The 56,783-nt window shown below is 69.2% G+C and carries 44 protein-coding genes, 3 tRNA genes, 3 rRNA genes and 1 pseudogene (2 of these 51 running past the window's edge); 24 read left to right on the top strand and 27 right to left on the bottom strand.

Going from position 1 to position 56,783, the window contains the following annotated elements:
• Together AC2D8W_RS18660 and AC2D8W_RS18665 are read left to right on the top strand one after the other, a co-directional pair.
• On the top strand, positions 1–162 hold the 3' end of the coding sequence (locus tag AC2D8W_RS18660; RefSeq protein ID WP_293484977.1) for a MerR family transcriptional regulator. 252 nt of this gene lie to the left of the window's left edge; 162 of the gene's 414 nt are visible here — the last part of the coding sequence; its start codon lies off the left edge, out of view; its stop codon occupies positions 160–162.
• Between the two features lie 115 nt (positions 163–277).
• Positions 278–886, top strand: a pseudogene (locus AC2D8W_RS18665) (oxygenase MpaB family protein); the annotation flags it as partial.
• A 153-nt stretch (positions 887–1,039) separates the two neighbouring features.
• Here AC2D8W_RS18665 and AC2D8W_RS18670 read toward each other — a convergent pair.
• The 6 genes from AC2D8W_RS18670 to AC2D8W_RS18695 form a co-directional block, all read right to left on the bottom strand.
• Positions 1,040–1,708, bottom strand: coding sequence for a sensor histidine kinase (locus tag AC2D8W_RS18670; protein ID WP_293484961.1), 669 nt, complete (start codon positions 1,706–1,708; stop codon positions 1,040–1,042).
• Positions 1,709–1,985: 277 nt separating this feature from the next.
• Entirely contained in the window at positions 1,986–3,647 is a 1,662-nt protein-coding gene (locus AC2D8W_RS18675; protein ID WP_484672792.1) for an N-acyl-D-amino-acid deacylase family protein, read from the bottom strand.
• Positions 3,648–3,659: 12 nt separating this feature from the next.
• Positions 3,660–3,869 carry a hypothetical protein gene (locus AC2D8W_RS18680; RefSeq protein WP_484672793.1) on the bottom strand — a complete coding sequence of 70 codons (210 nt, stop codon included), beginning with the start codon at positions 3,867–3,869 and terminating at the stop codon, positions 3,660–3,662.
• Entirely contained in the window at positions 3,862–4,074 is a 213-nt protein-coding gene (locus tag AC2D8W_RS18685) for a hypothetical protein (RefSeq protein ID WP_293484955.1), read from the bottom strand. The genes AC2D8W_RS18680 and AC2D8W_RS18685 overlap by 8 nt, the downstream gene beginning before the upstream one ends.
• Before the next feature lie 2 nt (positions 4,075–4,076).
• Positions 4,077–5,327 carry an acetyl-CoA C-acetyltransferase gene (locus AC2D8W_RS18690; protein WP_484672794.1) on the bottom strand — a complete coding sequence of 417 codons (1,251 nt, stop codon included), beginning with the start codon at positions 5,325–5,327 and terminating at the stop codon, positions 4,077–4,079.
• A gap of 127 nt (positions 5,328–5,454) precedes the next feature.
• The gene (locus AC2D8W_RS18695) at positions 5,455–6,858 is read right to left on the bottom strand and encodes an amidase family protein (RefSeq protein WP_484672795.1); all 1,404 of its coding nucleotides are present in this window, start codon (positions 6,856–6,858) and stop codon (positions 5,455–5,457) included.
• A 127-nt stretch (positions 6,859–6,985) separates the two neighbouring features.
• Between AC2D8W_RS18695 and AC2D8W_RS18700 the strand changes: the two genes are divergently transcribed.
• Entirely contained in the window at positions 6,986–8,029 is a 1,044-nt protein-coding gene (locus tag AC2D8W_RS18700) for a hypothetical protein (RefSeq protein WP_484672796.1), read from the top strand.
• An 8-nt stretch (positions 8,030–8,037) separates the two neighbouring features.
• On the opposite strand, the gene AC2D8W_RS18705 is transcribed toward AC2D8W_RS18700, so the two are convergent.
• From AC2D8W_RS18705 to AC2D8W_RS18715, 3 genes are all read right to left on the bottom strand, one after another.
• Positions 8,038–8,850 carry a hypothetical protein gene (locus AC2D8W_RS18705; protein ID WP_484672797.1) on the bottom strand — a complete coding sequence of 271 codons (813 nt, stop codon included), beginning with the start codon at positions 8,848–8,850 and terminating at the stop codon, positions 8,038–8,040.
• A gap of 79 nt (positions 8,851–8,929) precedes the next feature.
• Positions 8,930–11,950: an adenylate/guanylate cyclase domain-containing protein gene (locus tag AC2D8W_RS18710; protein WP_484672798.1), complete on the bottom strand. Its 3,021-nt coding sequence runs from the start codon at positions 11,948–11,950 to the stop codon at positions 8,930–8,932.
• 100 nt (positions 11,951–12,050) lie between these two features.
• Positions 12,051–13,373 (bottom strand): peptidase C69 family protein, encoded by a 1,323-nt coding sequence (locus AC2D8W_RS18715; protein WP_484672799.1) that lies wholly within the window; start codon positions 13,371–13,373, stop codon positions 12,051–12,053.
• 168 nt (positions 13,374–13,541) lie between these two features.
• Between AC2D8W_RS18715 and AC2D8W_RS18720 the strand changes: the two genes are divergently transcribed.
• The 5 genes from AC2D8W_RS18720 to AC2D8W_RS18740 all read left to right on the top strand — a co-directional run bounded on the left by AC2D8W_RS18720 (position 13,542) and on the right by AC2D8W_RS18740 (position 19,352).
• Complete coding sequence (locus AC2D8W_RS18720; RefSeq protein ID WP_484672800.1) at positions 13,542–14,192, top strand: cytochrome b/b6 domain-containing protein; 651 nt, start codon at positions 13,542–13,544, stop codon at positions 14,190–14,192.
• 53 nt (positions 14,193–14,245) lie between these two features.
• Positions 14,246–14,710: a helix-turn-helix transcriptional regulator gene (locus AC2D8W_RS18725; RefSeq protein WP_484672801.1), complete on the top strand. Its 465-nt coding sequence runs from the start codon at positions 14,246–14,248 to the stop codon at positions 14,708–14,710.
• 120 nt (positions 14,711–14,830) lie between these two features.
• The gene (locus AC2D8W_RS18730; RefSeq protein WP_484672802.1) at positions 14,831–15,676 is read left to right on the top strand and encodes an NF038132 family protein; all 846 of its coding nucleotides are present in this window, start codon (positions 14,831–14,833) and stop codon (positions 15,674–15,676) included.
• A 304-nt stretch (positions 15,677–15,980) separates the two neighbouring features.
• Positions 15,981–17,216: an alginate export family protein gene (locus tag AC2D8W_RS18735; protein WP_484672803.1), complete on the top strand. Its 1,236-nt coding sequence runs from the start codon at positions 15,981–15,983 to the stop codon at positions 17,214–17,216.
• Positions 17,217–17,354: 138 nt separating this feature from the next.
• A complete protein-coding gene (locus AC2D8W_RS18740; RefSeq protein WP_484672804.1) occupies positions 17,355–19,352 on the top strand; it encodes a redoxin domain-containing protein in 1,998 nt (665 codons plus the stop codon).
• A 57-nt stretch (positions 19,353–19,409) separates the two neighbouring features.
• Here the strand turns inward: AC2D8W_RS18740 and AC2D8W_RS18745 are convergent, their stop codons facing one another.
• The 3 genes from AC2D8W_RS18745 to AC2D8W_RS18755 form a co-directional block, all read right to left on the bottom strand.
• On the bottom strand, positions 19,410–19,760 hold the full coding sequence (locus AC2D8W_RS18745) for a VOC family protein (RefSeq protein ID WP_484672805.1): 351 nt from the start codon (positions 19,758–19,760) through the stop codon (positions 19,410–19,412).
• Between the two features lie 44 nt (positions 19,761–19,804).
• Positions 19,805–21,964: a methylmalonyl-CoA mutase gene (gene scpA / locus AC2D8W_RS18750; RefSeq protein ID WP_484672806.1), complete on the bottom strand. Its 2,160-nt coding sequence runs from the start codon at positions 21,962–21,964 to the stop codon at positions 19,805–19,807.
• Between the two features lie 157 nt (positions 21,965–22,121).
• Positions 22,122–23,510: a methylmalonyl-CoA mutase family protein gene (locus AC2D8W_RS18755; RefSeq protein ID WP_484672807.1), complete on the bottom strand. Its 1,389-nt coding sequence runs from the start codon at positions 23,508–23,510 to the stop codon at positions 22,122–22,124.
• Positions 23,511–23,749: 239 nt separating this feature from the next.
• Between AC2D8W_RS18755 and AC2D8W_RS18760 the strand changes: the two genes are divergently transcribed.
• From AC2D8W_RS18760 to AC2D8W_RS18775, 4 genes are all read left to right on the top strand, one after another.
• Positions 23,750–24,754, top strand: a complete 1,005-nt coding sequence (locus tag AC2D8W_RS18760; RefSeq protein ID WP_484672808.1) for an NAD(P)H-dependent flavin oxidoreductase — start codon at positions 23,750–23,752, stop codon at positions 24,752–24,754.
• Between the two features lie 99 nt (positions 24,755–24,853).
• Positions 24,854–27,334, top strand: a complete 2,481-nt coding sequence (locus AC2D8W_RS18765) for a TonB-dependent receptor (protein ID WP_484672809.1) — start codon at positions 24,854–24,856, stop codon at positions 27,332–27,334.
• Between the two features lie 91 nt (positions 27,335–27,425).
• Complete coding sequence (locus AC2D8W_RS18770; RefSeq protein ID WP_484672810.1) at positions 27,426–28,556, top strand: sulfate/molybdate ABC transporter ATP-binding protein; 1,131 nt, start codon at positions 27,426–27,428, stop codon at positions 28,554–28,556.
• Between the two features lie 6 nt (positions 28,557–28,562).
• Positions 28,563–28,802 carry a DUF5961 family protein gene (locus tag AC2D8W_RS18775; RefSeq protein WP_293480942.1) on the top strand — a complete coding sequence of 80 codons (240 nt, stop codon included), beginning with the start codon at positions 28,563–28,565 and terminating at the stop codon, positions 28,800–28,802.
• A gap of 3 nt (positions 28,803–28,805) precedes the next feature.
• On the opposite strand, the gene AC2D8W_RS18780 is transcribed toward AC2D8W_RS18775, so the two are convergent.
• The 4 genes from AC2D8W_RS18780 to AC2D8W_RS18795 form a co-directional block, all read right to left on the bottom strand.
• Positions 28,806–31,403: a M1 family metallopeptidase gene (locus AC2D8W_RS18780; protein ID WP_484672811.1), complete on the bottom strand. Its 2,598-nt coding sequence runs from the start codon at positions 31,401–31,403 to the stop codon at positions 28,806–28,808.
• Between the two features lie 60 nt (positions 31,404–31,463).
• Positions 31,464–32,930 carry an MFS transporter gene (locus AC2D8W_RS18785; protein WP_484672812.1) on the bottom strand — a complete coding sequence of 489 codons (1,467 nt, stop codon included), beginning with the start codon at positions 32,928–32,930 and terminating at the stop codon, positions 31,464–31,466.
• Positions 32,927–33,364 (bottom strand): MarR family winged helix-turn-helix transcriptional regulator, encoded by a 438-nt coding sequence (locus AC2D8W_RS18790; protein WP_293480937.1) that lies wholly within the window; start codon positions 33,362–33,364, stop codon positions 32,927–32,929. The genes AC2D8W_RS18785 and AC2D8W_RS18790 overlap by 4 nt, the downstream gene beginning before the upstream one ends.
• A gap of 94 nt (positions 33,365–33,458) precedes the next feature.
• Positions 33,459–34,223 (bottom strand): PhoH family protein, encoded by a 765-nt coding sequence (locus AC2D8W_RS18795; protein WP_293480936.1) that lies wholly within the window; start codon positions 34,221–34,223, stop codon positions 33,459–33,461.
• Between the two features lie 311 nt (positions 34,224–34,534).
• Between AC2D8W_RS18795 and AC2D8W_RS18800 the strand changes: the two genes are divergently transcribed.
• Positions 34,535–35,071: a gamma carbonic anhydrase family protein gene (locus AC2D8W_RS18800; RefSeq protein WP_293480935.1), complete on the top strand. Its 537-nt coding sequence runs from the start codon at positions 34,535–34,537 to the stop codon at positions 35,069–35,071.
• Here AC2D8W_RS18800 and AC2D8W_RS18805 read toward each other — a convergent pair.
• Complete coding sequence (locus AC2D8W_RS18805; protein WP_484672813.1) at positions 35,035–35,655, bottom strand: HAD family hydrolase; 621 nt, start codon at positions 35,653–35,655, stop codon at positions 35,035–35,037. The genes AC2D8W_RS18800 and AC2D8W_RS18805 overlap by 37 nt on opposite strands.
• A gap of 66 nt (positions 35,656–35,721) precedes the next feature.
• Between AC2D8W_RS18805 and AC2D8W_RS18810 the strand changes: the two genes are divergently transcribed.
• The 3 genes from AC2D8W_RS18810 to AC2D8W_RS18820 all read left to right on the top strand — a co-directional run bounded on the left by AC2D8W_RS18810 (position 35,722) and on the right by AC2D8W_RS18820 (position 39,509).
• Complete coding sequence (locus AC2D8W_RS18810; protein WP_484672814.1) at positions 35,722–36,504, top strand: enoyl-CoA hydratase-related protein; 783 nt, start codon at positions 35,722–35,724, stop codon at positions 36,502–36,504.
• A 160-nt stretch (positions 36,505–36,664) separates the two neighbouring features.
• Positions 36,665–37,753, top strand: a complete 1,089-nt coding sequence (locus AC2D8W_RS18815) for a DUF3667 domain-containing protein (protein WP_484672815.1) — start codon at positions 36,665–36,667, stop codon at positions 37,751–37,753.
• Between the two features lie 100 nt (positions 37,754–37,853).
• Complete coding sequence (locus AC2D8W_RS18820; protein ID WP_484672816.1) at positions 37,854–39,509, top strand: choline dehydrogenase; 1,656 nt, start codon at positions 37,854–37,856, stop codon at positions 39,507–39,509.
• 54 nt (positions 39,510–39,563) lie between these two features.
• On the opposite strand, the gene AC2D8W_RS18825 is transcribed toward AC2D8W_RS18820, so the two are convergent.
• Both AC2D8W_RS18825 and AC2D8W_RS18830 read right to left on the bottom strand, forming a co-directional pair.
• Positions 39,564–40,082, bottom strand: coding sequence for a lysozyme (locus AC2D8W_RS18825; protein ID WP_484672817.1), 519 nt, complete (start codon positions 40,080–40,082; stop codon positions 39,564–39,566).
• Between the two features lie 87 nt (positions 40,083–40,169).
• Positions 40,170–43,052, bottom strand: coding sequence for a M16 family metallopeptidase (locus AC2D8W_RS18830; RefSeq protein WP_484672818.1), 2,883 nt, complete (start codon positions 43,050–43,052; stop codon positions 40,170–40,172).
• A 208-nt stretch (positions 43,053–43,260) separates the two neighbouring features.
• Between AC2D8W_RS18830 and AC2D8W_RS18835 the strand changes: the two genes are divergently transcribed.
• Together AC2D8W_RS18835 and AC2D8W_RS18840 are read left to right on the top strand one after the other, a co-directional pair.
• Complete coding sequence (locus AC2D8W_RS18835) at positions 43,261–43,866, top strand: rhomboid family intramembrane serine protease (protein ID WP_484672819.1); 606 nt, start codon at positions 43,261–43,263, stop codon at positions 43,864–43,866.
• 78 nt (positions 43,867–43,944) lie between these two features.
• The gene (locus AC2D8W_RS18840) at positions 43,945–44,373 is read left to right on the top strand and encodes a CBS domain-containing protein (protein WP_484672820.1); all 429 of its coding nucleotides are present in this window, start codon (positions 43,945–43,947) and stop codon (positions 44,371–44,373) included.
• Positions 44,374–44,467: 94 nt separating this feature from the next.
• Here AC2D8W_RS18840 and AC2D8W_RS18845 read toward each other — a convergent pair whose 3' ends face one another.
• Positions 44,468–44,902, bottom strand: coding sequence for an RrF2 family transcriptional regulator (locus AC2D8W_RS18845; protein ID WP_484672821.1), 435 nt, complete (start codon positions 44,900–44,902; stop codon positions 44,468–44,470).
• 880 nt (positions 44,903–45,782) lie between these two features.
• Between AC2D8W_RS18845 and AC2D8W_RS18850 the strand changes: the two genes are divergently transcribed.
• From AC2D8W_RS18850 to AC2D8W_RS18875, 6 genes are all read left to right on the top strand, one after another.
• Positions 45,783–47,264, top strand: a 16S ribosomal RNA gene (locus AC2D8W_RS18850).
• A 193-nt stretch (positions 47,265–47,457) separates the two neighbouring features.
• Positions 47,458–47,534 (top strand) — tRNA-Ile (locus AC2D8W_RS18855).
• A gap of 67 nt (positions 47,535–47,601) precedes the next feature.
• A tRNA-Ala gene (locus AC2D8W_RS18860) sits at positions 47,602–47,677 on the top strand.
• 223 nt (positions 47,678–47,900) lie between these two features.
• Positions 47,901–50,687: ribosomal RNA gene (locus AC2D8W_RS18865) — 23S ribosomal RNA — on the top strand.
• A 68-nt stretch (positions 50,688–50,755) separates the two neighbouring features.
• Positions 50,756–50,870, top strand: a 5S ribosomal RNA gene (gene rrf, locus AC2D8W_RS18870).
• Together the 16S, 23S and 5S rRNA genes with 3 tRNA genes alongside form the textbook arrangement of a ribosomal RNA operon.
• Positions 50,871–50,928: 58 nt before the next feature.
• Positions 50,929–51,005, top strand: a tRNA-Met gene (locus AC2D8W_RS18875).
• Positions 51,006–51,057: 52 nt separating this feature from the next.
• Here AC2D8W_RS18875 and AC2D8W_RS18880 read toward each other — a convergent pair.
• The 7 genes from AC2D8W_RS18880 to pyk all read right to left on the bottom strand — a co-directional run.
• Positions 51,058–52,992 (bottom strand): SIR2 family protein, encoded by a 1,935-nt coding sequence (locus AC2D8W_RS18880; protein ID WP_484672822.1) that lies wholly within the window; start codon positions 52,990–52,992, stop codon positions 51,058–51,060.
• Positions 52,993–53,086: 94 nt separating this feature from the next.
• Positions 53,087–53,503 carry a YbaN family protein gene (locus tag AC2D8W_RS18885; RefSeq protein ID WP_484672823.1) on the bottom strand — a complete coding sequence of 139 codons (417 nt, stop codon included), beginning with the start codon at positions 53,501–53,503 and terminating at the stop codon, positions 53,087–53,089.
• Positions 53,504–53,564: 61 nt separating this feature from the next.
• Positions 53,565–53,891: a hypothetical protein gene (locus AC2D8W_RS18890; RefSeq protein WP_484672824.1), complete on the bottom strand. Its 327-nt coding sequence runs from the start codon at positions 53,889–53,891 to the stop codon at positions 53,565–53,567.
• Between the two features lie 48 nt (positions 53,892–53,939).
• Positions 53,940–54,554 carry a glutathione S-transferase family protein gene (locus AC2D8W_RS18895; RefSeq protein WP_484672825.1) on the bottom strand — a complete coding sequence of 205 codons (615 nt, stop codon included), beginning with the start codon at positions 54,552–54,554 and terminating at the stop codon, positions 53,940–53,942.
• Positions 54,555–54,595: 41 nt separating this feature from the next.
• Positions 54,596–55,519, bottom strand: coding sequence for a phytanoyl-CoA dioxygenase family protein (locus AC2D8W_RS18900; RefSeq protein ID WP_484672826.1), 924 nt, complete (start codon positions 55,517–55,519; stop codon positions 54,596–54,598).
• Positions 55,516–55,791: a hypothetical protein gene (locus AC2D8W_RS18905; RefSeq protein ID WP_293483694.1), complete on the bottom strand. Its 276-nt coding sequence runs from the start codon at positions 55,789–55,791 to the stop codon at positions 55,516–55,518. Before AC2D8W_RS18905 ends, AC2D8W_RS18900 begins: the two co-directional genes overlap by 4 nt.
• Positions 55,792–55,853: 62 nt before the next feature.
• Positions 55,854–56,783: the 3' portion of a pyruvate kinase gene (pyk, locus tag AC2D8W_RS18910; RefSeq protein WP_484672827.1), read on the bottom strand. The gene runs 498 nt beyond the window's last position; the window shows 930 of its 1,428 coding nt (coding positions 499–1,428); its start codon lies off the right edge, out of view — the gene reads right to left on this strand; the stop codon is at positions 55,854–55,856.

Below are 56,783 nucleotides of genomic sequence, written 5' to 3' on the forward strand. Positions count from 1 at the left end.
TTGGCCGCGCAGGACGCCGAAGCGCTGAAGATCCACAAGCGCCGGGTGGCCCAGCTCGAGCAGCAGCGTCACGAGGTCGACGAGGCGATCCAGCTGCTGGAAGCGGCGTCGCAGCGCCTCGCCGCCAAGTACCCGGAAGCGGCCGTGGACCTGGATTCCTGACGTCGTGAACGCCTTCGCCGGCCTCCTGGAGCGGCCTGCGGCGAAGCTGCTGGGGGCGGGCCGGACGGACTACCGGTCGCCCGCCGGCGATCCGGGGCTCTTCGGACCCGGCAGCATGGCCTGGCGCGTGCACGCCAATCCGATCGCCCTGGCGGTCGGCGGCGTGGCCGCGGTGATCCTGGAACTGGCCGAACCCCGCGTGCGGACCGGCGTCTGGGAACACTCGATCTTCAGGACCGACCCGCTCGCGCGCATGCAGCGGACCGGCGAGGCGACCCTCGTGACCACCTACGGTCCGACGCGAGCGGCCGAGGCGCGGGTCGCGATGGTGACGCGCATGCACGAGCGCGTCTCCGGCGTCACGCCCGAGGGGCAGGCCTATACGGCGCTGGATCCGGAGCTGATGACCTGGGTCCACGTCACCGCAGGCTGGGGGTTCCTGAACGCCTTCGACCGCTACGTCGCGCCGCTCGGCGCGGCCGCCCGCGATCGCTACTATGCCGAGGGCGCACGGCTGGGCCGGATGTTCGGCGCGCCTCGGCCGCCGACGAGCGAGGCCGACGTCGAGGCTCTCTTCGACCGGATGCGGCCGCGGCTGGTCCCGCATCCCATCGTGCACGAGTTCCTCCGGATCGTCGCCACCACCTCGCCCCTGGGGCTGGTCGGCCGGGCGCTGCAGCCCCTCGTGGTCGAAGCGGCCATCGACCTCACGCCGGCGGACATCCGTGCGAAACTGGGCCTTGCGACGTCGCCGACGAGCTGGCGCTGGCCCGGGGCGTGCTGGGCGCGATGGCCCGGGCGGCTCCGGCGCCGAGCGTGGTGCGCGACGCCCACGCGCGGGTGGGCCGCACGCTCTGAGCAGCGACAGCCCCGGACGTCAGTCCTCGGACCAGGCCTGGAACGAGCGGTCGACCCGCGGAGCCGCCGTTGCGATGGGCGCCCGGATCGTGAAGATCGCGCCGTCCCGGCTCTGCGCGCTCAAGGTTCCCTTCAGGTCCCGGACGATGGCGGCGACGATCGACATGCCAAGCCCGCCCTGGCCGGCGCGGCCCACGGGGAGGCCCTCGCCCTCATCCGCCACGGTCAGCACCACCTCATGGCCCTCGCGCCGGGCCGTGATGGTCAGCTTGCCGCCGGGCCGGCCGTGATAGGCGTGCTTCGCGGCGTTGATGGCGAATTCGTTCGCGGCGATGCCCAGCTGCTGAGCCATGTCGCCCGTCACCGCCGCGTTGTCGCCCCGGGTCGTGCAGGAGAGGCCCGTGGAACGGGCGATCGCCTCGCCGAGCCCGGCCAGGAACGGCGCGAGGTCGACCGAGGCCTTGCCGCCATGTTCGTGCAGGTAGCGATGCAGCTCGCCGACGGCCACGAGGCGGGCCCGGCTGGCCTCCAGTGCGGCCTGGGCATGCGGGTCCCGGGAGCGAAGCTGTTCGAACACCAGCATGTCGGCCGCCAGTTGCAGGCTGTTGGCGACGCGGTGGTTCAGTTCCTGGATCTCGCGTTCCTGGACGGCGAGCCGGGCCTGCGCCTTCGAGAGTTCGCGGGCCATTCGCGGATCTGGCGTTTGGGCGATGGAGAACATGACGCACTCGTTCTCTGCAGTGAAGCTTGTTGCAGCCAGCAAGGCAGCGGCCTTCTGCACCGCCCAGGACGACGAAACAGACAGTCACGTCAGACCGTTCCCGACTATATCAGAAAATCGGGCAAAAGAACGGCGTTAGGCTCGTATGAATACAGAAAATTTGGATTTACGTTAACGCCTCATTAATCAATGAGCGGCCCGGATCCCGGAAAGGACAGTAAAGGCGGCCCATCAGCGATCCGGCCTACTTCACGCAGACGACGCCTGAGCGGGAGTCCGTGTAGGCGCCGCTCCGATACGCCACCTCGCCATTCACCAGGACGGTGTCGATCCCCCGGGCGGCCCGGACGTAACGCATGCCGTCGCCCGGCATGTCGAAGGCGGGTTCTTCCTCGCAGCGGTCGATGGTGTCGGCGTCGAAGACGACCACGTCGGCGGCGAGGCCCGGCCGCAGCCGGCCACGATCCTTCAGGCCCCAGATGTCGGCCGTCTCGCCGGTGATCTTGGCGACCGCCTGCTCCAGGCTCATGGCGCCCGCCTTCCGGACGAACTCCGAGAACAGGTAGCCAGTGTCGCCGTAGGTGGAGAACGAGGCCAGGTGCGCCCCGCCGTCGCTGGCGCCGATATGCACCAGGGGGTTGGCGAGCATCGGTCCGATCCGGTCGGTCGACTGGTGGCCCTGGCTGGCCGACAGGAACGCCACGTCGAGGCCGTTCTCGAGGCTCAGATCGATCAGGGCGCGGGCCGGGACCTGGCCGCGGGCCTTGGCGATCTCGGAGAGGGACTTGCCGGCGAGCTCGGCCGGGCAGGCATCACCACCGCGAGCGACGAGCCGGCCCATCATGGCCTCCCCGCCGTCGGGGCCGCAGTCGGCGATCATCTTCTCCACGGTCTCGGGATCGCGCAGGGCGGCCAGGCGCTGCTCGAGCGGCTGGCGCAGGATCCGCACCCAGCGGGGGAGGCGGGCGAAGAACAGGCTGGGGCGCAGCAGGCTGAACGAGATGTCGATCGGCCGGGTCTGCATCTGCGGCCAGACGCGCGCGCCGCGGGCGAACTGCTCCTCGACGCGGGCGATGGCGCGCTCGGCGTTGTCGGGCACCGCCAGGGTGTCGAACAGCGGCGAGAAGGTGGTCGGGATGTTGTGCTTCAGGCTCAGCTCGGCGAGCTGGTCGATGCGCGCGATGGTGATGTCGGTGGCGTAGAACTCGGGCACCACCTGCAGCATCCGGCCGTACTCGCCCAGCACCGCGGAGAGCGCGTCCAGCTCCTCGAACTGGGCGAAGCGGCTGGGCACCGGGCGGCCGTGTTCGTCGAGGTCGACGAAGCTGGTGGACAGGCCCACGGCGCCCGCGTCCAGGCACTGGCGCAGCAGGTCCTGCATGGCCGCGATCTCTTCGGGCGTCGCGGCGCGCTCCTGGGAGGCCGGGCCCATGACCCAGAGCCGGATCACGCTGTGGCCCACGAGCGGCGCCACGTTGATCGACAGGTTCTTCTCGATGGCGGCGCGATAGCCCGCGAAGTCTTCCCAGGTCCACTCGAAGGCGGTGGTGAAGGCCTCGGGGGGCATCTCCTCGATCTGCTGGAACATGCCCACCACCGCGCGGCGGTCGGAGGCCTTCAGCGGCGCGAGCGAGAGCGAGCAGTTGCCGGGGACCACGCACGTGATCCCGTGTTCCAGCGCCGGCTTCGCGGCGCCGTCCCAGAGGAGCTGGACGTCGAAGTGGGTGTGCGGGTCGATGAAGCCAGGCGCCACGACGCGGCCGGCGGCGTCCACCACCGTGCGGGCCTCGCCATCGACCTTGCCAACGGCGGCGATGCGGCCGTCCTTGATCGCCACGTCGCCCCGGAAGCCGGGCGCGCCCGAGCCGTCGACGACCAGGCCGTCCTTCACGATCACGTCGAACATCGCGTTCCTCCGCTAGCCCTGCGGCACGATCAGCCGCCAGGACTGTCCGTAGAGATCCTCGAGGCTGGACGCCCCGCAGGCCTCCATCAGTTTCAGGCCGGTGTCCTCGTCGAGGAGCACCGGATGCTCCGAGCCGTCCGGATGCAGGAGGCGGACGACAAGCTCGGCCGAGCCGTCGTGGCCGGCGACGATGTCGGCCCCGACGATGACGGCCTCATCCATGGCCGATCGGCGGCTCCACGAAGATGACGTCCGATCCCAGCATCAGCCCGGGCGGGCGGCGCATCGCGAAGACGTGCAGGTTCCAGCTCTTGATCCGGTCGACCGCGGACTCCAGCGGCTCGTCCGGGAGCGCGCGCGCCGCCAGCTGCTCGACCGTCTCGTCGGGACCCGGCGTGACGAACCGGCGCTGGCGGCTCAGCGTCATGCTCAGACCCGCTCGACGATGATCGCCGGCGCCATGCCGCCCGCGGCGCACATGGTGACCAGGCCGCGCTTGAGGTCGCGACGCTCGAGTTCGTCGACGATGGTGCCGATCAGCATCGAACCCGTGGCGCCGATCGGGTGGCCCAGCGCCATCGCGCCGCCGTTCACGTTCACCTTCTCGCGGTCCAGCTTCAGGTCGCGGATGAACTTCTCGGCGACGACGGCGAAGGCCTCGTTGATCTCCCACAGGTCGATGTCGTCGACCGTGAGCCCGGCCTTCTGCAGCACCTTGCGGGCCGCCGGCACCGGGGCGTTCAGCATCAGGGTCGGGCAGTCGCCGACGTTGGCCATCGCCACCACGCGGGCGCGGGGCTTAAGGCCGTTCTTGCGGGCGTAGGCCTCCGAGGCGATCAGCACCGCGCCCGAGCCGTCCACGACGCCCGAGGAGTTCCCGGCGTGGTGGAAGTGCCTGATCTTCAGGTCGGGGTACTTCTGGTTGATGAGGCCGGCGAAGGTGGTGCCCTTGTCGTCGAGGGGCACGTTGGCCATCGCCTCGAACGAGGGCTTCAGGCTGGCGAGGCCCTCGAGGGTCGTCTGCGGCCGCGGGAACTCCTCGTGGTCCAGGGCCAGCGAGCCGTCTTCGCGGTACACCGGCACCAGGGCGCGGTTGAACGCGCCTTCGGCGATCGCCTTGGCGGCGCGCTGCTGGCTGACCAGCGCGAGCTCATCCAGCGCCTCGCGGGTGATGCCTTCCATGGTGGCGATGGCGTCGCCGCAGACGCCCTGGTGGCTCTGCGGGTGCTTGGCGCGCAGACGCAGGTTGCCGGAGTCCATCAGCGGCGGGCCGTCCTCGGGGTTGCGCGGCGGGGCGGACGAGGCCGTGTAGCTCATCATCTCGCAGCCGCCGGCGATGACCAGGTCTTCCATGCCGGACATGACCTGCGCCGCCGCCAGGTTCACCGCGGTGATGCCCGAGCCGCAGTAGCGGTCCAGCGTCACGCCCGAGGCGCGGATGTTGTAGCCGGCGTCGAGCGCGGCCATCCGGCCCATGTCGCCGCCCTGCTTGCCGCGCTGCGACGAGCAGCCCCAGATGATGTCGTCGACTTCCTCGGTCTTCAGGTCGTTGCGCTCGGCCAGGGCCTTCAGGACCGCGGCGCCCAGGTGCTGCGGGTGGAAGTCGGCGAGCGCGCCCTTGCCGACCTTGCCGATGCCGCGCGGCGTGCGGACGGAGTCGATGATGTAGGCTTCACCCATGGTCTGTTCCTCGCGATGCGGTCGGCCGATAGCCGTTCAGGGGGAAGAATCCGCCCCGGACGTTGGGTCAGTCTAGCCCTTCCTTTCCCGGCGCACCTGTCCCCCGGCGCGCCGCGGGAAAGCAAGGTCACCGCGCCCAGAGCGACCTGGCCAGCACGCCCACCTTCGCCTCGACGGCGGCAGCCGCATCGAGGCAGACGTCTTCCCGGTAGCGCGAGCCGATCAGCTGGACGCCCACGGGATGGCCGTCGAGCAGGCCTGCGGGCGTGACCGCCACCGGGAGGCCCAGGACGCTGATCGCGCCCACGAAGCGCAGGTCGTTCCAGAAGATCTCGCGCACCGCCGCGTCGCCCTTGAGGTCGGCGTCGAACGCCGGGGTCGGGCGCACCGTCACGGGGGCCAGGATCACCGGGTACTCTTCCAGGAAGGCGAGCCAGTCGCGCAGCACCTTCGCCCGGTGCGCCACCGCGCGCATGTAGCTGGGCCCGTCCAGGATCGTGGCCATGTGGGTGATGCCCTCGAGCGCCCCGATGAACGGCGCGCTGCCCAGCTCGCGCATCTGGGGGGCCTGAAGGGTCTCGATCTCGGTGGAGATCAGGTCGCACCACAGCTTCCACGTGCCCGAGATGTCCGGGACCTCGACCTCGACCACCTCGTAGCCGGCGTCCGCAAGGTGGTCGGCGGCGCGGTCCACGAGCGCGAGCATGCGGGCGTCGCAGTCGAGGTCGTCCGGCATTCTCGCCTTGGCGACCCGCCGGGCGACCGGCGGACCCTCGAGCGGGGCGGGGACCCACCAGGGATCGCGCGGGTCGCGCCGGCTCATGGCCGCCAGCGCCAGGCGCACGTCGGCCACTTCGCGGCAGATCGGGCCCTGCACGCTCATCAGCTGGGCCATCGGCGGCCGCTCGGCCGTGGCGCTCGGGTTGAAAGCCGGCACGCGCCCCAGCGTCGGCTTGATCGTGCAGACGCCGTTCACCGCCGCCGGCCAGCGCAGCGAGCCGCCGATGTCGTTGCCGTGGGCGACCGCGCCGATTCCCGCCGCGATCGACGCCCCGGCGCCGCCCGAGGAGCCGCCGCAGGTGATCGCCGGGTCCCACGGGTTCAGCGTCTGGCCATGCAGCGGGTTGTCGGTGAAGGCCCGCAGCGAGAACTCGGGCGTGTTCGTCTGGCCGATCACGATCGCGCCGGCCTTGCGGAGGTTCGCGGTCACCGGAGAGTCGCCCGGCGCGATAGCGCCGGCCAGCCCGGGCACGCCGTTGGAGTTGGCCTGGCCCTCGACGTCGATGTTGATCTTGATCGTGACCGGCACCCCGTGCAGCGGCCCTGGCGGATCGCCCGCCGCCTGCGCCGCGTCGGCCGCCTTGGCCGCGGCGAGGGCCTGATCCGAGAGGTCGACGACCACCGCGTTGATCGCCGGGTTGGCGGCGCGCATGCGGGCGATCGCCGCCTCCGTGACCTCGACGGCCGAGACGCGTCGATCGCGGACCGCCGCGGCCGTCTCCGCCGCCGACCACTGCCAGATATCCGTCATGCCTCGCCCCCGCTTTGCCCAGACGCTACGCCCGCCGGCGCCGGTCCGTCGAGGTCAGCCGCGGCGACGCGCTCGCCCGCCGCCACGGGCCGTGGTAGGTATCGAAAAAAGGGTATGGAGGACGCTGATGGTTCGGAAGCTCCCGGCGCTGGCCGGACTGGTGTTCACGACGGCGCTGACGGCGGGGCCGGCTCTGGCCCGCGACGTGGGCGGGGTGGCGTGCACCACGCCCCAGCCCACGCGCTGCGACGGCGAGGCCTGCGTCCCGGCGCTGGCCGACCTGGGGAACGCCACGGACGCCAAGACGGGGCGCAAGTTCTGGCTGGACTATCCCTGCGACCTGAAGCCGAACGAAAAGGTCACCTTTATCCTCAACCTCCACGGGGCGGGATCCGTCGGGAACTGGCAGCGCCACTACTTCCCGGCGTCGGACTACGTGCAGAAGCACCGCCTGGTGGTGGCGACCCCGACGGCGGCCACCATGGGCTCGATGGGCTCGGGGCCCGGCGTGCGCCGGTGGGATGCGGCCGCGGACGACGCCCACCTGCAGAACATCACCGACTTCGTCTTCGGCGCCTTCGGCCGCCAGAACATCCGGGCCATGTGGCTGGCGGGACATAGCCAGGGCGGCTTCACGTCCAGCCGCATCGTCTGCACCGACTACTTCAAGGGCAAGGTGGACGGCTGGCTGTCGCTGTCCGGCGGCCGCGTAGGCCAGGCGCCGTTCGTCGCAGCCTTCGGGCCGCCCCGGGCCGACGGGTCGCCCCCGGCCCCGCGACCGCGCGGCGCGATGCCCGCCAGCGCGCCGCCGGCCTGCGACTTCAGCCACATCTTCGCCGTGGGACAGTACGAGATCGAGACCCTGCCGCCGACGTCGCCGCTGGCCGAGAGGTTCGGTTGCGCGCCGCGGGTGCGCCAGAAGGACATCGTGGACGAGCGGCCCGGCTATGTCTGGGACTACGCCCGCGCCGGCTACAAGGTCTGGGGCATGAAGGCGCGGCCGGGGACCAGCGAGGTCTACGCCTATCCGAAGTGCCGCGAGGGACGCGTGGTGGCCGACGTGGTCCGCATGGACAAGGGCCACACCGAGGGTCTGGAGCCCAAGGTCACCGAGGCTCTGGTCAGGATGATCGTCGCGGCGCCCGGCGGGAAGGCGCAGAGCGGGGGCTGAAGGCGAACCTAGGGGCCGGGCGCGCCCTGGCGCGCCGCCGGCGGCCGTTGGGGGGAGAGCGCGAGGTTCAACCGGGCCGCGCTCGTCGCGGGCTCGCCGCCCTGTGAGCGGGACCGCTCGCGGTCTTCGCAGGCGATGCGCTGGCCCCCGTGCAGGCCACGGCAGTCCGGCGGAATCGCCGCCATGCCGCCCGACGCGACGATCACCCCTCCCCGTCCAGGGCCGTCATCGACCGACGATGGGCCGGCCGGAGGCTGGGCTGGCGCCGGGGCGGCGGGGGGCAGGTAAGGCGCCCGGCTGTCGCGGGCCGCCGCGTCGGCCGGGGCCGCCGCCCGGGCCAGCGACGTCACCTCGGGGGCTGCGGGCGCGGTCCGCGGCGCCCGCGCCACTACCGCCGGGCGCTCGTCTCGTCCGGCCGGAGCATCCTCCACAGCGGCGGGCGGCGCAGTCCGCAGGATGGCGATGCGCGGCGGCGTCGCGGCGTCGCGGCGGGGTTCGGCGCCCGGGGGGCTGAGCGACAGATACGCCCCGCCCGCCGCCAGCCCAAGGGCGGCCAGCACGGCGGCGCTCCAGGCGTAGACCCGCGCCCTGCCTTGGCGAAGCGGCGCTGCGGCCTCGGCGCCGCCCACACGGTCGGCGCCCCCGGCAAGACGTGCGTGCAGCGCGCGCGAGACGTGGTCGGCCAGTTGCCGGCGGCCCGTCGCCTCGCTGCTGGCCAGCAGGGCCCGCAGCTGCGCGACCGACAGGGTGGCGAGGTCCACGCGCAGGCTGGCCGCTGCATCCGGCCCCTGACCGCTCGCCCTGCCTTGCCGAAGCGCCATGCGCTGCCCCTGCCTCGTCCACATAGCCAAGCGTTGGCGACGGCGGGAGTTCCCGGAGCGGCTGCGAACGGACGCCGGCTCAGGCGCCCGAGGCGTCCCAGACCCCGTCCCAGCCCGCCGGCGGCGGCGAGCGCCGCAGCGTCTGCGCACGCTCCAGCATGAGGCGCGAGGGGCCGTCCTGGGGCGCCGCCGCAAGCGCCGCCTCGAAGGCCGCCACGGCCTCGTCGTACTGCCCGGCGGCCAGAGCGCTCCGGCCGCGGGCGTACGCGTCCAGGGTCGCCTGCGGCACGGGCGCGTCCTGGGTCAGCACCTGGAATATGCGGGCCGGACGCCGCCGGCCGCGGACCTTCAGGGCGTCAAGCTCGCGCAGGACGTGGCCCTCCACGGCCGCCGCCGTGTCCTCGCAGACGATGACGCCGACGCCGTAGGCCTTGGTCACCCCCTCCAGCCGGGAGGCCAGGTTCACGCTGTCCCCGATGACGGTGTAGTCCATGCGCTTGGGCGAGCCGATGGTGCCGGCGACCACCTGGCCGGTGGCGATGCCGACCCCGAGGCGGACCGGCGGCAGGCCGCGGCCGCGCCGGCGTTCGTTGATCTCGCTGATCATGCCGGTCATCGCGACGGCGCTGTCGACGGCGTTCTGGGGATCGCGGTCCGAGCTCAGCGGCGCGCCATAGACCGCCATGATCGCGTCGCCGATGTACTTGTCGAGCACGCCGCCGTTGGCCGCCACCGCCTCGAAGAGCTCGGTGAAGATCTCGTTGAGCATGTCGACCGTGTCGCGCGGGCCCAGGTGCTCGGCGAGGCTGGTGAACCCGCGGATGTCGGCGAACAGCACGCTGGCCTGGCAGGCGGCGCCGAACAGCAGGGCGTCGTCACGGCCCATGATCTGGTCCACCACCTCCTGCGTCATGAAGCGGCGCATGGCCCCCTGCAGCCGCTTTCCCTCGGTGATGTCCTCCACCAGGATCAGCAGGCCTACCCGCTCGCCCCCGGCGACCAGGGGCACGATCGAGATGTTGGCCGAGATCGCATCGCCCCGCAGCGTCTTCAGGTCGGCGTCCAGCAGCGTCTTCGGCTGGCTGCTCGACGCGACCGCGGCCAGCTCGGCCAGGAGCCAGGGATTGTGCTCGGCCACCTTCAGGTTCAGGCCCTCGGGCAGCTCGGCGTCCGGATCGACCCCCAGGATGCGGCAGGCGGCGGCGTTCAGCTTCACGATCTGCGCGTCGCGGTTCAACGTCACCACGCCGGTCGACATCGAACGCAGGATGCTGTCGTTGTAGTTCCGCTCCGACGCCACCTCGCCGAACAGGGTGGCGTTCTCGATCGCCACCGCCGCCTGGGCCGCGAAGGCCCCGATGCGCGCGGCGTCGGCCTCGTCGAACACCGCGCCGTCCAGCCGGTTCACGGCCTGCATGACGCCCAGCTTGCGCCCGTCCCGCGTGATGATGGGCGCCGAGATGACCGTCCTGGTGCGGTAGCCGGTGGCCTGGTCCACCGCGGCGTTGAAGCGGGGATCGGCGTAGGGGTCGGTGACCGTCTCGATGACGCCCCTGGTGAAGCAGTCGCCGGCGAGTCCCGCGCTGGCGGCGAAGCGGATCTCGCGGCTCTCCAGACCCTCGGCCACCATGGACCAGAGCTCGTGCGAGCGCTCGTCGTAGAGGAACAGGGAGGCCCGGTCGGCCTGCAGGATCTGCGAGGTGGCCTGAACGACCCGGCGAAGGAGCGGCTCGAGCTCGATCTCGCTCGCGATGGCGATGTTCACGTCCAGGAGCTGGCGCAGCTCGCGGCTGTTCAGCTCGGCGGATTCGATCGCCCCGTCCCACCGCTGGGCCATGATCACCAGGTGGCTGAGCAGCATGACGAACATGCCGAGCGGCATGAGGTCGAGCCCGGCGCCAGCCTGGGGGACGAAGCCGTTCGCCATGAGGTCGGTGAAGATCAGGGTCGCGAAGAACACGACCATGCCCAGCAGGTAGACGGCCGCGCCCTCACGCCCGCGCACGGTCGCGGTGATCACCAGGGCCAGGACGTAGGCCATCACGGCGATCCGCACCCACAGCGAGTAGTAGGCGACGAACGACAGGCCCAGCAGACCGCCATAGGCGGCGCCGATCACCAGGGCCGCGAAGTCGGCGACCAGGACCGCGATCATCGCCCGGAGCGCCAGCCGAGGGCTCTCCTGCGGGAACAGGTGGCTCGTGTAGATCACCATCGCCGTCAGCGAGACCACGACGGTCAGGTATTCCAGCGCGCGCATCGCCAGCAGCGGCATCGACGGCGCCAGCAGGAGCAGCAGGTTGTCGTGGCTGAACATCGCCAGGACCGGCATCACGGTCACGCAGGCGACGCCGAACCATAGCCAGCCCAGTTCCTTGCGGCGGAACACGAAGATGACCAGCCCGTAGCAGGCCAGCAGCAGGCACGAGCTGAGCAGCAGCATGCTGCGCAGCCAGTCCATGGCGATCCAGCGCGTCATCTGCTGGGCCGCGCCGAACACCGGAGCCGCCTCCAGGCCGGTGTCGCGCTCGTGGAAGCCGGAAATGTCGATCCGGATGTCCAGCGGTCCGCCGTCGGCGTCGATGGCGACGTCGTGGGCGCGGATGACCGGGTCGGTGGTCGCCCGCGTGAGACCGGGCACGCCTTCCTGCGAGAGGACGCGGCCGTTCACGCTCACCCGCGAGGCGGTGTAGATCGTGGGTACGTAGAGGATGTAGCGCCCGGGCTTCACGCCGGTGAGCTGCAGGCTGTAGCTCACGGCGCCGTGCATCGGCAGGCCGCTGTCGCCGGCGGTCCAGAGGCTCGGGACCTCGATCGGCCGCACCGTCCCGGCCGGCGGACCCGGTGGGCCGCTGAGCCACGTGAGGCGCCACTCGCCCCCCAGTTCGACCGGCGCGCTGAGGGGGCCATGCCGAGAGAAGTCGACGGCGCCGTCCACCGGGCGCGGCGCCGAGCCGTCCAGGGACGCCACGAAGATCGGCGCGCACAGCAGGCACAGGCTCGAGATGATGGCGAGCGCCAGGACGACCAGCCCGTTGCGCGGCGCGGCGAGGGCGCGGAAAGGCGCGATCGCTCCTGCCGCGCGGTCCGCTGCCGCCAACGCCACCCCCTCCATGCGCCCCGCCGGGGTCACCTTGGCCCGGTCCGCAACCTATGACTGCCCCAGAGCGCCGCGCCGGTCCATGCCCGAAACGCTCGCGTCAGGCGTCGATGCCTGCGAGGCGGTCAAAGCGGGCCCAGGTCTGCGCGAAGTCCGACGGCGTCGCATCGGGCGTCGCGCCCGCCAGCCCGGCCTGCCAGGCCGCTTCCGCCGACTCGGCCGCCTGCCAGCAGTCGGCGACGGTCCGCGTCCGGGTGGCGGCGTCCGCGTGGCGCACCGCGGCGATCCTGCGGCGGAGGTCTTCCTCGAGCGCGTCCCGCTCGGGCGCGATGTGCAGCAGGGCGGCCTGGTAGTCGCCACGGATGACCGCGCGGTGAAGCCGCTCGTGCCGCCACCACAGCGTCGAGGGGTCCTCGCGGTCGCCCGCCGCCGGACCGTGCCGGGGCAGGGGCAGGTCGACGAAGGCGGGCTTGAACACCGAAAGGCATGGCGCGGCCGTGCCCGTCACCCAGGCGAGGGGCGGGGCCTCTGCGCGCAGTTCGGCCGCCATGGAGCCGGTGGTCTGTCCGCCGCGATCGTCGCCCGCGGCGTGCATGCAGACAGACCGTGTCGGCGCCGTGGCCGGACTCCAGTCCGCGGCGCCGTCGTCTCCGTGCGTGCGTAGGGCGGCCATCACCGCGCCGAGGCCGATCGCCGGCGCATCGGCCGCGAGCCGGCCCGCCGACTGCGCCTGGCGCAGGCGCGCCTGTCCCAGGTGCTCGCGCTCGGGGTCCGCCAGCGCCTCGGCGTAGCCCCGCGCGGCCGGATCCGGCCAGCCCGCGTCCGCGATCACGCCGTCGAGCCCGTCGCTCCGGCGGTCCGGTCGCGCGATCGAGTAGATGTTCGAGATCGTCCGGGCGCCCGTCGCCCGCTCGACCAGCCACTCGCGACCCACCGTCTCGAGCACGAAGGCCTCCTGCGGATCGGCGACGATGTAGCTGTTGTGATAGTAGGCCGGCGTCAGGTGGCCGCAGTCGCCGCCCTGGCCGTGCTCCGCCAGCAGGGCGCAGATCACCTCGACCGCCTCGGCCGCGCTCTGCGCCCGCTGCAGCGCGAGGCCCGCGAGGTCCATGCCGATCAGCGCCGGCGCCTCCGGGGTCGGCCCGCGCGTGTAGACGGCTTCGTTCCCGATCGCCACGCCGTGGACGTTGAGGCCCATCTCCGGACCCCAGGTCCAGAACGGCCGGCAGAACAGCGCCCGGTGCGTGCGCCGCGCCTGCGGGACCGACACATAGGTGCAGGCGACGGTCTCGCCCGGATCATGCTCGCCGGCCTCGACGATCTGGAGGACGTGCGCCTCGTTGCGCTGGCGGTCGCTGTTCTTGCCGAACAGCATGACGCCCCCCGCCGTCACCTGGGGCGTCGCCACGACGGTGTCACACATGGTTCCTCCCGGGGTCGGCGGCGAAGCTAGCAGCGCGCCGGTGCGCCGCAAGCGCCGGGCTGCGGCCGGCGTCAGCAGGCGCTTATGGGGCGGGCCGTAAGCGGGGCTGCACTGTCGCCGCACGGCCGCACGGTCCAGTCGAGGTTCAGCCGCAACCGGAGACGACCGATGCAGACGCTGGAAGTCTGCCGATGGGACCCGCTGGTCCGCCTGACCCACTGGGGCGTGGCGGCCGGGGTCGTCGCGAACGGCGTGTTCACGGAGGAAGGCTCGGGGCCTCATCAATGGGTTGGCTACGGCGTGGCCGCTCTGCTGGCGCTGCGGTGGGCGTGGGGCTTGATCGGGCCGCCCGAGGCCCGGTTCACCGCCTTTCGGCCCAGCCTGAGCCGCGCCGCCCGGCATGTGCGGGAGATCGTCCGCGGGGCGCCGGCGTCCGCGCACCGTTCGCACAATCCGCTCGGCGCGCTGATGGTGTACGCGCTCTGGGGGACGCTGGCGGTCGTCATTGGGACCGGCGTCGCCATGAACGGGCCGCCCGGTGTCTCGACTCCCCGGATCGAGGCGGACTCTATTGCGCAGCCGGTCGTGACGGCCGATGCAGATGACGACGACGATCGGCGTGGCGCGGACCGCGAGGACCGTCGCCGGGGCGAGGGGGGCGGCGAGGCGGTGGAGGAAGTGCACGAAGTGGGGGCAAACCTGCTCTTCGGACTGGCGGGCCTGCATCTTCTCGGCGTGGCCTTCGAAACGCGGCGCAGCGGGCGCGGGATCCTGCAGTCGATGCTGCCGGGCCGGCGGACGGCCCGGTCCGCCAGATGAGCTCGAGGTCCTCCCCAAGGCTCGAGCCGCGGGCCGGCGCCATCGCCGCCGTCGTGGCCCTCCAGGCGCTGGCGGTGACCTTCTTCGTCATCGACGTGGCCGCCGATCTCGCGGCCCGGGTGGGCCCCGCGCACGTCACGTTCGAGGCGATGGCGGTGCTGGCGCTTCTTGCCGGCGTCGTGATGGGCTTGCTTCAGCTTCGCGCGCTGCTCGCCTCGGGGCGGCGCAAGAGCGAAGCGCTGGCCGTCGCAGCGGGGGCCCTCAGTGAGGTGATCGAAAGCCGCGCCCGCGAATGGGGCTTCACGCCGGCGGAGAGGGACGTGGCGGTGTTCGCCCTAAAGGGCTGCGACATCGACGACATCGCGCGTCTACGAAACGCGGCGCCCGGGACCGTCAGGGCGCAACTCACCCGCGTCTACCAGAAGGCCGGCGTCGGGTCGCGCGCGGCGCTGGCGAGCCTGTTTCTCGACGAGTTGATCGGCGCCCCGCTCGCCCGAACGTCCGACCCCAAGGGCTGACGGCGAGACCGCCGCCCTCCGGGCCACCTCTCACCAACGGGTCTGATCCGCCCCCGGCCTTCGCCGCCGGACCGACCTGCCACGCCTCGACTTCAACTCAGCAGCCACCAAGGAACCCCCATGTCACGTCACCTCAGCTCAACACTCGCGGCCGTCGTCGTCGCGCTCCTGGCCGGGAGCACCGCCCAGGCGGCCGTCTGCATCGGCGCCTGCGGGACGCTCGGCGCGGACGGCGACGTCACGGCCCCGCCGGGCGGATCAAGCTACGGCTGGGTTTCCACGGCCGGCGGCGTCACCGGCAAGGGCCAGATCGACTCGGTCGGCGGCACGAACGGCTCGGCCTTCATCACATCCTCGTTCGCCGCGAACGCCGGCGACAACCTGCACTACGACTTCAACTTCGTGTCCTCGGACGGACAGAGCGGCGAAGGCAGCTTCATCTACGAGGACTACGCCTTCGTGCAGCTGGTCGACGCGCTCAGCGGCGACCTGATCGCCATGCTCTTCAACGCCCGGACCGAGCCCGCCGGCCTGATCTCGCCCGGCCTCGGGCTGCCGCCGGTCGATCCGGGCGTCACCCTCACGCCGCCGATATCGCCCCTGACGCTCGGCTCCGGCGCCAACGGCGGCCCCGTCTGGTCGCCGCTCGGGTCCTACTCGGGGGCGTGCTGGGGGCCGGGATGCGGTCTGACCGGCTGGATCAGCGCGGACTACACCGTCGCCGAAGACGGCGACTACCGGCTGGTGTTCGGGGTCTCGAACTGGGGCGACGAAATCTACGACACCGGCCTCGCCTTCACGGGGATCAAGGTGGGCGGCTCCGACATCGGAGACCACGAGGACCCGGGCGATGACGACGACGGCCCCGGCGCCGTGCCCGAGCCCGACGTCTGGGCGCTCATGGTGCTCGGCTTCGGCGGCCTGGGCGCGATGCTGCGCAGCGGGCGGCGGCGGCGCCTGGCCTGACCGGGCGGGCCATCCGCGTCGCACCATTCCTACCGGGTCTGTAGAATTTCGGTTGCGGCCTGTGGTCGCGCCCTGTAGCCAGGTGGCGCGGGATGAAGCGGTGTCCCGTTCAGGCCAGGGCCCAACCACCGTCTGACTCCGCTCGGGGTGACGCATGGGCCACAGGGTCGAACCTGCAAGATCAGACATCAGAGGATGGCTCCAGCGCGCACGGCGCGGCGCGGCCGCGGTGGCCGGGACGGTCCTGGCGGGAGCCGGGGGCGTCGCGGTCGCGGCGGAGCCGTCCTGGACCGTATCGGGCTCGATGCGGCTCCGATATGAAGTCGTGTCGAACCAGGTTCGGCCGGGATTCAACCGCGCCGACGACCTTGTGAACCTTCGAACCACGCTGTTCGCGGAGCACCGCCGCGGACCGCTGCGGCTGGGCGCAGAACTGTACGACAGCCGCGCCTGGGGCGGAGACCGGGGCACGCCTGTGGGAACCGGCGAGGTCAACGCGTTCGAGTTCGTCCATGCTTACGCGGCGCTCGACCTCGGGAGCGGAACGCCGGCGCCGGCCACGCTGCAGGCCGGCCGGTTCCTGCTGAACCTCGGCTCGCGCCGCCTCGTGGCCGCCGACGACTACCGAAACACGACCAACAGCTATACAGGCCTGCGCGTCGACCTTGCCCCGGCGGGCCTCAAGGCCACCCTGATCTACGTGCAGCCTCAGCTGCGGCTGCCGAACTCCCCGGACTCGATCCTCGACAACCGCCAGCGCATCGACCACGAGGGCCGCGACCTCGAGCTCTGGGGCGGCGTCGTGGCGAGGCCCAAGGCCATCGGGGACGTCACGCTAGAGGCGTCCTACTTCCACCTTTCGGAGGAGGATCGGCCGAGCCGACCCACCCGCAACCGTCGGCTCGATACGTTCGGAATGCGGGCGGTGGTCGATCCGAAGCCCGGGCTCTGGGACTACGAACTGGAGGTCATCGGCCAGACCGGCGCCATCCGGGCCGGCGTCCGGCCCGCCGATCCGGAGCTCTCCGTTCGGGCCGGCTTCGTCCATGGCGAGGTCGGCTACACATTTGTCCATCCGTGGCGCCCTCATGTCTCAGCCGAGTTCGACGCGGCCACCGGCGATCGGCCGGGTGGGCGCTACGGGCGCTTCGACACCCTTTTCGGCATGCGCCGGGCCGATCTGGCGCCCGCGGGCCTCTACAACGCGATAGGCCGCGCGAACCTCATCACGCCCGGCCTGCGTCTGGAACTCGCGCCATCCCCGGCCCTGGACGCCTTCGTCGCTGTCCGAAGCCTCTGGTTGGAGGCGCGCCGGGACGCTTTCTCCACCACCGGCGTGCGCGACCCTGCCGGCCGATCCGGCCGCTACGCCGGAGCGCAGCTGGAAGGGCGCGCCCGCTACTGGCTGGTTCCTGGGCGGGTGCGCGCGGAGGTCAACGGCGTCTGGCTCGCGAAGGGGCGCTTCCTGCGCGACGCGCCCAACGCGCCCCGGTCGGGAGACGAGACCTACGCGTCGCTCAACACGACCGTCACGTTCTAGTTCGGGGGCGGCCCCGCGCCGGAAATATTCGTGTAACGTGGATTGCGGACAATCTGCGGCTGCTCACGTACGCGTGGGCGGTTTGCATGCCGTGCGGCCGCGCACATCATAACGTGCATAGGGAATGGGGACCCATCGATGACCAAAAGCTTCGGCCTCGCCGCCCTCCTGGCCTCGACGGCCGTCATCTCCTCCTGCGCCACGGACCAACCCACGACCGCCGCGCTCACCGGCTCGGCCGTCAGTGCGTCGGCCACGACGCCGGCGACCGTCGACAACTTCATGCTGGTGGACGCCAACCTCGAGGCGCACGAGCTCTATCGGCTGGCCGACGCCCCGGCCGTCGTGATCGTCACCCAGGCGAACGGCGATGCGACCCTGCGCGGCGAGGCCTCGGCGCTCAACGCGATGGCGAAGGCCTACGGCGCCAAGGGCGTCGAGTTCCGCATGCTGAATTCGTCCCTCAAGGACAGCCGCGAGTCGGTCCGGGCCGAGGCCGAGAAGGTCGGCTACGCCCTGCCGATCCTCATGGACAACAACCAACTGATCGGGGAGAGCCTCGGCGTCACCCGCTCGGCCGAAGCCTATGTGATCAACCCGAAGACCTGGACGGTGGTCTACCGCGGTCCCGTCCAGGGCGCGCAGGCGGCGCTGGACGCGTTCCTCGCGGGCAGGCCGGTCCCGGCCGCGACCATGGCCTCGAACGGCGCCCTGATCGCCTTCCCCGAGCGCGGCGCCGACCACGCGAGGCTCACCTATGTGAAGGACGTCGCGCCGATCATCGAGAAGAACTGCATGGCCTGCCACCAGGAAGGCGGCATCGGGCCCATGCAGCTCACCAGCTACGAGATGGTGAAGGGCTTCTCGCCGATGATCCGCGAGGTGATCCGCACCGACCGGATGCCGCCCTACAACGCCGATCCGCACGTCGGGAAGTTCTCGGACTCGAAGAACCTGACCCCCGCCGAGATCAAGACGCTGGTGCACTGGGTGGAAGCCGGCGCGCCGCGCGGGGAGGGCGCCGATCCGCTCGCCGGAAAGAAGCACGTGGCCGCCGAGTGGCCGCTGGGCAAGCCGGACCTCATCCTCAACATCCCGGAGTACAAGATCCCGGCCTCGGGGGTGGTCGACTACCAGCGGCCCTTCACGCTGAACCCGATGACCGAGGGCAAGTGGATCCGCGCCACGACGGTGAAGCCCGGTGACCGCCAGGCCGTGCACCACGTCCTGACCGGCTGGATGAAGGAAGCGCCGGCCAACGGCGTGGCGTCCGAGACCCGCTGGCGCGGCTCGGTGGGCGGCTATGCGGTGGGCGCCGAGTCCAACGTGTTCGGCGGCGACGTGGGCACTTTCCTGCCGGCCGGCGGCGCCGTCGGCTTCCAGATGCACTACACGCCGTACGGCAAGGAGACGGTCGACCGCACGCAGATCGGGGTCTACTTCCGCGACACCGCGCCCAAGTACATGATGCGCAGCGTGGTGGTGATCGACGGCACGATCGAAATCCAGCCGAACGCGCCGCGGCACAAGGAAACGGCCTACGTCGAGTTCCCGAACGACGCGCTGCTCTACTCGGCGTTCCCGCACGCGCACTACCGGGCCTACTCGTCCGATCTGTGGCTGCAGACGCCCGACGGCAAGAAGACCCTGCTGCTGAGCCTGCCGCGTTACGACTTCAACTGGCAGCGCAGCTACACCTTCGCCGAGCCGATCAAGATCCCGGCGGGCTCGAAGCTGATCGCCAACTACGTCTACGACAACTCCAAGCGGAACCCGGCGAACCCCGATCCCTCGATCAAGGTGACCTGGGGCGAGCAAAGCCACGAGGAGATGCTGTTCACCTCGGTCAGCTTCCGCTGGCTGGACGAGACGGCGGCCAAGCAGGTCGACTCCGACGCCCGCTTCGCCCAGACCCGCATGATCGGGATGATGGACGACAACCTGGACGGCAAGATCCAAAAGGCCGAGGCGCGCGGGACCATGGGCCGGATGATCGCCCGCTACTTCCCGATGATCGACAAGGACGGCGACGGCGCCATCGACAGGGCCGAGCTGGCCGCCGCCCAGTCCATGCTGCCCCAGCGTCGCCGGGGACAGCAGGCCGACGGCCCGAACGAGAACACCCCGCTCAGCTGATCCGGATCCTGCCGGACGGCGCGAAGGCCGCACCCGCCGGGTGCGGCCTTCGTCGTCTCAGGGCTCCCAGTAGACCTCGATGAGATGGCCGTCGGGGTCGGCGCAGCGGAACCAGACGAAGTCCGGTTCGTGTGTCAGCGGCTCGCGGATCGTGACGCCGGCGTTGTCCAGTTCCGAGAACAGGTCGTCCACGGCCTGCGCGTCGCGCAGCCGGAAGCCGAAGTGGGCCCAGGGTGGGAAGTCGTCGGCCGGGCCGGCGGCCAGCGCTAGGTCCAGGCCTGCCTCGTCGCGGAGGAACAACGTGCCGTCGTCCTGGACGACGTGGCGCCGGAACCCGAAGTGGCGGGTGTAGAACGCCGCCGCGTCTTCGACCGACGCCACGTGCAGATGCAGGTGGTTCAGCTGCATGGCCGGAAGCTTACGGCCCGGCGCCCTTGCGCGGGAAGCCCCGTCTATTGCGCGGCCTGCTCCTGCGCGTAGCCGAGCTGTTCGTTGAGGCGGTCCAGCACCGTGATCGCAGCCTCGGGGATGACGGAGCCGGGCGGGAAGATCGCCGCGACGCCCATCTCCTCCAGCGCCTTGAAGTCCTCGGGCGGGATGACGCCGCCGACGAACACCAGGATGTCCGGCCGGCCCAGCCTGGCCAGCTCGGCCTTCAGCTCGGGCACCAGCGTCAGGTGGCCTGCCGCCAGCGAGCTTGCGCCCACCGCATGCGCGCCGGCCTGCACGGCCTCGGCGGCGGCTTCCGCGGGGGTCTGGAAAAGGTCGCCGATCTCGACGTCGAAGCCCAGGTCGGCGAAGCCCGAGGCGATCACCTTCTGGCCGCGATCGTGGCCGTCCTGGCCCATCTTGGCGACCATGATCCGCGGCTTCTTCCCGTCGGCCTGGCGGAACGCCTCGGTCATCGCGCGGGCCCGGTCGGCGGCGGGCGTCGAGCCCGCCTCGCGCAGGTAGACGCCCTTCACCGCGTCGGCCTTGGCCTTGTGGCGGCCGAACACCTTCTCGAGGGCGAAGCTGATCTCGCCGACGGTGGCGTGGGCGCGCGCCGCGGCGACCGACAGTTCGAGCAGGTTGCCCTTGCCCGCCGCGCCTGCGGTGAGCGCATCGAGCGCGGCGGCCACCGCCTCGGGGTCGCGCTCACGCTTCAGGCGGTTCAGCTTCTCGAGCTGGGCGTTGCGGACGGCGGTGTTGTCGACCTTGAGCACCGGGATGTCGTCCTCGACGTCCGGCCGGTAGCGGTTCACGCCCACGACGGTCTGCTGGCCGGAGTCGATCCGCGCCTGGGTGCGGGCCGAGGCCTCCTCGATGCGGCGCTTGGGCAGGCCGTCCTCGATCGCCTTCGCCATGCCGCCCAGGGCCTCCACCTCGGTGATGTGGGCCAGGGCGCGCTGGGCCAGGTCGGCGGTCAGCGCCTCGACGTAGAAGCTGCCGCCCCAGGGATCGATGACCCGGGTCTGGCCGCTCTCGATCTGGAGGAAGAGCTGGGTGTTGCGGCTGATCCGCGCCGAGAAGTCGGTGGGCAGCGCCAGCGCCTCGTCCAGCGAGTTGGTGTGCAGGCTCTGCGTCTGTCCCCCCACGGCCGCCATCGCCTCGATCACGGTGCGCGGCACGTTGTTGAACACGTCCTGCGCCGCCAGCGACCAGCCCGACGTCTGGGTGTGGGCCCGCAGGCTCAGCGAGCGGCTGTCCTTCGGGTCGAAGTGCTGCTTCATCAGCTTCGCCCAGAGCAGGCGGCTGGCCCGCTGCTTGGCGATCTCCATGAAGACGTTCATGCCGGCGTTCCAGAAGAACGACAGGCGCGGCGCGAACTGGTCCACCGTCATGCCGGCGGCGACGCCCGCGCGCACGTACTCGACGCCGTCGGCCAGGGTGTAGGCGAGCTCGAGGTCCAGCGTCGCCCCGGCTTCCTGCATGTGGTAGCCGCTGATCGAGATCGAGTTGAACCGCGGCATCTCCTTCGACGTGTAAGCGAAGATGTCCGCGATGATCCGCATCGAGGGACCGGGCGGGTAGATGTAGGTGTTCCGGGTCAGGAACTCCTTCAGGATGTCGTTCTGGATCGTGCCGGCCAGCTTCTCATGGGGCACGCCCTGTTCTTCCGCCGCGACGATGTACAGCGCCAGGATCGGCAGGACCGCGCCGTTCATGGTCATCGACACCGTCATCTTGTCGAGCGGGATGCCGTCGAACAGCGTCCGCATGTCGAGGATGGAGTCGATGGCGACGCCCGCCATGCCCACGTCGCCGGTGACGCGCGGGTGGTCGCTGTCATAGCCGCGGTGGGTGGCGAGGTCGAACGCGATGGACAGGCCCATCTGCCCGGCGGCCAGGTTGCGGCGGTAGAAGGCGTTGGAGTCCTCGGCCGTGGAGAAACCCGCGTACTGGCGGATGGTCCACGGGTTCGTGGCGTACATCGTGGGGTAGGGGCCCCGCACGAACGGCGCCAGGCCCGGGAAACCGCCCAGCTCGGCGACGCCCGCGATGTCGGCGGCCGTGTAGGACGGGCGCACGACGATGCCTTCCGGCGTCTCCCAAGCCGGGCCCGCCGGCGCCGGGAAGGCGGCCGCTGGGCCGTCGAAGGGCAGCGTGGAGAAGTCGGGGAAGCTCGTCATGACCGGGTCTCCCGGCGGCCCTCGCGCAGCGCCGGGACCGGCGCCGGCGCAAGCGTGGCCTTGCGATGGGGGTGCGGCGCGGACCCGTCGGTCCCAGCCCGGGCCCGGTTGGGCTCCGGCGCCTCGCGCGGCGCGAAGGAGGCGAGGAAGTCGCAGATCATGCGGCGACCTCGTGCTTCTCGGAGAGGCGGACCGGCGTCAGGGGCGGGCAGGCGCCGTCGGGGCCGGGCAACCGGACCTCCGGGGCCTGGGCGCGGGCGCCGGGCTCCACCTCCACGGTCGAGGCCTCGGTCGGGGGGAACGCGGTGACGCCCAGGATGCGCGGCTCCCCGCGCGCCGCCACAGCCTTGGCGACCTCGGCGGCCACAAGGCTCTTCTCAAGCGCCGCCGCCAGGCCGCCTGCGGCCTCGAAGGCCTGCAGGTGCGCCCAGGCCGCGCGGGCGATCTGGTCGGTGAGGCTCTCGAGGTAGCCCGCGCCGGCGCCGGGATCGGCCACGCGCCCGACGCCGGCCTCCTCCATGAGCACCAGCTGGGTGTTGCGGCTCTGCCGCCGGGCGAAGGCCGTCGGCAGGCCGAGGGCGTCGGTGAAGGCCCCAAGCACCACCGCGTCGGCGCCGCCCACGGCCGCGGCGAAGCCGGCCGCCGTCAAGCGGATCATGTTGGTCCAGGGGTCCTGGGCGGTCAGCATGCGGCGCGACGAGCGCACCTCCAGCCGGGCCTGGGCCGTGCCGCCCGACGCCGTGGCGATCCGGGCGAACACCGCCCGCGCGGCGCGCAGCTTGGCGATCACCAGGAAGTAGTCGGCGTCCGCCGACAGCCCCAGTGTGATGCGCGAGAACGCCTCGTCCACCGCAAGCCCTGCGCGGACCAGCGCCCTGGCGTAGGCGACGGCGGCGGCGGCGGCCACCGCCACCTCCAGCGCTTCGCCGCCGCCGGCCTCGTGCGCGGCCCGGCCGGAAGCCAGGAAGAGCTGCGCGTGCGGGTAGGTCTGGGCGTGCCGCGCCGCGACCGTGGCGGCGCTCACCACGTGGCTCTCCACGGGCCCCGCGCTGCGGCCCGCCTCGGCGAACGCGCCCAGCGGGTCGAGGTTGAAGGCAAGCCGGGCGCCGGGGGAGGACTTCGCGACCGCATGCAGGGCGTCGGCCGCCATCGGTCCGGCGAATCCGGCGTCTAGGCCCACGGGCGCGAGTTCCACGATCACGTCCTGCAGCGCCCGGGCCATGGCGTCCGGGGCGGCGTGACCGGCCACGATCACCGAGGCCGCGCCGCCCTCGAGGTCGGCCAGCAGTTCGGCGTTCACCCGCGCGGGATCGGCATGGGCCGAGAGCGTCCGCAGGTCCCAGGGCCGGTCGGCCGCGACGGGGCGGGCCGGGAAGGCCGCGGGCGCCGCGCTCGCCGCATAGAGCGGGGCGATGGGCAGCCCCTCGGCCGTGGACTTCTGGAGGCTTTCGAATGGCTTGTCGCCCAGCGTCTTGGCGACCAGCGCGCGCCAGGCGTCCTCGCCGGCGGGAGGGAATCCGGGATCGAGCACATGCGGATCGGCCATGGGGCGACTTGCCTCCCGGCCGCGCCGGCCGTCAAGGTCACGTTGCGGGAGCCTCGCCCAGGTGGAATCCATCGCCGAGCGGAGCCTTACGGGCCTGCGGCGTCCGCGCCGGCCTCGACGACCCGATTCATCCGGGGAGGGCTCTTCCGCGACGCAGGGTCAACGAATGCAACCTGTCTTGCCGCACGTCGATCTATAGTATACGTCGTAAATTATAAGCTGCTCATCGAGGATCCGCCATGGCCCTGCCGCCCGTTCTCCGCGACCGTCTCCGTCTGCCGCTGATCGGCAGCCCGCTGTTCATCATCTCCGTGCCCGAACTGGTCATCGCCCAGTGCAAGGCCGGCATCGTGGGCTCGTTCCCGGCGCTGAACGCGCGGCCGGCCTCGCTGCTGCACGAGTGGCTGCACCAGATCACCGAGGAGCTTGCGATCTGGGATCGGGACCATCCCGACACGCCCTCGGCGCCGTTCGCGGTGAACCACATCGTCCACAAGACCAACGACCGGCTGGAGCACGACGTGGAGGCCTCCACCAAGTGGAAGGCGCCGATCGTCATTACATCCCTGGGCGCCCGCGAGGACGTCAACGCCGCGGTGCACAGCTACGGCGGCGTGGTGCTGCACGACGTGATCACCGACCGGTTCGCCCGCAAGGCGGTGGAGAAGGGGGCCGACGGCCTGATCCCCGTGGCGGCGGGCGCAGGCGGACACGCCGGCACGCTCTCGCCCTTCGCCCTCATCCACTCGATCCGCGAGTGGTTCGACGGCCCCGTCGCGCTGTCCGGCTCCATCGCCACGGGCCATGCGATCCTGGGGGCTCAGGCGATGGGCGCCGACCTGGGCTACGCCGGCTCGGTCTTCATCGCCACCAAGGAGGCGGCGGCGGCCCAGGGCTACAAGGACATGATCGTCGCGAGCACCGGCGAGGACATCGTCTACACCAACCTCTTCACCGGGGTTCATGGCAACTACCTCGCGCCTTCGGTGCTGGCCGCCGGGCTCGATCCGGAGAACCTGCCCAAGTCGGATCCTTCCGCCATGAACTTCGGCTCGGGCGGCAACCAGAAGTCCAAGGCCTGGCGCGACATCTGGGGCTGCGGCCAGGGCATCGGCGCGGTCAAGGACATCCCGAGCGTCGCCGACCTCGTGGCGCGCCTGTCCGACGAGTACGAGACGGCCAAGGCCGAACTCGCGCTCAAGACCTCCCTCACCGCCGGAAAGGCCCTGCTGGCGGCGGAGTAGGCCGCAGAAAAACTGCTAGGGCCCCCAGGGTTAATCCTATTTAGTCGATAGGAATAGAAGGTCTAGGTTCGCCTCTCTTCAACGAGGGGGACTGAACCCATGACTGCGACCACGCTTCGGCGCCTGACGCCCGCCGCCCTGGCGACGGCGCTTCTCTGCAGCGCTGCGCCGGCGGCCCTGGCTCAGGCGGCCGGGCCGTCGCCGGCGGCGGCGGCGGCAGAGCACGCCACGCCCGCCGCCGCGGCAGAAGACTCCGAATCGGTCACCACGGTCGGTGAGCTGACGGTCACGGCCAGGCGGCGCGAGGAGACGGTCCAGTCGGTGCCGCTGGCGGTGTCGGTGGTGGGCGGCGCGCAGATCGACGCGGTGGGCGCCTTCAACGTCGGCCGACTTCAGCAGCTGACGCCGACGCTGCAGTTCTACTCGTCGAACCCGCGCAACACGACGGTGAACATCCGCGGCCTCGGGGTCCCGTTCGGGCTGACCAGCGACGGCTTCGAGCAGGGCGTCGGCATCTATGTGGACGACGTCTACAACGCCCGCGTGGCCGCCGCGACATTCGACTTCCTCGACGTGTCGCGGATCGAGGTGCTGCGCGGTCCGCAAGGCACGCTCTACGGCAAGAACACCACCGCCGGGGCCGTGAACATCACGACCAACCAGCCCAGCTTCGACTTCGTGGCGACCGCCGAGATCACGGCCGGCAACTATGATTTCAAGCAGGCAAAGGCGGCCGTGTCGGGCCCCCTCACCGACACCCTCGCCGCGAGGCTGGCCGTCTCGTCCACGACGCGGCGCGGGACGATCTACAACGTGACCAGCCAGCAGCACGTCAACGCCCAGGACAACATCGGCCTGCGGGGGCAGCTCCTGTGGAAGCCGGTCGACGGCCTCGCGGTGACGCTGGCGGCCGACTACAGCAAGCAGGATGCGGAGTGCTGCGCGCAGATCTATGTGCGGACCGGCGCCACCCAGCGGCCCCTGAACCGCCAGTACGCCGCGCTGGCGGCGGCCCAGAACTATCGCGTCGTCAGCACCAACCCGTTCGACCGGCTGACCGACGTGGACGCCAGCCTCAATGCCGGAAACGAGATCGGCGGCGCCTCGGCCCGGGTAGTGTGGAATGTGGGGCCGGGGACCCTCACCTCGATCACGGCCTGGCGGTACTGGGACTGGAAGCCCGAGAACGACCGTGACTTCACGGGCCTGCCGATCGTGTCGAAGTCGCAGAATCCTTCGCAGCAGGACCAGTACAGCCAGGAGCTGCGCTACAACTACGCCGGCGAGCGCATCGACGGCGTGCTGGGCGTCTTCGCCTTCCGCCAGCGCATCGACACGCAGGGGACCGAGCAGCAGGGCGCCGCGTCCAGCCGCTGGAACATCGCGCCGACCAACGTCCTGTCGAACGATCCGACCGTGCTGGCTGGCCTCACTGCGCTGAACACCCAGTCCCTGAAGGCCACGAGCTTCGCCGTGTTCGGCCAGGCGAGCTGGAAGGTGAGCGACGCCCTCACCATCCAGCCCGGCCTGCGGCTCAACTACGACAAGAAGGAAGGCTCGTACGAACGCCGCGTCTTCGACGGCCAGGGCCAGCCCGTGCTCTTCGGGCAGACCGGCGCCCGGCGGGCGGCGCAGCTCGCGGTCTTCTCGCCGCAGGTGAGCGCGCCCAGTTTCAGCGACTGGAACTTCAGCTACGACCTGACCCTGAGCTACCGGCTCCAGCCCGACGTTCTGGGGTATGCGACCTACGCCAAGACCTTCAAGACCGGCGGCATCAACCAGAACGGCCTGCCGACGGACGCAGCCGGCAATCCCATCCTCTCGGCCGGCTCGATCAAGCCGGAGGACGTCGACCACTTCGAGGCGGGCCTCAAGACCCAGTTCTGGGACCGGCGGGCGACCTTGAACCTCTCGGCCTTCCGCACCGAGATCAAGGACTACCAGGCCACGGTCACCAACGGCCAGCTCGGGGTCCTGCGCGGCTATCTCGCGAACGCGGACAAGGTGCGCAGCCAGGGCTTCGAGTTCGACTTTTCTGTGCGGCCGAGCGAGCGGTTCAGCGCCTACGCCAACGGGGCCTACACCGACGCGACCTACCGCCGCTTCGTGGATGCGCCGTGCCCGCCGGAACTCTCTGGCGGCACGACCGTGGGGGCGGGCCAGACGCCCAGCGCGCCGGGTACGCCGGGCGGACTGAGCCCCGCGAACTGCGACATCTCGGGGCAGCGCCTGCCTGGGATCTCGAAGTGGAGCCTCTCGTTCGGCGCCGAGGCCAGCGCGCCCGCGACGTTCCTCCGCCGGTCGGGCGAGGTCTATGTGGGCTACGACGGCAGCTATCGCTCGAGCTTCTCGTCGAACGCCTCGCCGTCGATCTACACCTGGGTAGACGGGTATTCGCTCTCCAACTTCCGCGCCGGCTTCCGCACGGATGACGGGGTCAACCTCTACGCCTGGGTGCGCAACGCCTTCGACGAGGAGTACTTCGACTTCCTCGCGGTGGGCCCCAGCAACACCGGCCTCATCGCGGGCCAGCCGGGCGATCCCCGGACCTGGGGCGTGACGTTCAGGGCGGCCTTCTGAGCGGCGGGCCTCGACGGTGGCGCCATCGGCGCTTCTCCTGTGGGACGGATGAAGCGATGATCGGCGGGCATCGCCAGCGGGGTCCCATCGCTTGTCTTTCAGGCTGCTCTTCAAGGATGGAGACCGCGCGGCTCCGGAAGCCGTCACCGACCCGCTGGCGCTCGACATCCGCCGCGTTTCGAAGACTTTCGGGCGTGTCGCGGTCCTGAAGGACGTCTCCCTGCAGGCGCGGGAGGGCGAGTTCCTGGCGCTGCTCGGGCCGTCCGGGTCGGGCAAGACCACGTTGCTGCGCGTGCTGGCCGGGCTGGAGGCGCCCGACGCCGGCGCGGTCCGTTTCCGGGGCGAGGACTTCCTTTCGCTGCCGGTCCGCCAGCGCCGGGTGGGCATGGTCTTCCAGCACTACGCGCTCTTCCCGCACATGTCGGTGGCCCGCAATGTCGCCTTCGGCCTGGCCGTCCGCGGGCGCGGCGAGCGGCCGTCGCCGGACGAGATCGCCGAGCGGGTGGCCCGGCTCCTCGATCTCGTGCAGCTGCAGGGCCTGCAGGACCGCTACCCCGCCCAGCTGTCGGGCGGCCAGCGCCAGCGGGTGGCGCTCGCGCGGGCGCTGGCCGTCGAGCCGCGGATGCTGCTGCTCGACGAGCCGTTCGGAGCGCTGGACGCCCAGGTCCGCCGTGAACTCCGCCGCTGGCTGCGCGACCTGCACGACCGCGCCGGCGTCACGACGGTCTTCGTGACCCACGACCAGGAGGAGGCGCTGGACCTCGCCGACCGGGTGGCCATCCTGAACGCGGGCGAACTGGTCCAGCTGGGCTCGCCGGCCGAGGTCTACGACCAGCCGGCCACCCCCTTCGTGTTCGGCTTCCTCGGGCAGGCCTGCCGGATGGCGGGCGTCGTGGAGGGCGGTCGGCTCAGGTTGGCCGACTGGGAGACCCAGGCGCCGCCCGGTGCGCCTCATGGTCCGGTGGACGTCTTCTTCCGGCCGGACGAGGTGGCGTTGGCCCCGCTGTCGGGCGAGGGCGTACCGGTCGAGGTGGTCGCGGCGGCGCGGCGGGGCTCGCAGGTGCGCATCGAATGCCGCGTGGGCGGCGAACCCATGGAGTTGCGCGGCCACGCGCAGACGGCGCTCGAGGCGGTCGCGCCGGGCGCGCGGATGCGGGTGCGGCCGCTGCGTCCACAGGTTTACGCGCGCGGCCCAGGTCCATCTGCGCCGCCCGCGCGTTGAGCCTTCATGAGCGACACGAACCTGCAGCGCCGCTTCTGCATCCACGGCGTCTCGGAGGCGCCGTCGCGCGCCCATCTGGTCGAAGGCCTCAACTTCGAGGACGCGGCGCTGCGTTTCATCGAGGACCACCACCCGGCCCCGGACGACGACGACAACCTCAGCCTGTTCGTCGAGGACATGGAGACCGGCCAGCGCCAGTGCTTCACGATCGACCTCGGCAGCGGCGAGGCGACGCCCTGCGACTGAGCGCTACCGTCCGTTGGACGCCAGCCAGCCGTCCGTCTCGGGCAGCCGCCTGGCGATGACGTCGAGCCGGTAGCGGATCGCGCCCTCGGCCTTCTCGACCTCGCCGCGGGCGGAGGCCGGGACGGTGGCCTTGAAGCGTCCGAGCTTCTCCAGCATGGCGGGCTCGCGCGAGGCCTGCGCCAGTTCGGCATAGTAGGAGGTGCGGCTGGTGGGCTCGAGCAGCTCGTCCACCCGGGCGCGGTTGGCGATCGCGAAGTCGTAGGCCTTGTCCGGGAAGTTCCCGGCCACCTCGGCGATGATCGTCGGGGCCTCGTTGGGGCTCACGTCGCCGGACAGAGCGAGGGCGAGGGCCCGGTCGGCCAGCTTCGGATCGTCGCTGCCCGCGAGCAGGGCGAGCAGGCGGCTGCGGTCGGTGACGTCCTTCGAGGCGAGCGCCTGTCGCCGGAGCGCCTCCCAGGTCGCCTCGTCCGCATTGGCGGCCACGATGGAGAGCACCGTGCGCCGGCCGGCGCCCTGCAGGCTTTCCGGTTCCGCCAGCCAGCGGTCGAAGCGCCGCCGCGCCTCGGCGATGACCATCGGGTCCTCGAAGTCGCCGAGCGTAGTCAGCACCGTCCGGCGCGCGATCGCGGCGTTGTCGGGCTCGCCGGCCTTCGGGTCCCAGCCGAGCCGGCCAAGGATCGGCACGAGGCGGGCCCGCGCGAACGTCCGGAACCTCGCCTGGCCCGGCCGGCCCGAATAGAGCGCGTCGACCGCCGACAGCTGCGTCGCCAGCGTGTCGAGCACCAGCGGATCGGCGTCGGCCGGCGTGTTGCGCGCCAGCGCCAGGAAGTCGCTCATGGGCGCGTAGCCTGCCTCTCCGAGCGTGCGGCTGTCGTAGAGCAGGCCCAGCTGGTCGGCCGGCGCGAGGCGGCCGAACTGCGGCGCCAGCTTCGACCAGAGCGCCGGGGCGTAGGCGGTTCGGAAGTAGCCGGTCTGGCCGGCGTTCACGACGGCGGGGGCCGCCACGGGCGCGATCTGCGGCTTGCCGGCGCTCACCACGCCGCTCCAGGCGCCGCCGGCGAGACCCTTCACCACGACCGGCGTACGCCACGTCTGGGGCGCGCTCTGGCTGGGGTCGGCCGCCATGCGCTCCTGGCTCAGCCGGACGCCGTTCCCGGCCGGGGCGGCGCGGATGAGCGGGACCCCCGGCTGCCGCAGGAAGTCGTGCGCCATGCCGGTCACGTCCTTGCCGGGCGCGGCGGCGTCCAGCGCGGCCCAGAGGTCGTCGCTCACCGTGTTTCCGTAGGCGTGCTTCCGGATGTAGGCGCGCACCCCCGTCCGGAACGCGTCCTCGCCCACGTAGCTCTCGAGCATCCGCACCACCGCCTGGCCCTTCTGGTAGGTGATGGCGTCGAAGGCGTTCGCGGCCGCGAACACGTCGGGGATGTCGGTGATCACGGGATGGGTGCCGGCGCGGCTGTCCAGCCGCATGGCGCCCTGCTGCCCGGCCTGGGTCGAGAGCCAGAGGTTCCACTCGGGATGGAAATGGTCGGAGGCCTTGTTCTCCATCCAGGAGGCGAAGCTCTCGTTCAGCCACAGGTCGTCCCACCAGGCCATGGTGACCAGGTTGCCGAACCACTGGTGGGAAACCTCGTGCGCGACGGTCGTGAAGACGTACTGCCTGTCGGTCTCGGTCGAGAGCTTGGGATCCAGCAGGATCGCGTAGTCGAAGTAGAAGATGGCGCCCCAGTTCTCCATGGCCGCGAAGAACTGGCTGCGGCCGGGGCCCGCGATCAGGTCGAGCTTCGGGAGCGGGTAGGGGGTGTCGAACCAGTCGTTGAAGTAGGGCAGCAGCTTCACCGTGGCGTCCAGGGCGTAGCGCGCCTTTTCGGTGTCGCCGCGGCGGACCACGACGCCCACGTCGACCCCGGCCACCGTCTGCGAGATGCGCTCGAAGTCGCCCATTGCCATGAACAGCAGGTACGAGCTCATCTTCGGGCTGTCGGCGAACCGGACGCGGCGCTTTCCGTCCTCGAGCGGCGTCTCCGACGCCACCGGCATGTTGGAGACCGACATCTGGCCGGGCGGCGTGTCGACCGTCAGCGAGAACACCGAGCGGACGCCCGGCTCGTCCCACATCGGCGCGAAGCGGCGGGCGTCCGAGTTCTGGAACTGGGTGTAGAGCCCGCGCCGCTTGCCGCCGTCGGGGGCGCTGTAGTCGAGGTAGAAGAGCGCCGCGGGCGACTGGAAGATCCGCCCCTTGTAGTCGATGTCCAGCGTGTAGCGGCCCGGCTCCAGGCGCTGGGGGAAGACGAAGGCGGCGGTCTGCTCCTCCGCGTTCCATTCGATGCGCGGCGCCGCGGCCTGACCGGACAGGCTCGCCTTTTCCAGGGTCAGGTCCTGCGCGTTCAGCACGATGCGGTCGGTGGGCCGCACGACCGTCAGCTCGACCTTCACATGGCCGTCGAACGTCAGCCGGTCCGGATCGGGCGCCACCCGGATCTCGTAGCGGTCAGGCCTCACGTCGGTGGGCAGAACCACGCGCGTGTCGGGCTTGGCCGTCGCGGCCGAAGTCGGCGAGGCCGCCGCGAGGAAGAGGGCGGCGGCGGCAAGAAATTTCATCGTTCGGGCAGCTCACGCGACAAACCAGGCGTCCAGCATAGGGATTGCGGAACGCTTCGCCTAGCGCGGGACCCGACCGTTCATCTCGTCGCCCGCGTCCGCCGGCAGACGGACGAACCAGAACATCGACACCATGGTCACGAGCCCCAGGATGACGAACGCGGGCGCGACGACCTCCGGCGTCATCCGCGTGGCGCCCTCCAGCGTCATCAGCACGCTGAGAAGGCTCGCCGAGAGGCCGATGCCGACGGACTGCACGAGCTGCTGGACCATCGAGGAGGTCGTCGTCGCGCGGCTCATCTGGTCCTGGTCGATGTCGGCGAACGCCATGCCGTTCAAGGCAGTGAACTGCAGGGAGCGGAAGAACCCGCCGACCCCCAGCACCGCCATGATCGCCCAGTGAGGCCAGGAGGGGCGGAAGGCCGCGTACGCCATGAAGCTCGCGCCCACGATCACGGCGTTGACCAGCAGCACCGTGCGGAAGCCGAACGCGCGCAGGATCGGCGGCGCAGCGGTCTTCATCAGGAGCGCGCCCACCGCCGAGATGAAGGTCATCAGGCCCGCCGCGAAGGCCGAGAGACCGAAGGCCACCTGCAGCAGCATCGCCAGTAGGAACGGGTTCGCGCCCATGGCCAGCCGCATCCAGGCGCCGCCGATCACCGAGGCCTGGAACGTCCTGTGGCGGAAGATGCCGAGGTTCACCACGGCGTGGGGCGTTCGCCGCGCGTGCCAGACGTAGGCCAGCAGCATGGCGAACCCGGCGGCGAAGAGGCCCGCCACCAGGGCGCCCGGCAGCACGTCGCGGCCCAGGTTCTCGAACCCGACGATCAGTCCCGCCAGGCCGAGTCCGGTCAGGGCCATGCCGAGGAAGTCGACCTTGCCCGCGGACTGGTCCGGCACCTCGGGCACATAGAGCCAGACCAGCACCAGCCCCATCAGCGCGATCGGCAGGTTCATGAAGAAGATCCATGGCCAGTCGGCGAAGGTGACGATGGCGCCGCCCAGCACCGGGCCCAGGACGGGACCCAGCAGGGCCGGCATGGTCACCACCGATAGCGCGCCCACCAGCTCGCTCTTCGGGGTGATCCGCAGGAGCACCAGGCGGCCCACCGGCATCAGCGTAGCCCCCGCCGCGCCCTGGATGAAGCGTGCGGCGATGAGTTCCCAGAACGACCCGGCGAAGCCGCACGCCGCGGACCCTGCGGCGTAGAGCACGATCGAGAACATGAAGATGCGCCGCGCCCCGAAGCGGTCGGCCAGCCACCCCGACAGCGGCAGGAAGATCGCCGCGGAGAGCATGTAGGTGGTGATGGCCGCGCTCAGCCGCACCGGCTCCACGCCGAACGACGCGGCCATGGCGGGCAGGGCGTTGGAGATCACCGTGGCGTTGAGCGTCTGCATCATCAGCGCCGAGCCGATGATCGCGGGGATCAGCCAGCCGCGTCGGAACGCGGTGGGGACGGGGGGGCCGCCGGCGTCCTCCCGAGGCGTCGCGCCCTCCGCCGTGTCGTCGGTCGGCGGGGTCACGGCTCCACCAGCCGCAGAAGCGCGGGCGTGGCCTCCGAAACCGCTTCGCGCTCGGCGGGAGACAGGCGGGCGAGGCGGGCGGCGAGCCAGTCGTTGCGCTGCCGGCGGATCAGCTCGAGGGTCCGGGCGCCGGACGGCGTGATGGCGAGGCCCGAACGGCGTCCGTCCTCGGCGTCGCTGCTGCGGGCCACGAGGCCGGCCGCCTCGAGCCGCTTGATGTGGGCGCTCATGGTCGGCTTGGACGTCCGCTCCACCTCGGCCAGCGCGCTGACCCCGATGCCCGGATGCTTGCGGATGTGGCCCAGCAGCAAGGCGTCCTGCGCCGAGATCCCAGCCTTCTGCGCTTCCTGACGCAGGCGGCGCGACACGCGCAGGATCGCAGGCCGAAGCGCTTCGGCCAGGCCGATGACGTCGTTCTCAGGAGCGCCGGGCATGAGTTCCAGGTAGTTAGGTCGCCGAACTACCTAGACCCGCGCCTGGCCCGGCGCAAGGGCGCGCCCCGCCGACAGGCGACGGGGCGCGGATCTGTCAGAGGACGCCGAGCATCTCGGCGACCAGGGGATGGCGGACGATGTCGCGGTCGCCGAGGCGCACCACGGCGATGTTGCCGACCTCCTCCAGCCGCTCCGCCACGGGCTTGAGGCCCGACAGCTCGGGCAGAAGGTCGGACTGGTTCGGGTCGCCCGTGACCACCATGGTGGAATGCCAGCCCAGGCGGGTGAGGAGCATCTTGAGCTGCATGTAGGTGCAGTTCTGGGCCTCGTCGATCACCACGAAGGCGTTGTTGAGGGTGCGCCCGCGCATGAAGCCGACGGGGGCGATCTCGATGGCGCCCTCGGCCATCAGCGCCCGGACGCGCTTCATCGAGAGCCGGTCCGACAGGGCGTCGTACAGCGGCCGCAGATAGGGCGCGAGCTTGTCCTCGGCGTCCCCGGGCAGGAAGCCGATGGACTCGCCCGCCTCGACCGCCGGCCGCGAGAGGACGATCCGGCCGACGCGCCCGCTTTCCAGCGCCTCCACGGCCTTGGCGATGGCCAGGTAGGTCTTGCCGGTCCCCGCGGGACCGAGGGCGAGCACGAGGTTCTTCGCGTCGATCGCGTTGATCAGGGCCTGCTGGCCGTCCGACTTGGCCTTGATGGTCTTGAGGTAGCCCTGCTCGCGGTCGTCGTTGTGGTGTGACAATGGAGACCAGCCCCGGTCCACGGGCAGCCTGCGGATTTTGTCGTCCCCCTCGAACTGACCGGCGTCGAACGCGCCTTCGCGCAGCTGTCGCTTCAGAGCCCGCTTGCTCATTTGGCCTCCTCAGGGGGCAAGAAAAAAGGGCGTCCCGCGTGGGAGCGCCCTTCGAATGGTGGGAGAGAACGGTGGCGGCGGCCGCGTGCCGGCCCCGGAGGTCCGGCTGCTTCTGCAGGTCCGGGCGGAACAGCCCGGAGGAACGACAAACTCAGCGCCATCCAACCCCGTCCAGCGCGAGACGCAGGAGCGAAACCCCCGCGGCGGCTTCCGGTAAGGCTTTCGCCCTCTCGAATCGCCCGACTAGAATGAGGGTAGCGTGCTTTACGAGTCGTTAAAGGCCCGGCTGCGGGAAGAAGAAGGGTTCCGAATTGGCTGTCTACAACTTAGGCAATGTGACACCTGAGCTACCAAACGATGACGAATACTGGATCGCGCCAAACGCCGCGGTTATCGGGCGGGTCATCCTGAAGAAGAATGCGTCGGTCTGGTGGGGCGCCACGCTTCGCGGCGACAACGACCCGATCGTGCTGGGCGAGGGCTCCAACATCCAGGACGGCAGCGTCTGCCATACCGACACCGGCTCGCCGCTCTTCATCGGCGACAACGTCACGGTGGGCCATATGGTGATGCTCCACGGCTGCACCATCGGCGATGGCAGCCTGGTCGGCATCGGCTCGATCGTTCTGAACGGCGCGAAGATCGGGAAGAACTGCCTGATCGGCGCCAACTGCCTAATCACCGAGGGCAAGGAGATCCCGGACAACTCGTTGGTCATGGGGGCGCCGGGCAAGGTGGTCCGCGAACTCAGCCCCGAGCAGGCGATGATGATCCGCGCGGGCTCGGCCCACTACGTCGAGAACTGGAAGCGCTACCGGCGCGAGCTGGCGGCGATCTCCGGAAAGTAGGCGCCGAGCTCGGCGAGCGCCTGGTCCGTGTCCTCGAAGCGGATCCCGTTCAGTCCGAGCGTCCGCGCCGCTTCGACGTGGCCCGGGAGGTCGTCGACGAACACCACGTCTTCAGGGGGTGCGCGCAACCGCTCGAGCAGGGCGAGATAGATGGCGGGAGCCGGCTTGGCGAAGCCGACGTCGCGCGAGGAGACGACGCCCTCGAATACGCCCGCAAACTCCGGCCGCGCCATGATCTGGGATTCGCTCGACAGGGTGTTGCTCAGCGCCATCACCCGGACGCCCAGCGCTCGAAGGCCTCGAACGGCCTGGGCAAGGCGCTCGTTGAATTCGCTCAGGTAGGCGTCTTCGGCGAGTTGCCGAAACAGGGCTCCCGAGAGCCCCAGGCGAGCGCCTGAGGCGGCGAAGGCCTCGTCAGCCGTCATGGCGCCGACCTGGGCGGCGCGATGTTCGGGTGAACGCGACAGCGCGTCCTCCAGTGTGGCGCGATCGAGTCCGGTTCGCACCGTCCATCGGTCCCAGAACGCGCCGTCCGGCCAGCCACGATAGAAGACGCCGCCGATGTCGAGCACGAGGATGGGCATGGCCCCTTATGCCAGTTGACGGACGTAGGGTCCGCCCCCGACCGTGCGGCCAAACGGGAGGACGCCATGGCCTACGAATTCATCAAGGTCGACCGCGCAGGGCCGGTCACGACGATCACGCTGAACCGCCCCGATGTGATGAACGCGATGCACTCGCCGGCGCACTTCGAGATGGACGAGGCGCTGAACGCCTTCGCGGCCGATCCCGATCAGTGGGTGGGGATCATCACGGGCGCGGGCGACCGGGCGTTCTCGGCGGGCAACGACCTGAAGTACCAGGCGAGCGGCGGCCAGATGCGCTCGCCGCCGTCGGGGTTCGCGGGGATCACCGCGCGCTTCGATCTCACCAAGCCGCTGATCGCGGCCGTCAACGGCGTCGCCATGGGCGGCGGGTTCGAGATCGCGCTCGCCTGCGACATCATCGTGGCGTCCGAGACCGCCGTCTTCTCGCTTCCGGAGCCCCGCGTGGGCCTGGCGGCCCTGGCGGGCGGCCTCCACCGCCTGCCGCGCGCCATCGGCGTGAAGCGCGCCATGGGCATGATCCTCACGGCTCGCCGCGTCTCGGCGGCCGAGGGCAAGGAGCTGGGCTTCGTGTACGAGGTGACGGCGCCGCAGGACCTGATCCGCCGCGCCAACGAGATCGCCGCCGGCATCTGCGAGCTCGGGCCGATGTCGATCCGCGCGTCCAAGGAGGCGGTCCTGAAGGGGCTGGACGAGCCCAGCCTGGAAGCGGCGCTGAAGGGCCAGAACAAGTATCCGGCCGTGGCCGCCCTCTACACGTCCGAGGACTTCAAGGAAGGCCCGCTGGCCTTCGCCCAGAAGCGCGCGCCGAACTGGAAGGGCCGCTGAGCGTCGCGTCGCGCTGCGGGGCGCCTGGCGACGGGATGAAGGCGTGAACCGCTTCTGATCCGGTCACCCTGCGCCCCTCACCAGCGTCCTTGCCCAAGGCCCGCTTGTTCGCCCCTGCCAATCCCGCCAAATTCCGCCGGAGTCGTGGCAGGGCGGGCCGATGGTGGATCTGGAAGCGGTCGGCGGGACGGCGACGGGAGGGCTGGTCGCCTCGACGTTCGAGACCCCTGCGGGCAAGGCCGGGGAGCACCATCCCACGTGCGCGGACTGCGGGACCGAGACCCTGGGCCGCTTCTGCCACAACTGTGGCAACGCGGCCCACGTCCATCGCACCTTGCTGCATCTGGGCGAGGAGCTGCTGCACGGGGTGATGCACTTCGACAGCCGCGCCTGGCGCACGCTCCCGCGCCTGGTGTTCCGGCCGGGCCAGCTGACGCGCGAATGGTGCCTGGGCAAGCGCGCCCGCTACGTCTCGCCGCTGGCGATGTTCCTGTTCACCGTCTTCGTGCTCTTCATGGCGATCTCCTACCTGCCGGAGGCGCCGGCCATGTCGCTGGCGCAGGAGCGGGCGGTCGCGGCGGCCGAGCTTTCCAGGAGCCGCACCGAACTGGCCGAGGCCGAGGCGGCCCTGGCGAAGGCCGCGAATCCGCAGGACCGCGCCGAGGCCGAGGGTGCGGCCAGGGCGGCCCGGGCCGGGGTTGCGGCGGCGATAGACGAGTTCCGGGGGCTGGAGACGGCGGCGCGGGTGGCCGGCGGGGATTGGAAGACGCGGCTCGCGGAAGAGACGCGCACGGGAAAGCTCAAGATCAACACCGGGGACGGAAAGCTCGACGAGAAGCTTCGGCACAAGCTGGAGAACCCCGAGCTGGCGCTCTACAAGCTGTCGCAGACCTTCTACAAATTCTCCTTCCTCCTGGTTCCGATCTCGATCCCGTTCGTGGCCCTGCTGTTCCTGTGGAAGCGGGGCTTCACCCTCTACGATCACGGGGTGTTCGTCCTCTATTCCCTCACCTTCATGTCCCTGCTGATCATGGTGGTCGCCGGAGCGCTGCGCGTGGGCGGGCCGGCCGCCAGCGTGGCGTTCGCCGCCGTCCCCTTCGTCGTCCCGGCGCATATGTTCTTCCAGCTGAAGGGCGCCTATGGCCTGAGCGTGCCGTCGGCGCTGTGGCGGACCATGCTGCTGCTGATTTTCGCCGCGGTGGCCGCCGGCGTCTTCCTGCTGGCCATCCTGTGGCTCGGCCTCGCCTGAGCGTCCGCGCGGTCGAAAATGACGCGTTGTTCACTCTTGCGAACCGGGCCGCGCTGGGCGAGGTTCCCGACAAATTGACGCTGTAAGGCCCACGCCCCCCATGGACCGCTTCGACTACATCATCATCGGCGCCGGCTCGGCCGGCTGCGTGCTGGCCAACCGGCTCACCGAGGACGGCCAGGCGCGCGTGCTGCTCGTCGAGGCCGGCGGCAAGGACAAGTCGCTCCTGGTGACCATGCCTGCCGGCGTGGGCGGCCTCATCGGCAAGCAAGGCCCGTTCAATTGGGGCTTCTGGACCGAGCCCGAGCCCAACCTCGATGGCCGCAAGCTCTGGTGGCCGCGCGGAAAGGGCTGGGGCGGGTCTTCGTCGATCAACGGCATGATCTACATCCGCGGCCACGCGCGCGACTACGATCAGTGGCGGCAGATGGGGCTGGCCGGCTGGGGCTACGCCGACGTGCTGCCCTACTTCAAGCGCTCGGAGACGCTCGAGGGGGGCGGCGACCCCTGGCATGGCGGCGAAGGGCCGCTGCATGTTTCGAAGGCGAGCTCGCCGAACCCGATCTACCGCGCCGCCATCGAGGCGGGCGCCGAAGCGGGGCACCCGATCACCAACGACTTCAACGGCTTCCAGCAAGAGGGCTGGGGTCCCTACCAGTTCACCATCAAGGACGGCGAACGCTGGAGCGCCGCGCGCGGCTACCTCTACCCCGCCCTCGACCGTCCGAACCTGACCTGCGTCACGGGCCTGCGCACCACCCGCATCGTGGTCGAGAATGGCCGTGCGACCGGCGTCGAGACCGTGGACGCCAAAGGCCAGAAGAAGACCTTCCACGCCGAGGCCGAGGTGCTGCTCTGCGCGGGGGCCGTCCAGTCGCCGCACATCCTGCAGCTGTCCGGCATCGGCGACGGCGAAGAGCTCGCCCGCCACGGCATTCCCGTCGTGCACGAGCTACGCGGCGTCGGTCAGAACCTGCAGGATCACCTGGACGTCTGCATGGTCTGGGAGTGCCCGCAGCCCATCACGATCTATTCCATGCGCAAGGGCATCAAGACGCTCTTCGTCGGGCTCGACTACATGCTGCGGCGCAAGGGGATCGGGCGGCAGAACTTCCTCGAATCGGGCGCCTTCCTGCGCTCGCGGCCCGATCTCGACCGGCCCGACCTGCAGGTCCACACGGTGCTGGCGATGATGCAGGACCACGGCAAGGTCCAGATCAAGAAGGACGGCTTCACCTTCCACGTGTGCCAGCTGCGGCCCGAGAGCCGCGGCCGCGTGGGCCTGCGAAGCGCCGATCCGCTGGCCGATCCAGCCATCTTCGCCAACTACCTGGCGACCGAGGAGGATCGCCGCGCGCTGCGCGAGGGCGTCAAGATGATGCGGGAGGTCGCCAAGCAGGCGGCGCTGAAGCCTTACATCAAGTCCGAGTACGCGCCCGGGGCCGACGTCCAGACCGACGCCGAACTCGACGCCTGGATCCGCCGCTCGGCCGAGACCATCTATCACCCGGTTGGCACCTGCCGCATGGGCATGGCCGGCGACCCGATGGCCGTCGTCGACGCCGAATGCCGGGTCCAGGGCCTGGCGGGCCTTCGGGTGGTCGACGCCTCGGTGATGCCGACGCTGGTGGGCGGCAACACGAACGCCCCGACCATCATGATCGCCGAGAAGGTCTCGGACGCGATCCGCGGCCGGGCCTATCTGCCCGCGGAGGACGCGCCGGTCTACGACGGCGGGGGCAAGGTCGCCGCCTGACGCATCAGGGCCTGCACCCGATCGTCCGGGGTCAGCCGGTCGGGCGCAAGGTGCTCAGCGGATGGCGGCCGCCTGCGGCATGTCCGGCTTGCCGTCGTGGTTCCGGTCCGGGATGTCCTGGAACAGCATCGACTCGGCGGCGCGCCGCCGCACCAGGCCGGGCAGCACCTTGCCGCCGCCGCGCACCCACTTGTGGAACTCCAGCGCCGCGCCATCGAAGTTGCGGGCGTTGACCTTCTTCAGCAGCGTCGATCCCCGCAGCGCCTGGACGCCGCAGTTGTAGGCGAAGGACACGAGCGCATCGAACTGATGCTGCTTGAGCGGGACCTGGACCATCCTGTTCACCGGCCCCTCGTAGGCGGCCATGTCCTCGTCGAACGCGGCGTCGCACTCGGCCTGCGTCCACACCGAGTTCTTGTCGAAGGCTCGGCCCGACCCGTTGGTGTGCCCCCAGCCGATGGTCAGCACATTGGCCGGGCAGAGATAGGCCTTGAAGCCGCCCCCGCTGGCCTTGTGGCAGCCCTCGAAGGACTTGATGAGCTCCGCGCCCCGCTTCGACAGCTTCATCGGCATGCTGACTTCCCCGGGGGCTGTCCCAATGCGCCGCCGCCCCACTCGGCTGAGTAGAACGGTGTTCGATGCCCGTGCGGGTTGCAAGCCTCAATTCGCGGCGGCGACAGCCTCCTGGCCCTGCGGCGCCACCACCACCCTGTAGGCCCGCTCGGGCCTCAGCAGCGCCTGGGCGGCGCGGCGGACGTCGGCGGCGGTGACCCGTTCGGTTCCCGGGACGATCTCGCGGATGATGTCGAGGCGGCGCGGATCGGCCTGCGCGCCCGAGAGCTCGCCCACCCAGTAGCTGTTGGTGAGCCGGATGCGCTGGATCGCCTCGAGGCGGGGCTTTTTGGCGCGCGCCAGTTCGTCGGCGTCCACGTCCTTGGCGGCGAGGTCGGCGGCGATCTTCTGCACGTCACGGAAGAAGCCCGGAAGCTTCTCCGGCGGCGCTTCCACGCTGGCGGCGATATAGCCCCAGCCCGTCCAGACCAGGCTGTGCTGCGAGTTGACGTCGGGCGAGTAGGTGACGCCCTGGGCCTCGCGCAGCTCGTCGGTGACCCGCAGCTTCATGATCTCGCGCAGCACCGCCGCGTCGCGCGCCCGCTGGGGATCGGTCCAGTAGTCGGTCGTGCCCCAGGCGATGTAGCCGATGGACTGGTCCGCGCGCCCCTTGTGGGTCAGCACGACCGGCGCGCCGCCGCCCTTGGGGAACGCCACGGTCCGCTGCGGGGGCGAGGGCAGGGGCGGCTCCCTGCGCTTCGGCAGCGCGCCGAAGGTGGCCGCGGTCTCGGCGATCGCCCGCTCGACGGTGATGTCGCCGACGATCACCACTTCGACAGGGCCGTCGGCGAGGGCCCGCCCCGCGGCGGCGGCCACGTCCGAGAACGAAGCCTTCGCGATCTCCTCGCGGCTGGGGAAGGTCCAGCGCCGGTCGCCCGTGTGGATGAGGCCCGGCAGGTCGCGCGCCAGCACGCCGTTGGCGGTCGCCTCGTACTGGTCGTGGATCGTGCGCCCCGCGGCCTTGACCCGGGCGAAGGCCGCGTCGCGCCAGGCGGGCTCGGCCACATAGGCCGCGAGCACCTGAAGCTGGGTCCCTACGTCGGTGGTGCGGGTGGCCCCGGAGAGGGTGAACGCATCGTCGCCGAAGCTGAACCGGCCCCCATAGACCTTGGAGGCCAGGACCCGCTCCATGTCCTCGACCGGGATCTTCTTCAGGCCGCCCTCGATGAAGGCGCCCGCCGCCCAGAAGGGGCTCTGGCGGTCCTTCGGCAGCTCCAGCATCCCCTGGCCGACGTTCACGCGCACCAGGACCTCGTCGTCGCGGAAGTCCGTCGGCTTGACGGTGAGGCGGACGCCGTTTTCGAACCGGACGAAGCTGGCGCCCAGGTCCTGGACGTCGCGCCGGTCGACCACGCGGCCCGGCGCGCCGAAGCTCTCGTAGGGCCAGGCGAGGGCCGCCTGCTGCGCCGGGGGCGTCACGGCGACCTGCTGCGAGGCGGCCAGCGCAGCCGCGACGGCGGCCTCCCCGCCCTCGACCGGCGTCGGCGAGGCCATGAAGACCAGCGGTCCCGCCCCCTGGAAGGTCGACTTCAGCGCGGCGTTCACGGTCTCGGCCTTGAGGCCGTTGACCGCCGCCTCGAACAGCGCCTGGTCCTGGGCCGGGGACGTCACGACGGTGTGGTCGGACAAGGACTGCACGATCTCGTTGGCCAGGTCCGCGGGCCGGCGGGTGGCCGCGCCGGCCACCGCCGCGCGCAGCGTGGCGCGGATCTCCTCGACCTCGCGGTCGAGTTCGTCCTGCCGGACGCCGTATTGCACCAGCCGGCGCTGCTCCCGTTCGGCGGCGGTCAGGGCCTCGCGCCACCGTCCCGCCTCGGCGTTCACGCTGATCAGGGCGATCTGGGCCGCATCGTCCTGCTCGAACTTGGAGGTCCCGGCGCCCAGGAACGGCGGCTCGGCGCCGCGGGCGATGGCCGAGAAGCGGCGGTTCAGGACCGCGAGCCCCAGGTTCTCGATCAGCTCGCGCCGGCGCTTGGCGGCCGTGTCGGGCGTGAGGTCGGGCGGGCTGATCCAGGCGACCTGCAGCGCCTGGGTCACGCCCGGCTCGACCACGAGGCGGGCCTCCGCGCCGCGGGACGCCACGGGGCCGGGGTCGGGATCAGCGGGGGCAGGCCCGCGCCCACGCCAGCCGCCGAAGGCGGACCTGATCTTCGCCTCCACCGCGTCGAGGTCGAAATCGCCCGCCGCCACGAACACCGCCCTGTCGGGGCGGTACCACCGATCGTAGAACGCGACGATCTGGCTGGCCGGGGCGGTCTTGAGCACCTCCACCGTGCCGATCGGCCAGCGTGTCGGCAGCCGCTGGCCCTGCATCAGGAACCCCATGCGCGCCTTGGCGATCCGGTAGCCGGGCGTGTCCCGCGCCCGCTCCTCCGACAGCACGATGCCGCGTTCGCGGTCGACGGCCGCGGGATCGATGGTCAGGCCGAACGCCGCCTCCGAGAGCAGCATCAGGGAGGTGTCCACCGTCTCGTCGTCGGTGCGGGGCAGGTCGAGCTTGTAGATGGTCTCCGAGAACCCGGTGGAGGCGTTGGTGTCGGCGCCGAAGGCCAGGCCCAGCCGCTCGAGGATGCGAACCATGTCGCCTTCCTTGACCTTCTTCGATCCGTTGAAGGCCATGTGCTCGAGAAAGTGCGCGAGGCCGAGCTGGGCGTCCGTCTCCATCAGCGAGCCGGCCCCGAACCACAGGCGGAACGCCGCCTGGCCCTTGGGCGTGGTCTGCCGGCGCAGCGCATACCTCATGCCGTTGGGCAGGACGCCGAAGCGGATGTCCGGGTCGGCCTTGAGGTCCGAGCGCGCCTGCGGCCATTCCGTCGCCGTGAGGCTGGCGCCCGCGGGCTGGCTTGCGGACGGCTGGCTCCAGGCCGGCGGGGGGAGGGCGAGGGCAAAGGCTGCGAGCAGGGCCGCGCCCCGGCCAAGAAGTCGGATCATCAACTGCGCCTGGATTGTCGATCGTCGAGTCCGGCACCATCGCCAAGCCCGATGGCGCCGACAAGGCGGCATCGCGGCGGTGCTCGCGCATTCGGGCGACACCCCTTAAATGGAACGGATGGACGTCGTCTGCTTCGAAGCGCCCGCATCCGGGGGGCCGAAACCGCAATACTCCGGCCAGCCCGACGGTCGGCGTTCGCCTGAGCCGATGGTGAACGCCCCCTGGCCGGTGGTGGTCCTGAGCCTCGGCATCCTCGCGCTCTATGCGATCCAGGCCCGCCTGCCGTTCCTCGTCGACCTCTACGCCTTCTCGCCCGGCCAGTTGCTGCGCGGGGAGTACGCGGGTCTCGTCACATCGCAGTTCCTGCATGGCGGCTGGCCGCACGCGCTGATGAACGCAGCCTTCATCCTGGCCTTCGGGGCGCCGGTCTCGCGGTTCTTCGGCCCGCGTCTCGCCGGAGCCGCCGGATTCTTCCTCTTCTACCTCCTCTGCGGCGTCCTGGCGGCGGTCGGGTTCGCCGCGATGCACTGGGGGCAGGAGGCCGCCATGGTGGGCGCCTCGGGCGCGGCGTCCGGCCTCATGGGCGCTGCGGCGCGGCTGATCGGCGGGCGAGGAGAGGTGGGCCCCATGTTCTCGCAGGCGGTTACGGGGATGGGGCTGGCCTGGATCGTGGTCAACGTCATCATGGCCTTCACCGGCGGAATGCTGCTGCCCGGGGCCGGGGAGGCGGGCGTGGCGTGGGAGGCGCATCTCGCCGGCTTCGCGGCCGGCGTGGTGCTGATCCAGCCCCTGGGATGGCTCGCCCGGCGGTAGGCCGCTCACGCGCCCGTGTTTTGTGTCAGGCCTGAAACTGCGGTTCCCTTCGTCCTGACGCAAGGGAACGAGGGCGCCATGCTGGTTTCGCAGATCCTCAGGACCAAGGGCGACGCGGTGTTCACTATCCACCGCGACGAAAGCGTCGGCTCCGTTGCGGGTCTCCTGCACGCCAAGGGCGTGGGCGCGCTCGTGGTGCTCGACGGCGAGCGCGTGGCCGGCATCGTCTCCGAGCGCGACATCGTCCGGGCGATCGCGTCGCATGGCGCAGGGGTGCTGTCGCGTCCGGTCGCCGACTTCATGACCGCCAACGTCCTGTTCGCCGAGCCGGGCGAGACCGTGGACAGTCTCCTTTCGCGCATGACCGACCGGCGAATCCGCCACCTCCCGGTCTGCCGCAACGACCGCCTGGTGGGCATCGTCTCCATCGGCGACCTGGTGAAGTGGAAGATCTCCGAGGTGGAGGCCGAGGCCGACGGCCTGAAGGCCTACATCGCGGCCAGCTGAGAGCTGGCCTCCCTGACCGGAGGGCCAAACGCCGGCGGTGCGTCGGCTGAAAGGGCGGGGAAGGGGGCGGACCCCTTCTCCGCCCGGTTCGCGTCTAGGCCGCGGGATCGACCACGCCCGATGCGGCCGCGTCGGCCAGGCTGTAGCCCTCCAGCACCTCCGCCGTGGCGTCGCGGGCGCGCAGCAGGGCCTCGCGCAGGGTGCAGGTGGCCAGGTCCGGGCAGTCGGCGCACTTGCGGAACCCCAGGCGCGGGGAGACGCACGGCGCCAGCGCCAGGGGCCCGTCGATGATCCGGATCACCTCGGCGAAGCTGATCTCCTTCGCCGGGCGGGCCAGCACATAGCCGCCGAACTTGCCGCGGCGGCTGAGCACGATCTGGTTGCGGGCCAGCTCGAGCAGAATCGCCTCGAGGAACTTGCGCGGCGCGCCGGCGCGGACCGCCAGCTCCCCCGCGCTGACCTGCTGGCCCTCGGCGCGCGTGAGCGCGACGAGCGCGCGCAATCCGTATCTGGCCTTCTGCGACAGCATGCGGTCTCCCGTCCCCCGTTGTGCCGGGGCGGACCGGCGGGTGCAAGGCGCGGGCCGCCTGCGACATTCGCGTCGGCCGCGATTTTCTTTTCGCCGGGGTGTTGACGCCCGCCCGCCCCCCGAATAGATAGCCGCCTCCGCTCGGAACGGGGCGGCGACGGACGGATCGGAAAGAGCGCAAGCTCTTGAAAATCCTGAAGAAGCCATCACATTCCGAGAGGTCGACAGCTCCGGCTCATGGTCGAGGGAAGCCTGCTTCCCGAACCCCATGGAACGGGGCCCGGCTCGAAGATCCGAAGCTTTCGGAGATCAGCCGCGGATCCCCTGAAAAGGATCGGTTGACACCCAGGGGGACGGCAACTAGATAGCCGCCTCCCGCTCGGGCGGGGCTCACTTCGGAACGACGGCCGGCGCCGAAATCGGTGCTTGATCTTCGGAATGAAATGAGTATGTTCCCGAGCCTCAATCGAATCGTCACGGACTTTGAGGGCTTCCCCTCGGCGGCCCGCGGTGATTTTTGCGGTCAAATCCGGGGTTTCTCGGAAATGTCGCAAAGCCTCGAAAAGGCCGGTTGACACTACCGAGACGGCTCAATAGATAGCCGCCTCCGCCGCCCACCGGCGAAAAACAGTGGGGTCGGCGAAAGCCGGTCGGGTCTTTGACATCGTTGATTTGGAAAGAGAAACGCAGGCGGCGGCGTCCTGGCGATAGTGCTAACCACACTATCTCGACGCTGACTGTGACTGCGGTCTCTTGAAGACACCATGAATATGGTCGGTCTCTGACCGGCCACGATTTGTGGGAACTCGTCAAGAACTACGCAGACTATAGCCAGTCGAGCTGTTGAGGCTCGATTACGCAGAAAGTCAGAACGTCAACTCAACCTGAGAGTTTGATCCTGGCTCAGAGCGAACGCTGGCGGCAGGCCTAATACATGCAAGTCGAACGGCTCTTCGGAGCAGTGGCGGACGGGTGAGTAACGCGTGGGAACGTGCCCTTTGGTTCGGAACAACACAGGGAAACTTGTGCTAATACCGAATGTGCCCTTCGGGGGAAAGATTTATCGCCATTGGAGCGGCCCGCGTTGGATTAGCTAGTTGGTGGGGTAAAAGCCCACCAAGGCGACGATCCATAGCTGGTCTGAGAGGATGATCAGCCACACTGGGACTGAGACACGGCCCAGACTCCTACGGGAGGCAGCAGTAGGGAATCTTGCGCAATGGGCGAAAGCCTGACGCAGCCATGCCGCGTGAATGATGAAGGTCTTAGGATTGTAAAATTCTTTCACCGGGGAAGATAATGACGGTACCCGGAGAAGAAGCCCCGGCTAACTTCGTGCCAGCAGCCGCGGTAATACGAAGGGGGCTAGCGTTGCTCGGAATTACTGGGCGTAAAGGGCGCGTAGGCGGACAGTTTAGTCAGAGGTGAAAGCCCAGGGCTCAACCTTGGAATTGCCTTTGATACTGGCTGTCTTGAGTTCGGGAGAGGTGAGTGGAATGCCGAGTGTAGAGGTGAAATTCGTAGATATTCGGCGGAACACCAGTGGCGAAGGCGACTCACTGGCCCGATACTGACGCTGAGGCGCGAAAGCGTGGGGAGCAAACAGGATTAGATACCCTGGTAGTCCACGCTGTAAACGATGAGTGCTAGTTGTCGGCATGCATGCATGTCGGTGACGCAGCTAACGCATTAAGCACTCCGCCTGGGGAGTACGGTCGCAAGATTAAAACTCAAAGGAATTGACGGGGGCCCGCACAAGCGGTGGAGCATGTGGTTTAATTCGAAGCAACGCGCAGAACCTTACCACCTTTTGACATGTCTGGACCGCCGGAGAGATCCGGTTTTCCCTTCGGGGACCAGAACACAGGTGCTGCATGGCTGTCGTCAGCTCGTGTCGTGAGATGTTGGGTTAAGTCCCGCAACGAGCGCAACCCTCGCCATTAGTTGCCATCATTAAGTTGGGCACTCTAGTGGGACCGCCGGTGGTAAGCCGGAGGAAGGTGGGGATGACGTCAAGTCCTCATGGCCCTTACGGGGTGGGCTACACACGTGCTACAATGGCGACTACAGAGGGTTGCAAACCTGCGAAGGGGAGCTAATCCCTAAAAGTCGTCTCAGTTCGGATTGCACTCTGCAACTCGAGTGCATGAAGTCGGAATCGCTAGTAATCGCGGATCAGCATGCCGCGGTGAATACGTTCCCGGGCCTTGTACACACCGCCCGTCACACCATGGGAGTTGGCTTTACCCGAAGACGGTGCGCTAACCCGCAAGGGAGGCAGCCGGCCACGGTAGGGTCAGCGACTGGGGTGAAGTCGTAACAAGGTAGCCGTAGGGGAACCTGCGGCTGGATCACCTCCTTTCTAAGGATAGACCTCCAGGACGCTCACGCTTCCTATTGGTCTTCCAAAGACACCTAAACAGGTGCGGGACGTCGCCGTCTCCGTTTCTCTTTCCGCTGACACCGCGACCGCTAGGTCGACGGTGCGATCGCGCATTCGGCGCTCAGGACCCCTCGCGAGAGGCGTTCGCCTGGCGTCGAGCGGACCGCTTCAAGGGCCTGTAGCTCAGTTGGTTAGAGCACACGCCTGATAAGCGTGAGGTCGGCAGTTCGAGTCTGCCTGGGCCCACCACACTTCCTGTGTGACACCTCGGGCGGACGGACGATCGACGACGGCTCTCGCTGGGCCGGCCTTTATCGGGGCCATAGCTCAGTTGGTAGAGCGCGTGCTTTGCAAGCATGAGGTCGTCGGTTCGATCCCGTCTGGCTCCACCAATCCGCCGCTGCGATCGCGGAAAGCAACGAGTTCGCCGCCTGGCTTCGGCCGGTCGGTCATCTGACATCGTGAATTGAAGGGTTCATCCGCGCCCCCTGGCGTTGGAGGATGGATCCGAGAAGACATCATTGTCTGAAATACAAAGCGCATGTGTGGGCGCCGGTCCGGGTTTCGTACCTCGGGCAGGCACTTCTGTCCCCACGCATGAGTTTTGCTGAGAACGATCAAGCGCATAAGGGCTTCTGACGGATGCCTTGGCATTGAGAGGCGATGAAGGACGTGGCACGCTGCGATAAGATCCGGGGAGGCGCGAGCACCCTTTGATCCGGATATTTCCGAATGGGGAAACCCACCTTTACGGTCTGCGAATGTGATCATCAGCTCCGGCTGGTGATCTGGTTCGTAGGTCGTTCAAAGGTACAATGACCTGAATACATAGGGTTCATTGAGCAAACCCGGGGAACTGAAACATCTCAGTACCCGGAGGAAAGGACATCAACCGAGACTCCCGTAGTAGTGGCGAGCGAACCGGGACCAGGCCAGTGCTGTCGTGACATAAAGCCGAACGATCTGGAAAGGTCGGCCATAGCGGGTGATAGCCCCGTAGGCGTCAATTAGCGACAGACTCGAGTAGGGCGGGACACGTGAAATCCTGTCTGAACATGGGGGGACCATCCTCCAAGCCTAAGTACTCCTCAATGACCGATAGTGAACAAGTACCGTGAGGGAAAGGTGAAAAGCACCCCGACAAGGGGAGTGAAATAGAACCTGAAATCGGAAGCCTACAAGCAGTCGGAGCCACCTCGCGTGGTGACGGCGTACCTTTTGTATAATGGGTCAGCGACTTCATGTGCCGTGCAAGCTTAAGCCGTTAGGTGTAGGCGCAGCGAAAGCGAGTCTGAATAGGGCGAATAAGTACGTCGCATGACGACCCGAAACCAGGTGATCTATCCATGAGCAGGTTGAAGGCTGGGTAACACCAGCTGGAGGACCGAACCCGTGCCCGTTGAAAAGGTCTGGGATGACTTGTGGATAGGGGTGAAAGGCCAATCAAACCTGGACATAGCTGGTTCTCCGCGAAATCTATTTAGGTAGAGCGTCAGACGAATTCCCTGGGGGGTAGAGCACTGGATGGATGCGGGCGGCGCGAGCTGTACCAATTCTAACCAAACTCCGAATACCCAGGAGAACTATCTGGCAGACACACGGCGGGTGCTAACGTCCGTCGTGAAAAGGGAAACAACCCTAACCATCATCTAAGGCCCCCAAGTAACGGCTAAGTGGGAAACGATGTGGGATTGCTTTGACAACCAGGATGTTGGCTTAGAAGCAGCCATCATTTAAAGAAAGCGTAACAGCTCACTGGTCAAGCGATCCTGCGCGGAAAATGTAACGGGGCTCAAGCCGTTCGCCGAAGGTATGGGTGTGCGCAAGCACGCGGTAGCGGAGCGTTCCGTAAGCCTGTGAAGGTCGGTCGTGAGGCCGGCTGGAGGTATCGGAAGTGAGAATGCTGACATGAGTAGCGACAAAGAGTGTGAGAGACACTCTCGCCGAAAGTCCAAGGGTTCCTGCGTAAAGTTAATCTGCGCAGGGTTAGCCGGCCCCTAAGGCGAGGCCGAAAGGCGTAGTCGATGGGAACCAGGTAAATATTCCTGGGCCAGTTGGAAGTGACGAATGCTGGAAGTTGTCGGGGCTTATTGGATTGCGCCCGGCAGCCAAGGTGTTCCTGGAAATAACTCCAACAGAGACCGTACCCGAAACCGACACAGGTGGACAGGTAGAGCATACCAAGGCGCTTGAGAGAACTATGCTGAAGGAACTCGGCAAATTGCACGCGTAACTTCGGGATAAGCGTGACTCACCCTGCGCAAGCAGGACTGAGTGGCACAGGCCAGGGGGTAGCGACTGTTTATCAAAAACACAGGGCTCTGCTAAACCGTAAGGTGAAGTATAGGGTCTGACGCCTGCCCGGTGCCGGAAGGTTAAAAGGAGGGGTGCAAGCTCCGAATTGAAGCCCCGGTAAACGGCGGCCGTAACTATAACGGTCCTAAGGTAGCGAAATTCCTTGTCGGGTAAGTTCCGACCTGCACGAATGGCGTAACGACTTCCCCACTGTCTCCAGCATAGGCTCAGCGAAATTGAATTCCCCGTGAAGATGCGGGGTTCCCGCGGTCAGACGGAAAGACCCTATGAACCTTTACTGCAGCTTCGCCTTGGCGTTAGCGGCAACATGTGTAGGATAGGTGGGAGGCTATGAAACCGGGGCGCCAGCTCTGGTGGAGCCAACCTTGAAATACCACCCTTGTTGCCGTTGACGTCTAACCGAGGTCCGTAATCCGGATCCGGGACATGGCGTGGCGGGCAGTTTGACTGGGGCGGTCGCCTCCCAAAGTGTAACGGAGGCGCGCGATGGTGGGCTCAGAGCGGTCGGAAATCGCTCGTCGAGTGCAATGGCATAAGCCCGCCTGACTGAGAGACTGACAAGTCGATCAGAGACGAAAGTCGGCCATAGTGATCCGGTGGTTCTGTATGGAAGGGCCATCGCTCAACGGATAAAAGGTACTCTAGGGATAACAGGCTGATTTTGCCCAAGCGTCCACAGCGACGGCAAAGTTTGGCACCTCGATGTCGGCTCATCACATCCTGGGGCTGGAGCAGGTCCCAAGGGTTCGGCTGTTCGCCGATTAAAGTGGTACGTGAGCTGGGTTCAGAACGTCGTGAGACAGTTTGGTCCCTATCTGCCGTGGGTGTACGAAGCTTGAGAGGATCTGTCCCTAGTACGAGAGGACCGGGATGGACACACCTCTGGTGGACCTGTCGTGGCGCCAGCTGCGCAGCAGGGTAGCTAAGTGTGGAATAGATAACCGCTGAAAGCATCTAAGCGGGAAACTAACCTCAAAACAAGGCTTCGCCGAGAGCCGTGGTAGACCACCACGTTGATAGGCCAGGTGTGGAAGTGCGGCGACGCATGGAGCTTACTGGTACTAATCGCTCGATCGGCTTGATCGTTCTTAGTTGAACTCATGGAGCGCAGTATTGCAGCTCTGATGTCTTCTCAATCTGATCCGCTTCGTTGACCTGGTGGCTTTGTCGAGAGGTCCCCACCCGATCCCATCCCGAACTCGGTCGTTAAGCCTCTCAGAGCCGATGGTACTTCGTCTTAAGGCGCGGGAGAGTAGGACGCCGCCAGGTCTACCAAGCGGATCAGGATCCAGAACCCTTCAATTCACGATCTCAGACCCAGGTTTGCCGCGGGGTGGAGCAGCCCGGTAGCTCGTCAGGCTCATAACCTGAAGGTCACAGGTTCAAATCCTGTCCCCGCACCCAAGATCCAGACGGCCCCGCATCAATGCGGGGCCGTTCTGCATTTGGTGAATCGTCAGGCGCCGGCGCGTGCGGGCTCTCTAAGCTTCTCGTACGCTTGGAGTTGGACAGAATGCTCGTGTGACAGGAAGTCCTGCACGGGCACGCCGCCCACGGTGGCTTCGAAGCTGTGCTCGTGATCGCGCCACAGGAAGCTTTCTTCCAGGCTCCGGATCCGTCGCAGCAGGGCGCCGGGGGGAGGCTGTTGCCAGTCGAGGTCGCTGAAGCTTGGCACCGTAGCCTCGTTGTCGGCGTCAAACCTCTTCTCCACATCCACAGCGATCAAGACGAGGCCTCCAGGCTTGGTGACTTCCGCAAGGAAGAAGAAGTGGAGCTTGAGAAAACGATCGTTGAATCGGCGCCAGAGTTCTCCGGCCTTCGCCATTGTGCGCTGCAGCACAGCTGTCTGGTCGATTGAGGGGGAGCCCTGGTCTGGGGAGGCGAACTTGGCGAACAGTGCTGATCGAAAACCCATGAGTGGCGGCGTCGCGGCAAAGGCGGCGACCATCTCACTGTAGCTGACATCCCATTCGCGTTGGCACGTGTCGGCGAGCTCGGAGGCCGTCTGCGGAATGCTTGCCTCGGGCAGAATGAGATCGACGATCTGCTGGGGATGCTCCAGCTTGGCGAGAACGTCGGCGGCGGTGGCGCTACCTTCGACGACCTGGTTCAGTTCGGAGCAGAGCTTCTCCCCACACCGTCCGGTCAAGTCGGCGATGACGCCGGATACCCTCTGCTTTCCGAGTTTTGCCTCCAGGCTTGCGGTGGCGGACTGAACCACGCTCGGCACGATGTCCACGATACCGACGTCGGAGAAGTAGTCGCTCAATCGGTAGTCGTCGTATTCGGCGAACAGGGGCGCGTGCGGACCCGGAGCGATATAGAGGAGTGATTGGCCGGGCCCGGCATGGGTGGTGATCGCGCGTTGAACGCCGGATCGCAGCTTGCTGTAGAGCGTGTCTTCCCACGGCGTGGTGAACCAGCCGTAGTCCATCATGTGAACGTGGTTGAGGTAGCGCTGCTGGAGGGCCGTGTAGTTCGTCAGCTCAACGCCCAGGCTCATGAGCGACGCCTGCTTGAGGTAGAGATTGGCGTTGGCGCTCGCGCTCCCCGCGTCCTGCGCCGCCATGGTAATGCGAACCCGGCGCTTCAGCTCTCTGAGCCAGCCGGTGAGCTGGGCGTGGGGCACCTCGACATACTTCAGCTTTCGACGGGCCCAGACTTCCTCGACGAACCTGGGAAGGCCCGAGCCCACGTAGAAGGACGCCGGCTTGAAGGTGTTCAGCAGGGAGTGCGACGTCCCGTAGATCCGCAGGAAGTTCGGGTCCGTAAGCCCCGCGCCGACGATCAGGGTCGGAAACTGGCTGAACAGGGACAAGACGACCGCCGTCATAGCGTCGCGCTTGCGATCAAAGTCGAGATAATCGAAGCGTGTAAGCACCTGTGTGCTCGGATCGGTCCGGCACCCATGCATCTTGATGAGCGGGGTCGCTCTGCCTGTGATCCCTGCCCTTGCGACGGTCTCGTCCGAGACGGCTTTAATGTACTTCACCTTCTGGAGCCTGAAGGCGTCCTCAAGCAGCGTGTCCAGGTTGGTCGTGACAACAGCGGCCCACGGAATCCCAGCAATCAGTTCGTGTGCTTCCTGTATCCGGTAGTCTGGAGCAACCTCCAGTTCCTTGGCGACGGCGTCAGTGTACTCAGAGTGGAATTTGTCCTTGGCATACTGGAGGTATTCTAAGGGAAAATTCCTGACATTATCCTCGGTCGCCTCGGCGCCATCGCCGTGATACCTATGAAGCCTCGCCTGCATTCGCTTGACGAACTGATCCCATACCGGGAGCGCGGTCGTGTGCTTCGACAGCCCAGAACCGACGAAGAGAACGCAGCGCCGACTTGAAATCGCTTCTACGAGATCCGGCGGGAAGTCCGCATCTGAGTAGGCAACCAACTTCACCTCCCGCGATTGCGTTTTTCCAGTCCGGCGCCTTTAGTTGCACGCGTCAAGGTGGTGCCGGCGGGGATGGCGCTGGGGCGTGTCGCTTTCAGGCGTTGGGGCGGGTGAGCAGAAACGCTGCAACCGCGGTGAGCGACAGCGCGACGCCTGAGAGCACCCAGACGTTCCGCGTGGTCAACACGAGGATGCCGAAACTGGCAGCCATCAGGGCTATCGCCGTCGCCTTGGCCTTGACCGGGATGGCCCCCCGGTCCTGCCAGTCGCGCAAGAACGGGCCGAACCGAGCGTGGTTGCGCAGCCGCTCAGCCAACTCGGGAGAGCCCTTGGCGAAAGCCCAGGCGGCGACGAGCAGGAATGGCGTTGTGGGCAGGACCGGCAGCACGACGCCGGCGGTGGCAAGGCCCACGGCGGCCCATCCGACGCCGCGATAGATGAGGGTGGCGATCCGGCCCGGCGCCGATGGGGCCGGAGAGTCCGGCGACGCAGGCTCGGGCGGAGGCGTCATCGCCCGCACTCACTGACCCCCGCAGCCGATCCTCGCAAGGGCGAACGCCTGCGGTCGCCGTTCAACGCCGCGGTGCGTAGGGCGAGAGCGAGAGCGGCGCCGGTGTGTCGCGCCGATCCGCCCAGGGCGCCGGCGAAGGGGCGGCGGTGACGGTGGCCCGCACGGGGCCGAACCCGAAGCTGACGTCTCCTTGGGCCTGGGGGCCGGGAAGTCCGGCCGTCGGGCGGCCCGCGCCTGCGAAGCTGTCCCGCAGCGACGCTGCGGGCCCGGAGGCCGGCTTCAGGTGCTGCGCCACGTCCGCAGGGCGCGCGGGCGTCCCGGAGGCGGTCAGTGCAAGCGCCGGCGTCGCGGCGACAAGCGCCAGGGCGGCGAAGAGGACGAGACGCATGCCGGACTCCTGTGGACGGCAGAGCGTGGCGCCAGCCGGCGGGCGGGGTCAACCCGCGGCGTGCCGGCTGCGGGCGGCCTGCGCGGCCGGTCGGGTGTGGCAGCGCATCAGCCAGTCGGCGACGGCCGGGCTGCGCTCGAACGAGATCCTGCGGGCGCGCGACGGCGAGAGCACGCCTGCCACGTTCAGGTCGGCCACGGTGAAGTGGTCGGCCGCCAGCCAGGATCGCCCGGTCAAGGCGCGCTCGAGGACGCCGAGGCTTCGCGCCACTTCCGCGTCCGCCGCCTCGCCGGCCTGCGCCCGGAGGCCGGCCAGCCGCTCGTCCTGCTGGACCCACGGCTCGAGCTGGCCATGCGCCCAGAAGCTCCATCGCAGGACGTCGGCGACGGCCTGCGGACCGTGCGGATAGAGGGGCTCGGGGCCCGCGTCGCCATATCGCTGCGCCAGGTGCAGCGCGATGGCCATGGATTCGGCGACCACGACCCCGTCGTCCACGATCATCGGAATCGCGCCGGCGGGGTTCAGCGCCAGGAACTCAGGCGACTTCAGCGCGGGGGAATTCCATTCAAGCGGCGCATGCTCGTACTCGAGACCCAGTTCAGCCGCGATCCAGAGCGTACGCATCGTACGCGAGCGGGCCGATCCATAGATGACGAGCGCCATGACCCAGGCTGAGGCTGCGCCGCGCGCCCCGTCAATCGCGTTCAGGCCGCGGTGTTCTCGAGCCGGGTCAGCCAGTAGTCCGCGTCGTAGTCCGCCTCGCCGGTCAGGTAGCGCCAGAGCTTGATGCGGTTCACGAACTCCAACCGCCCCGTGTCCTGCTCGAACCAGGGCTCGGGGGTCATCAGGATCGTCTCGACCGTGTCGGGGGCGGGTGGGGCCTTGCGGAAGAAGATCGGCCGCGGGGCCGGCGGGCCGTTCAGGTCGGACGCGTCCCACTGGCGCACCTGGGATCCGGAGGCGTTCGCGCGGATCTTGAACATGTAGCGCGTGCGGTCCGATCGATTGACCCCGCCGCCGTGCCAGAGCCCGTGGTGCAGGAAGAGCAGCGTGCCGGCCGGGCAGACCACGTGCTGCTGGCCCCGGATGTTCTGGTAGCGGCCGACGGCGACCTCGGAGACCTTGCGCAGGTGGGTGCCGGGTACGAAGCGCGTGCCGCCCATGTCGGCCGTCACCTCGTGCGGGTAGTACATGAGCTGGACGTCGAACCGCAGGCGCGGGTCGATGGTGGAGTCCTGGTGCGTGTGCTGCGACACGTTCTCCGCGCCGCCCGCCTCGTAGTAGGCCGGCGGGAACGTGATGTGCAGGAAGTGGTGGTCGAAGACCGGCGCCTCGCCCAGCAGGCTGCGGAACGCGCCGGCCACCCGCGGCAGCGCCATCAGGCGGCCCAGCGCGCTGTCCACGGGATAAGTGTCGGCCAGCGGCCGCCCGGGCGGCGCCTCGGGGATGCCGCTGCCCGCCAGGGTCTGGGCGTAAACCTGCATCACCCGCCGTCCCTCGGCGGCGGCCTCCACCGCGCCGGCCTCCTCCATGAACTGGTCGTTGATGTCGGCAGGCACGGCGGCGTCGAAGCGGAGGAAGCCGCGCGCCACGAAGCGGGCGACCTCGACCGAGCTCAGCAGGGTCATGGCGCGATCTCCACGAGCTGTTCGAACCAGAACTCGTACTTCAGATAGGCGAGGTCGAACTCTTCCCCGCGCGCGTGCGGATTGAGCTGCGACGCCTGGAACAGGCGCCACCCGTCGCGCAGCGCCGCCAGGCCGGTGGGGTAGGGCGGCGCGTCCTGATCGCCGGCCATCCGGAAGGTCTCGCCGGTCCCGTCGTACATCGACCAGGCCACCACGGGCGCGTCGAGCGCCGAGTTCGCCAGATAGAGCACGAGCACCTTCTGCCGTCGCACGCGTCGGATCCCCCTGGAGACAGCTTGGCACGGCCGCCGGAAAAGGCCAGCGCGGGGCGGCTTCAGGTGATCTGCGTCACCCGAAGCGAGTTGGTGCCGCCGGAACGTCCGAACGGGACCCCCGCGATCACGACGATTTCGTCCCGCCGCCGCGCGAAGCCCGACTGCCGCGCCAGGGCGGCCGCCTGCGACACCGTCTCGGTCATGGTGTGGGTGGCCTCGGAGGTCAGGGCGTGCACGCCCCAAACCAGCGCCATGCGCCGCGCCGTCTGCAGGCTGGGCGTCAGGCCCAGGATCGGCGTGTCGGGCCGCTCGCGGGACATCCGGATCACGGTGCGGCCCGAGAGCGAGAACGCCGCGATCGCCTTGGCCTCGATGGTCTCGGCCACCTGCCGGGCGGCTGCGCAGATGGCGTCGGCGGACGACTTCTCGGGCTTGGGCCGCATGCCGGTGCGGGCCGCCTTGAGGTCGCTGTCCTCCTCGATGCGCGCGACGATGCGGTCCATCATCCGCACCGTCTCCACCGGATACTTGCCCGCCGCGCTCTCGGCCGAGAGCATCACGGCGTCGGCGCCGTCGAACACCGCGGTCGAGACGTCGGAGGCCTCGGCGCGCGTGGGCGCCGGGTTCTCGATCATGCTCTCCATCATCTGCGTCGCCACGACCACGGGCCGCCCGAAGCGGTGCGCGGCGCGGATCAGCCGCTTCTGCAGCAGCGGCACCTCCTCGGCGGGCATCTCCACCCCGAGGTCGCCCCGCGCCACCATGATGGCGTCGGAGAGCCGCAGTACGTCGTCGATGCAGGCAAGGGCGCCCGGCTTCTCGATCTTCGAGAGGATGAACGCCCGGTCGCCGACCAGCTCGCGCGCCTCGGCCACGTCGTCGGGGCGCTGGACGAAGGACAGGCCGATGTAGTCGCAGCCGTGTTCCAGCGCGAAGGCGAGGTCCGAGCGGTCCTTCTTCGTGAGCGCGGGAATGGGCAGCGTCAGTCC

Source organism: Phenylobacterium sp. T106 (assembly GCF_057219735.1).

Bases quoted from the DNA above. Each gene is read 5' to 3' on its own strand.
- AC2D8W_RS18670 (WP_293484961.1), bottom strand. From the start codon at position 1,708: ATGGCCCGCGAACTCTCGAAGGCGCAGGCCCGGCTCGCCGTCCAGGAA.
- AC2D8W_RS18675 (WP_484672792.1), bottom strand. From the start codon at position 3,647: ATGTTCGACGTGATCGTGAAGGACGGCCTGGTCGTCGACGGCTCGGGC.
- AC2D8W_RS18680 (WP_484672793.1), bottom strand. From the start codon at position 3,869: ATGGATGAGGCCGTCATCGTCGGGGCCGACATCGTCGCCGGCCACGAC.
- AC2D8W_RS18685 (WP_293484955.1), bottom strand. From the start codon at position 4,074: ATGACGCTGAGCCGCCAGCGCCGGTTCGTCACGCCGGGTCCCGACGAG.
- AC2D8W_RS18690 (WP_484672794.1), bottom strand. From the start codon at position 5,327: ATGGGTGAAGCCTACATCATCGACTCCGTCCGCACGCCGCGCGGCATC.
- AC2D8W_RS18695 (WP_484672795.1), bottom strand. From the start codon at position 6,858: ATGACGGATATCTGGCAGTGGTCGGCGGCGGAGACGGCCGCGGCGGTC.
- AC2D8W_RS18700 (WP_484672796.1), top strand. From the start codon at position 6,986: ATGGTTCGGAAGCTCCCGGCGCTGGCCGGACTGGTGTTCACGACGGCG.
- AC2D8W_RS18705 (WP_484672797.1), bottom strand. From the start codon at position 8,850: ATGGCGCTTCGGCAAGGCAGGGCGAGCGGTCAGGGGCCGGATGCAGCG.
- AC2D8W_RS18715 (WP_484672799.1), bottom strand. From the start codon at position 13,373: ATGTGTGACACCGTCGTGGCGACGCCCCAGGTGACGGCGGGGGGCGTC.
- AC2D8W_RS18720 (WP_484672800.1), top strand. From the start codon at position 13,542: ATGCAGACGCTGGAAGTCTGCCGATGGGACCCGCTGGTCCGCCTGACC.
- AC2D8W_RS18730 (WP_484672802.1), top strand. From the start codon at position 14,831: ATGTCACGTCACCTCAGCTCAACACTCGCGGCCGTCGTCGTCGCGCTC.
- AC2D8W_RS18735 (WP_484672803.1), top strand. From the start codon at position 15,981: ATGCGGCTCCGATATGAAGTCGTGTCGAACCAGGTTCGGCCGGGATTC.
- AC2D8W_RS18740 (WP_484672804.1), top strand. From the start codon at position 17,355: ATGACCAAAAGCTTCGGCCTCGCCGCCCTCCTGGCCTCGACGGCCGTC.
- AC2D8W_RS18745 (WP_484672805.1), bottom strand. From the start codon at position 19,760: ATGCAGCTGAACCACCTGCATCTGCACGTGGCGTCGGTCGAAGACGCG.
- scpA (WP_484672806.1), bottom strand. From the start codon at position 21,964: ATGACGAGCTTCCCCGACTTCTCCACGCTGCCCTTCGACGGCCCAGCG.
- AC2D8W_RS18755 (WP_484672807.1), bottom strand. From the start codon at position 23,510: ATGGCCGATCCGCATGTGCTCGATCCCGGATTCCCTCCCGCCGGCGAG.
- AC2D8W_RS18760 (WP_484672808.1), top strand. From the start codon at position 23,750: ATGGCCCTGCCGCCCGTTCTCCGCGACCGTCTCCGTCTGCCGCTGATC.
- AC2D8W_RS18765 (WP_484672809.1), top strand. From the start codon at position 24,854: ATGACTGCGACCACGCTTCGGCGCCTGACGCCCGCCGCCCTGGCGACG.
- AC2D8W_RS18775 (WP_293480942.1), top strand. From the start codon at position 28,563: ATGAGCGACACGAACCTGCAGCGCCGCTTCTGCATCCACGGCGTCTCG.
- AC2D8W_RS18780 (WP_484672811.1), bottom strand. From the start codon at position 31,403: ATGAAATTTCTTGCCGCCGCCGCCCTCTTCCTCGCGGCGGCCTCGCCG.
- AC2D8W_RS18790 (WP_293480937.1), bottom strand. From the start codon at position 33,364: ATGCCCGGCGCTCCTGAGAACGACGTCATCGGCCTGGCCGAAGCGCTT.
- AC2D8W_RS18795 (WP_293480936.1), bottom strand. From the start codon at position 34,223: ATGAGCAAGCGGGCTCTGAAGCGACAGCTGCGCGAAGGCGCGTTCGAC.
- AC2D8W_RS18805 (WP_484672813.1), bottom strand. From the start codon at position 35,655: ATGCCCATCCTCGTGCTCGACATCGGCGGCGTCTTCTATCGTGGCTGG.
- AC2D8W_RS18810 (WP_484672814.1), top strand. From the start codon at position 35,722: ATGGCCTACGAATTCATCAAGGTCGACCGCGCAGGGCCGGTCACGACG.
- AC2D8W_RS18815 (WP_484672815.1), top strand. From the start codon at position 36,665: ATGGTGGATCTGGAAGCGGTCGGCGGGACGGCGACGGGAGGGCTGGTC.
- AC2D8W_RS18820 (WP_484672816.1), top strand. From the start codon at position 37,854: ATGGACCGCTTCGACTACATCATCATCGGCGCCGGCTCGGCCGGCTGC.
- AC2D8W_RS18825 (WP_484672817.1), bottom strand. From the start codon at position 40,082: ATGCCGATGAAGCTGTCGAAGCGGGGCGCGGAGCTCATCAAGTCCTTC.
- AC2D8W_RS18830 (WP_484672818.1), bottom strand. From the start codon at position 43,052: ATGATCCGACTTCTTGGCCGGGGCGCGGCCCTGCTCGCAGCCTTTGCC.
- AC2D8W_RS18835 (WP_484672819.1), top strand. From the start codon at position 43,261: ATGGTGAACGCCCCCTGGCCGGTGGTGGTCCTGAGCCTCGGCATCCTC.
- AC2D8W_RS18840 (WP_484672820.1), top strand. From the start codon at position 43,945: ATGCTGGTTTCGCAGATCCTCAGGACCAAGGGCGACGCGGTGTTCACT.
- AC2D8W_RS18845 (WP_484672821.1), bottom strand. From the start codon at position 44,902: ATGCTGTCGCAGAAGGCCAGATACGGATTGCGCGCGCTCGTCGCGCTC.
- AC2D8W_RS18885 (WP_484672823.1), bottom strand. From the start codon at position 53,503: ATGACGCCTCCGCCCGAGCCTGCGTCGCCGGACTCTCCGGCCCCATCG.
- AC2D8W_RS18890 (WP_484672824.1), bottom strand. From the start codon at position 53,891: ATGCGTCTCGTCCTCTTCGCCGCCCTGGCGCTTGTCGCCGCGACGCCG.
- AC2D8W_RS18895 (WP_484672825.1), bottom strand. From the start codon at position 54,554: ATGGCGCTCGTCATCTATGGATCGGCCCGCTCGCGTACGATGCGTACG.
- AC2D8W_RS18900 (WP_484672826.1), bottom strand. From the start codon at position 55,519: ATGACCCTGCTGAGCTCGGTCGAGGTCGCCCGCTTCGTGGCGCGCGGC.